This window comes from Pseudomonas costantinii (genome assembly GCF_001870435.1).
GTDB lineage: Bacteria > Pseudomonadota > Gammaproteobacteria > Pseudomonadales > Pseudomonadaceae > Aquipseudomonas > Aquipseudomonas costantinii.
Window position 1 is genome coordinate 114,598 of sequence record NZ_MDDR01000007.1, and the last position, 57,671, is coordinate 172,268.

The 57,671-nt window shown below is 57.7% G+C and carries 52 protein-coding genes and 1 other RNA gene (2 of these 53 only partly in view); 25 read left to right on the plus strand and 28 right to left on the minus strand.

The window, feature by feature from the left end; all coding sequences use genetic code 11:
• The 11 genes in view from BFL40_RS05505 to BFL40_RS05555 are tightly spaced (at most 50 nt apart) and all read right to left on the minus strand, a layout consistent with a single transcriptional unit that may run on beyond the window.
• Positions 1-734: the 5' portion of a glycosyltransferase family protein gene (locus BFL40_RS05505; RefSeq protein WP_139213493.1), read on the minus strand. 1,705 nt of this gene lie to the left of the window's left edge; the window shows 734 of its 2,439 coding nt (coding positions 1-734); its start codon is at positions 732-734; its stop codon lies beyond the left edge, outside the window.
• Positions 735-763: 29 nt separating this feature from the next.
• Positions 764-1,567, minus strand: a complete 804-nt coding sequence (locus tag BFL40_RS05510; RefSeq protein ID WP_071482994.1) for a glycosyltransferase family 2 protein — start codon at positions 1,565-1,567, stop codon at positions 764-766.
• 50 nt (positions 1,568-1,617) lie between these two features.
• Entirely contained in the window at positions 1,618-2,664 is a 1,047-nt protein-coding gene (locus BFL40_RS05515; RefSeq protein WP_071482995.1) for an acyltransferase, read from the minus strand.
• A gap of 7 nt (positions 2,665-2,671) precedes the next feature.
• A complete protein-coding gene (locus tag BFL40_RS05520) occupies positions 2,672-4,051 on the minus strand; it encodes an ABC transporter ATP-binding protein (RefSeq protein ID WP_139213494.1) in 1,380 nt (459 codons plus the stop codon).
• A gap of 8 nt (positions 4,052-4,059) precedes the next feature.
• Positions 4,060-4,857, minus strand: coding sequence for an ABC transporter permease (locus BFL40_RS05525; protein WP_071482997.1), 798 nt, complete (start codon positions 4,855-4,857; stop codon positions 4,060-4,062).
• Positions 4,854-6,077, minus strand: coding sequence for a glycosyltransferase (locus BFL40_RS05530; RefSeq protein ID WP_071482998.1), 1,224 nt, complete (start codon positions 6,075-6,077; stop codon positions 4,854-4,856). Before BFL40_RS05530 ends, BFL40_RS05525 begins: the two co-directional genes overlap by 4 nt.
• The gene (locus BFL40_RS05535) at positions 6,074-7,288 is read right to left on the minus strand and encodes a glycosyltransferase family 4 protein (protein ID WP_071482999.1); all 1,215 of its coding nucleotides are present in this window, start codon (positions 7,286-7,288) and stop codon (positions 6,074-6,076) included. Before BFL40_RS05535 ends, BFL40_RS05530 begins: the two co-directional genes overlap by 4 nt.
• Positions 7,285-8,868 (minus strand): class I SAM-dependent methyltransferase, encoded by a 1,584-nt coding sequence (locus BFL40_RS05540; RefSeq protein WP_071483000.1) that lies wholly within the window; start codon positions 8,866-8,868, stop codon positions 7,285-7,287. Before BFL40_RS05540 ends, BFL40_RS05535 begins: the two co-directional genes overlap by 4 nt.
• 42 nt (positions 8,869-8,910) lie before the next feature.
• Positions 8,911-10,032, minus strand: a complete 1,122-nt coding sequence (gene wecB / locus BFL40_RS05545; RefSeq protein WP_071483001.1) for a non-hydrolyzing UDP-N-acetylglucosamine 2-epimerase — start codon at positions 10,030-10,032, stop codon at positions 8,911-8,913.
• Entirely contained in the window at positions 10,025-11,035 is a 1,011-nt protein-coding gene (locus BFL40_RS05550) for a polysaccharide biosynthesis protein (protein ID WP_071483002.1), read from the minus strand. The genes wecB and BFL40_RS05550 overlap by 8 nt, the downstream gene beginning before the upstream one ends.
• A gap of 17 nt (positions 11,036-11,052) precedes the next feature.
• On the minus strand, positions 11,053-11,907 hold the full coding sequence (locus tag BFL40_RS05555) for a dTDP-4-dehydrorhamnose reductase family protein (protein WP_071483003.1): 855 nt from the start codon (positions 11,905-11,907) through the stop codon (positions 11,053-11,055).
• Positions 11,908-12,406: 499 nt separating this feature from the next.
• Here BFL40_RS05555 and BFL40_RS05560 point away from each other — a divergent pair, with 499 nt between their 5' ends.
• A complete protein-coding gene (locus BFL40_RS05560; RefSeq protein WP_071483004.1) occupies positions 12,407-13,972 on the plus strand; it encodes a methyl-accepting chemotaxis protein in 1,566 nt (521 codons plus the stop codon).
• 85 nt (positions 13,973-14,057) lie between these two features.
• Here BFL40_RS05560 and BFL40_RS05565 read toward each other — a convergent pair whose 3' ends face one another.
• Positions 14,058-14,750: an alpha/beta family hydrolase gene (locus BFL40_RS05565; RefSeq protein ID WP_071483005.1), complete on the minus strand. Its 693-nt coding sequence runs from the start codon at positions 14,748-14,750 to the stop codon at positions 14,058-14,060.
• A 79-nt stretch (positions 14,751-14,829) separates the two neighbouring features.
• Here BFL40_RS05565 and ccoN (BFL40_RS05570) point away from each other — a divergent pair, with 79 nt between their 5' ends.
• From ccoN (BFL40_RS05570) to hemN, 16 genes are all read left to right on the plus strand, one after another.
• Positions 14,830-16,254 carry a cytochrome-c oxidase, cbb3-type subunit I gene (gene ccoN / locus BFL40_RS05570; protein ID WP_071483006.1) on the plus strand — a complete coding sequence of 475 codons (1,425 nt, stop codon included), beginning with the start codon at positions 14,830-14,832 and terminating at the stop codon, positions 16,252-16,254.
• Between the two features lie 10 nt (positions 16,255-16,264).
• The gene (gene ccoO, locus BFL40_RS05575) at positions 16,265-16,873 is read left to right on the plus strand and encodes a cytochrome-c oxidase, cbb3-type subunit II (RefSeq protein WP_017134815.1); all 609 of its coding nucleotides are present in this window, start codon (positions 16,265-16,267) and stop codon (positions 16,871-16,873) included.
• Positions 16,874-16,876: 3 nt separating this feature from the next.
• Positions 16,877-17,077, plus strand: a complete 201-nt coding sequence (locus BFL40_RS05580; RefSeq protein WP_071483007.1) for a cbb3-type cytochrome oxidase subunit 3 — start codon at positions 16,877-16,879, stop codon at positions 17,075-17,077.
• On the plus strand, positions 17,074-18,021 hold the full coding sequence (ccoP, locus tag BFL40_RS05585) for a cytochrome-c oxidase, cbb3-type subunit III (RefSeq protein WP_071483008.1): 948 nt from the start codon (positions 17,074-17,076) through the stop codon (positions 18,019-18,021). The genes BFL40_RS05580 and ccoP (BFL40_RS05585) overlap by 4 nt, the downstream gene beginning before the upstream one ends.
• Positions 18,022-18,504: 483 nt before the next feature.
• Positions 18,505-19,947: a cytochrome-c oxidase, cbb3-type subunit I gene (gene ccoN / locus BFL40_RS05590; protein ID WP_071483009.1), complete on the plus strand. Its 1,443-nt coding sequence runs from the start codon at positions 18,505-18,507 to the stop codon at positions 19,945-19,947.
• Positions 19,947-20,555 (plus strand): cytochrome-c oxidase, cbb3-type subunit II, encoded by a 609-nt coding sequence (ccoO, locus tag BFL40_RS05595; RefSeq protein WP_071483010.1) that lies wholly within the window; start codon positions 19,947-19,949, stop codon positions 20,553-20,555. The genes ccoN (BFL40_RS05590) and ccoO (BFL40_RS05595) overlap by 1 nt, the downstream gene beginning before the upstream one ends.
• A gap of 5 nt (positions 20,556-20,560) precedes the next feature.
• Positions 20,561-20,746: a CcoQ/FixQ family Cbb3-type cytochrome c oxidase assembly chaperone gene (locus BFL40_RS05600; RefSeq protein WP_003175465.1), complete on the plus strand. Its 186-nt coding sequence runs from the start codon at positions 20,561-20,563 to the stop codon at positions 20,744-20,746.
• Positions 20,743-21,720, plus strand: a complete 978-nt coding sequence (gene ccoP / locus BFL40_RS05605; RefSeq protein WP_071483011.1) for a cytochrome-c oxidase, cbb3-type subunit III — start codon at positions 20,743-20,745, stop codon at positions 21,718-21,720. The genes BFL40_RS05600 and ccoP (BFL40_RS05605) overlap by 4 nt, the downstream gene beginning before the upstream one ends.
• 170 nt (positions 21,721-21,890) lie before the next feature.
• A complete protein-coding gene (locus tag BFL40_RS05610) occupies positions 21,891-22,145 on the plus strand; it encodes a type II toxin-antitoxin system Phd/YefM family antitoxin (RefSeq protein WP_010208555.1) in 255 nt (84 codons plus the stop codon).
• A complete protein-coding gene (locus BFL40_RS05615) occupies positions 22,145-22,555 on the plus strand; it encodes a type II toxin-antitoxin system VapC family toxin (RefSeq protein WP_071483012.1) in 411 nt (136 codons plus the stop codon). Before BFL40_RS05610 ends, BFL40_RS05615 begins: the two co-directional genes overlap by 1 nt.
• 207 nt (positions 22,556-22,762) lie before the next feature.
• Complete coding sequence (ccoG, locus tag BFL40_RS05620) at positions 22,763-24,178, plus strand: cytochrome c oxidase accessory protein CcoG (protein WP_071483013.1); 1,416 nt, start codon at positions 22,763-22,765, stop codon at positions 24,176-24,178.
• A gap of 14 nt (positions 24,179-24,192) precedes the next feature.
• Positions 24,193-24,732 carry a FixH family protein gene (locus BFL40_RS05625; protein WP_071483014.1) on the plus strand — a complete coding sequence of 180 codons (540 nt, stop codon included), beginning with the start codon at positions 24,193-24,195 and terminating at the stop codon, positions 24,730-24,732.
• Between the two features lie 115 nt (positions 24,733-24,847).
• Entirely contained in the window at positions 24,848-27,298 is a 2,451-nt protein-coding gene (locus tag BFL40_RS05630; protein WP_071483015.1) for a heavy metal translocating P-type ATPase, read from the plus strand.
• 22 nt (positions 27,299-27,320) lie between these two features.
• A complete protein-coding gene (ccoS, locus tag BFL40_RS05635) occupies positions 27,321-27,539 on the plus strand; it encodes a cbb3-type cytochrome oxidase assembly protein CcoS (RefSeq protein ID WP_071483016.1) in 219 nt (72 codons plus the stop codon).
• Positions 27,532-28,221, plus strand: coding sequence for a sulfite exporter TauE/SafE family protein (locus BFL40_RS05640; RefSeq protein WP_071483017.1), 690 nt, complete (start codon positions 27,532-27,534; stop codon positions 28,219-28,221). The genes ccoS and BFL40_RS05640 overlap by 8 nt, the downstream gene beginning before the upstream one ends.
• 86 nt (positions 28,222-28,307) lie before the next feature.
• The gene (hemN, locus tag BFL40_RS05645) at positions 28,308-29,690 is read left to right on the plus strand and encodes an oxygen-independent coproporphyrinogen III oxidase (protein ID WP_071483018.1); all 1,383 of its coding nucleotides are present in this window, start codon (positions 28,308-28,310) and stop codon (positions 29,688-29,690) included.
• Positions 29,691-29,696: 6 nt separating this feature from the next.
• Here the strand turns inward: hemN and BFL40_RS05650 are convergent, their stop codons facing one another.
• Entirely contained in the window at positions 29,697-30,185 is a 489-nt protein-coding gene (locus tag BFL40_RS05650; RefSeq protein WP_071483019.1) for a hypothetical protein, read from the minus strand.
• 153 nt (positions 30,186-30,338) lie between these two features.
• Between BFL40_RS05650 and fnr the strand changes: the two genes are divergently transcribed.
• Together fnr and BFL40_RS05660 are read left to right on the plus strand one after the other, a co-directional pair.
• A complete protein-coding gene (fnr, locus tag BFL40_RS05655) occupies positions 30,339-31,073 on the plus strand; it encodes a fumarate/nitrate reduction transcriptional regulator Fnr (protein ID WP_071483020.1) in 735 nt (244 codons plus the stop codon).
• An 81-nt stretch (positions 31,074-31,154) separates the two neighbouring features.
• Positions 31,155-31,703, plus strand: a complete 549-nt coding sequence (locus BFL40_RS05660) for an adenine phosphoribosyltransferase (protein WP_071483021.1) — start codon at positions 31,155-31,157, stop codon at positions 31,701-31,703.
• Here BFL40_RS05660 and BFL40_RS05665 read toward each other — a convergent pair whose 3' ends face one another.
• The 5 genes from BFL40_RS05665 to dnaX form a co-directional block, all read right to left on the minus strand.
• Positions 31,704-32,852 (minus strand): acyl-CoA dehydrogenase family protein, encoded by a 1,149-nt coding sequence (locus BFL40_RS05665; protein ID WP_071483022.1) that lies wholly within the window; start codon positions 32,850-32,852, stop codon positions 31,704-31,706.
• A 102-nt stretch (positions 32,853-32,954) separates the two neighbouring features.
• A complete protein-coding gene (gene recR, locus BFL40_RS05670) occupies positions 32,955-33,557 on the minus strand; it encodes a recombination mediator RecR (RefSeq protein ID WP_065873846.1) in 603 nt (200 codons plus the stop codon).
• A 66-nt stretch (positions 33,558-33,623) separates the two neighbouring features.
• Complete coding sequence (curA, locus tag BFL40_RS05675) at positions 33,624-34,658, minus strand: NADPH-dependent curcumin/dihydrocurcumin reductase (protein WP_071483023.1); 1,035 nt, start codon at positions 34,656-34,658, stop codon at positions 33,624-33,626.
• A 247-nt stretch (positions 34,659-34,905) separates the two neighbouring features.
• Complete coding sequence (locus BFL40_RS05680; protein WP_003193199.1) at positions 34,906-35,244, minus strand: YbaB/EbfC family nucleoid-associated protein; 339 nt, start codon at positions 35,242-35,244, stop codon at positions 34,906-34,908.
• Between the two features lie 43 nt (positions 35,245-35,287).
• Positions 35,288-37,360, minus strand: coding sequence for a DNA polymerase III subunit gamma/tau (dnaX, locus tag BFL40_RS05685; RefSeq protein WP_071483024.1), 2,073 nt, complete (start codon positions 37,358-37,360; stop codon positions 35,288-35,290).
• A gap of 133 nt (positions 37,361-37,493) precedes the next feature.
• On the opposite strand from dnaX, the gene BFL40_RS05690 reads away from it, so the two are divergent.
• On the plus strand, positions 37,494-38,261 hold the full coding sequence (locus BFL40_RS05690) for a substrate-binding periplasmic protein (RefSeq protein ID WP_071483025.1): 768 nt from the start codon (positions 37,494-37,496) through the stop codon (positions 38,259-38,261).
• Between the two features lie 54 nt (positions 38,262-38,315).
• Positions 38,316-38,690 carry a VOC family protein gene (locus tag BFL40_RS32765; protein WP_074851583.1) on the plus strand — a complete coding sequence of 125 codons (375 nt, stop codon included), beginning with the start codon at positions 38,316-38,318 and terminating at the stop codon, positions 38,688-38,690.
• On the opposite strand, the gene BFL40_RS05700 is transcribed toward BFL40_RS32765, so the two are convergent.
• On the minus strand, positions 38,601-39,569 hold the full coding sequence (locus tag BFL40_RS05700) for a DMT family transporter (protein ID WP_071483027.1): 969 nt from the start codon (positions 39,567-39,569) through the stop codon (positions 38,601-38,603). The genes BFL40_RS32765 and BFL40_RS05700 overlap by 90 nt on opposite strands.
• A gap of 102 nt (positions 39,570-39,671) precedes the next feature.
• Between BFL40_RS05700 and BFL40_RS05705 the strand changes: the two genes are divergently transcribed.
• Positions 39,672-40,535: a LysR family transcriptional regulator gene (locus BFL40_RS05705; RefSeq protein ID WP_071483028.1), complete on the plus strand. Its 864-nt coding sequence runs from the start codon at positions 39,672-39,674 to the stop codon at positions 40,533-40,535.
• On the opposite strand, the gene BFL40_RS05710 is transcribed toward BFL40_RS05705, so the two are convergent.
• From BFL40_RS05710 to BFL40_RS05750, 9 genes are all read right to left on the minus strand, one after another.
• Positions 40,532-41,125 (minus strand): SH3 domain-containing protein, encoded by a 594-nt coding sequence (locus BFL40_RS05710; RefSeq protein ID WP_071483029.1) that lies wholly within the window; start codon positions 41,123-41,125, stop codon positions 40,532-40,534. The genes BFL40_RS05705 and BFL40_RS05710 overlap by 4 nt on opposite strands.
• Before the next feature lies 1 nt (position 41,126).
• Positions 41,127-42,173: an N-acetylmuramidase family protein gene (locus BFL40_RS05715; RefSeq protein WP_071483030.1), complete on the minus strand. Its 1,047-nt coding sequence runs from the start codon at positions 42,171-42,173 to the stop codon at positions 41,127-41,129.
• A gap of 184 nt (positions 42,174-42,357) precedes the next feature.
• Positions 42,358-43,308: an N-acetylmuramidase family protein gene (locus BFL40_RS05720; protein ID WP_071483031.1), complete on the minus strand. Its 951-nt coding sequence runs from the start codon at positions 43,306-43,308 to the stop codon at positions 42,358-42,360.
• 209 nt (positions 43,309-43,517) lie between these two features.
• An RNA gene (gene ffs, locus BFL40_RS05725) (signal recognition particle sRNA small type) lies at positions 43,518-43,614 on the minus strand.
• 116 nt (positions 43,615-43,730) lie between these two features.
• Positions 43,731-44,894: a zinc-binding metallopeptidase family protein gene (locus BFL40_RS05730; protein ID WP_071483032.1), complete on the minus strand. Its 1,164-nt coding sequence runs from the start codon at positions 44,892-44,894 to the stop codon at positions 43,731-43,733.
• Between the two features lie 200 nt (positions 44,895-45,094).
• The gene (gene ligA, locus BFL40_RS05735; protein WP_071483033.1) at positions 45,095-47,452 is read right to left on the minus strand and encodes an NAD-dependent DNA ligase LigA; all 2,358 of its coding nucleotides are present in this window, start codon (positions 47,450-47,452) and stop codon (positions 45,095-45,097) included.
• Between the two features lie 87 nt (positions 47,453-47,539).
• A complete protein-coding gene (gene zipA / locus BFL40_RS05740; protein ID WP_071483034.1) occupies positions 47,540-48,406 on the minus strand; it encodes a cell division protein ZipA in 867 nt (288 codons plus the stop codon).
• A gap of 258 nt (positions 48,407-48,664) precedes the next feature.
• On the minus strand, positions 48,665-52,153 hold the full coding sequence (gene smc / locus BFL40_RS05745) for a chromosome segregation protein SMC (protein WP_071483035.1): 3,489 nt from the start codon (positions 52,151-52,153) through the stop codon (positions 48,665-48,667).
• Between the two features lie 2 nt (positions 52,154-52,155).
• The gene (locus BFL40_RS05750; protein WP_071483036.1) at positions 52,156-52,815 is read right to left on the minus strand and encodes a GntR family transcriptional regulator; all 660 of its coding nucleotides are present in this window, start codon (positions 52,813-52,815) and stop codon (positions 52,156-52,158) included.
• 291 nt (positions 52,816-53,106) lie between these two features.
• Between BFL40_RS05750 and xdhA the strand changes: the two genes are divergently transcribed.
• From xdhA to xdhC, 3 genes are all read left to right on the plus strand, one after another.
• Positions 53,107-54,555, plus strand: coding sequence for a xanthine dehydrogenase small subunit (gene xdhA / locus BFL40_RS05755; protein ID WP_071483037.1), 1,449 nt, complete (start codon positions 53,107-53,109; stop codon positions 54,553-54,555).
• On the plus strand, positions 54,548-56,944 hold the full coding sequence (xdhB, locus tag BFL40_RS05760; RefSeq protein ID WP_071483038.1) for a xanthine dehydrogenase molybdopterin binding subunit: 2,397 nt from the start codon (positions 54,548-54,550) through the stop codon (positions 56,942-56,944). Before xdhA ends, xdhB begins: the two co-directional genes overlap by 8 nt.
• Before the next feature lie 120 nt (positions 56,945-57,064).
• Positions 57,065-57,671 carry the 5' portion of a xanthine dehydrogenase accessory protein XdhC gene (xdhC, locus tag BFL40_RS05765; protein WP_071483039.1) on the plus strand. It continues 236 nt past the right edge of the window, so 607 of the gene's 843 nt are visible here — the first part of the coding sequence; it begins with the start codon at positions 57,065-57,067; its stop codon lies beyond the right edge, outside the window.

Here is a 57,671-nt window from a genome sequence, read left to right on the forward strand (position 1 = left end):
ATTATACCTACCGCGATTAAGCCGGTAATGGTAGTGGGCATGAACGTACAGGAGAAAAACAGTGCAAAAGCCAGCACCACCATACTCCAACTAAACACATTAAACCGCTCAATAAGCATCAACGCGGTATAAAGGCAAACAGGTATATAGAGGTAGCTTTGTGTTACGTTCGAGCCTAAGTTAGCTGTCAGGTACCCATTGAGCAAGTAAAATGTGGCAGCCGTTGCAGCCGCCATCGCTGACAGCCCAAACACCTCTCTTACCGTGCGATAAATGAAAAAAACACCAAAGTAAATGGCGATCATTATCGCGATATTGTAGCTAATGGAGCTTCCTCCAAATAAAGCACTTGCCAATGTCAGAGCGGAAAACTTCTGATCCACCAGCGCTTCCGGCCCTAGTGCACCGGCTGCGGAATAGGGATTCCAATAAGGCGACTCACCATTCTTGAGGGTGTGCGCCATAAACTCAATCATTGGATCAGACTGAAATGTCGCGCCCCCATTGTCGTTATACCCCGCCCACCAACCTGAAGTGTTTGGAATCGGGTAAACCGGCTTTAATTGCCCTCCCGTTATAGCCCCGGTCAATTGATCGGTGACGCGCAGGCTCGCACCGTTGAACAGAACGTCAGGGAAAACAGCCATAATTAGAAGCAACGCAACGAGGTACGCTTCTAAAATAGGCCGCCGCAAAGAAAATCTTCTTCTTAAGTTAAAAATGAAATTGGTCACGTTAGTTCCAAACTACTTATATGAAATATTCAGAACCAGTAAACAATTTTTGTTTTATGCAGGAACGCTCGAATCAAGCAATATCCGAATCCCAAACCTTCTTTGTGGAAAATAAATTTTGACACCCCACGCTCACGCACACCTTGTGCGCCTGCAATGTATTTAACTTCGCCCCCAATCAAGATGGATTTGAATGTAATTTCGGGGCTGATGCTGAACCGGTTTTGACTTAAGCCCACACCCAGTGTTTCCCTGCGACGGAACATCTTGAATGCATACGTGGAGTCAGGAATGTATTGTCCTAGCGCCAGCTTCACACCGATGCGGAAGAAAAACTGAAAAAACTTGTACTTAAAAGGTATTGTTCCGTCATCACCCGACTGAATATAGCGAGAGCATTGAGCCAAAATCGCGCCCTTCTCCATCTCTTCATAGAGGGCGGGAATCAGATGAATCGGGTCCACAGCATCGGCTGAAACAAAAATACAGTACCGACCGGTCCCATGAGCCGCGCCGTATCTAACAACAGCACCATAGCCTCGGCGGTGAAGAGAACGGCTGATCACACGCACGGGGAGCTGATCCTTATTTTTTTCACTCCATGCGGTTGCCAGACTGTAAGTCTCATCATCACTTTTATCATCAACTACAATGATTTCGGTGGTGAAATTTTTTCCGCCGACAGCCTCCTTAACACTGTCTAGGATGCCGACAATATTTTCGGCTTCATTCAGGCAGGGAATGACAATGGTCAAATCGATTGGGTCTTCAACCAACGAAGCCGTGTTCAATACACCTTCAGACGACACGTCCTGAATGTTATTAGTGCTCATGCTGTTCCCCTCTTCCTTAAATTCACTTGAGTTATATTATATATTTTTAACTAGCCGACCAATCGGGACGAATAAGGAATGGCGCGTGTCACTGCGGCGATTCCAAGGCTTACAAAAAACGTTGCCAACGACAAGCTCAGGATTGCGCTGAACGATGACATTGAAGCTAAACCAAGGGTAAATCCGAGCATCCCTGACTTTATCAACTCGATGACCAAAAGATGCATAAAATAGACCGGGAAGACAAGGCCCGAAAAAAAAGCAACCGGCCTGATCAGCCTTGGTGAAAGCTCTATTTTTCCGATCAGTAGAAATGCGGCAACTGAAGCGAGCATCACATTGGGGCTAAAATACTCCATTGCCGTTTCCACGGGAGCAGGAGCATCGGAATTCAAGTACCAACTTAGCAAAAAAGTAGTCGCGCTTGCCAAGCCGAGGACAATCAAGCTAAACCAAGAAGGTAGCGCTTTGAATACATTTGACTTGGACAGGTAAAAACCCAATAAAAAATAACCCGGCCAATGCAAAAAGTCAGTCAACACCAAGTGATTGAGAATTGGCTCATGGTCATATACTTTTATAGCGTTCGCCAAAAACCAAATACCAAAAAAATAAACGGCAAAACGCTTACTGGCAAGCAGCGCTACCGACAGAGGCTGAAGTATCGGCAGAACAACATACACCCCCATTATCATGTATACGAACCATAGGTGGTACATGACGGGGCCTTTCAAGGATTGCAAGAGCGCACCGGTAATACTCAGGGGGCGACCTTCCCAATAATTAACCCAAAAAACATAGATTACGCTCCAGAATGCAAGAGGAATGGCTACCTTGAGAAGCCTGGACATCACCCCCGTTAATGCACCAGAGCCCTCTCTTCCTAGCAGCAACGCCCCGGACAGCATTGCAAATAACGGGACGGCGACTCTCGCTACAGAATCCAATGCCGTGGCGGTTAAAAAACTCCCCAGGCTGATGCTCTTGGCGCTGTAAAATATTGGCGCCGAAACATGGATAATAATAACACCCAACATGGCTATAAGACGGCACGCGTCCGCCCAAGCCAATCGCCCCAATTCTTTTTGTTGTGTCATGTTTATACTACGCCCTGGAGGTGAGAGTTATTTTATCTAATGGCGCCCCGACTATCACGCCTTCAATGCTTGAAGCAACCACTTTAAATAGGACGGCATCGTGCATCCAATGCAATTGCACGTGTTCCTGCAAAGTGCCATTGGCGATAGCTGCAACAATCGAATAATCCCCCACCGCCAAAATAGGTAGTTTAAAGTGAAAACTGGCATCTACACCGTTCTCTGCGACCACTCTAACCGGTGATTTTTTATACGAGTGGTATGTGTTGCCGCCGATTAATGGTTGGCCCAATCGGTCTTTTATCGTGAACCCCATAATAGGCAAGTCGATATCATGCTTGGCTCGCGCTGATACTTTGACCACCACGGACATTCCCCCTTCACAAGCTATCAGGGGATGACCTGATTCATTTGTGAAACTCACCTTTACTATCTCTGCGCCACCTGTCCCAAATGCCGAAGACTGCTCATTAAAACCAAAGCTTTCAATTTCCTGAGCCCCCATAAAAAGGCTCCCATCGCTCGCGTTGACGATGAGCTGCTCTACAATACTGACTCTCGATTCATCTTCGGCATTTTCTTTGATATCGTGCTCAGCACTATTATCCGCTACCGAAGCTATATTATCCGCCCCCGTATGCTGCATATACTGCTGAGCGAAATAGTTCTCACAGACTTCCTTGGCGCTACCCGCCTGTCGAATAACCCCTCCTTCCAACCATATTGCATGATCACAGAAAGCGGTGACAGCGGCCAGGTCATGACTAACAAAAAGGATCGTGCCCGTCTCTTGGAACTGCCGAAGAAAACGCATGCATTTCTGCGCAAAAAAAGCATCGCCCACTGATAACGCTTCATCAATAATCAGAATGTCGGCATCGACGTGAGCAATGACGGAAAAAGCAAGGCGAGCCTGCATGCCGCTGGAGTAGGCTTTGACAGGCTGATCTATAAACTCCGCCAGTTCGGAAAAGTCGACTATTTTTTGAAAGCGTTCTTCAATGCACGATTTCTTCAGCTCAAACAGGCTGGCATAGAGATATATATTTTCCCGACCGCTGAACTCAGGATTAAAGCCCGAGCCTAACTCAAGCACGGCAGCAACTTTACCATTAACTTTTATTGAGCCTTTAGTGGCAGTCAATGTACCAGTCAGCAACTGCAGCAGCGTACTCTTACCCGCGCCGTTGCGCCCAATTACACCCACAGATTGCCCTTTCAGAACCTCGAAGCTCACGTTCTTTAACGCAAGAAAATCGCGATAATAGTTCCGCCGCCACCCGAAGAATATTTGCTTCAGGCGATCATGCGGCGCATCATAAATATGATAGGCCTTTTCCAAACCTACGACATCGATGACAGGGGGCGCTTTAATATCGCTGTTCATTTCAACACTCATAAAACGTCCGAGAAACCATGCCTAACAGACCTGAAAAAACGAAGCCCCAGAGAGCATATAAACAAGCTCACCGCTGTGTATATCAGCAACCCTTTAAAATCAGGTACAACCCCACTAATCAATACCAACCGACTTTGTTCCACAATAAACGTCAGCGGGTTCAACATAATGATGCTGCTTGCCCAAACAGGCAGCTTATCCAGCGGGTAGAGCACAGGTGAAAAAAACATTAACGCCTGGGTCACCACCACCGTCAGTTGAGCTATATCCCTCAGAAAAACGCCCAACGCACTTAAAAACCAAGTGATGCCTAACAGGCACAAAACCATGGGGGCGATCACAAAAGGCAGGAAGATAATGGTCCATTGCAAGCTGCCATTGACAACAAAAGCGATCACCATCCACGCAATCATACTCAACAAAAGTTGAAAGACTGCTGAACCTATAGGCACCCACACTAATAGTTCGACTGGAAATACAACTTTCTTTACAAAATTTGGGTTTGAGGTGATCAAATTCGGTGCCCGATTTACGCACTCGGCAAAAAAATTGAATACGATCAACCCAGGAAATAACATCAGTGCAAATCCGGTTATTCCCTCAACACCCGGCCAACGAGAAGGCAAGAAATAACCAAACACTACAGCGTACATTGCCAGCGTCAATAGAGGCGTAATCAAGGGCCATAGCACCCCCAATAGTGCGCCCTTGAACCGCATATCGATATCACGTCTGATTAATTGTTTAATGAGATCAAAATGTCGTACATGCGCGGTCAGGATATGTTGATTCATGTGGAAAGCCCCGCCGCAGCCTTCGTATGGTCACCCAAGAACGCCTGCAAAGACTCTTTCATACTCTCTAAGGTGAAATCTTTCATGAAGCACACGTGTCCATTTAGCGCATACCGCGCATAAGTATCCTCATCTTGGATAGCCCTCTCCAAGCAAGCAACGATGGTGCCCGTGTCCAAGGACTGACAAAGGTATCCAGCCTCGTTAGCCTCGATGTACCTGGCGGGTGATGCATACGATGGCGCATGGCAGAACACCGGCCGCCCGGCCGCAAAATAGGTGACCAATTTCGATGGAAAGCTATTACTGGACTCCTCTCGGTATTCCTCAGAAAACCAATAAGGCATGTACAGCAGATCTGAGTCCGCTAATAAGCGGATAGTTTCTTCCTGGCTTCTCCAGCCCAGGTACTCAAAGTTTGACGGGCTTTGAGTAAACGCGTTGAATCCGCCCCCCATTACCCGCACGCGAATCCGCCGCCCGGCTATCGTCCAGTTACAACCATTCAGGGCATATTGCAGGCATTGCCATTCAGTCTGCGCATAGAATTGACCAGCCATTGCGATAATAAACTCGTCGCGCGCGTGAGGCTGCGCTGCAGGTTTAAATGCAATCTCACGCGGCAGACCGGCAATAACAGGAACGTTGGCAACGTTATATTTTGCCGTGTAGTTTTCAGACATTGCCCATGACGCGGTTGCGCAGGACACGCTGCTCTTGAGGACGTTGTCAAACTCCTTTTGGAGACGGCGGCGCGTGAGTCCGTCAATCCGATTTGCCTGCAGCCACCAGCCAAAGGGGTCCCACACTTGTGTCAGTAACGGGACATTCAGCTTTTGCGTCAACTGACGCGCGAGCCGAACCATAGTCTGCCCCTGCAGCACCACCCAAACGGCGTCTACCTGTTGGGCCTTGGCGAACTCAACGATTTTAGGCAGCAAATCGTTGCGCACGCGTCCGGCCTGAAGTAGCTCGTAGGGAAATGCCGACAAGACACCTGCCCTAAGCGGTAAAACCCTGACTGACGCCTCCCTCGGCTTGGTCAAAATCAACTGCGGGACTGCATCGAGCTCAGCCGGTATCTCCGGCTTCAATGCCGGATTTACCACCGCACAGATTGCAATTTGGTCCTTGGGCAGAAAACTGACCAATCGTTCAAGCACCAAACCCGCAGTAAAGTTTCGACATGGCGGAATATCGGTAAGGAGCAGTAACTTCATTTAGCCGCGACCGTTTTATAAACCTCAGCCAAGCGCTGTGCATACAGCTCATCACCATAATGCTGTTCAGCGATCTCGCGCCCTTTACGTCCACGCTCAATTCGCTCATCCGGATTATCGATCAAACGTTGAAGTGCTTCATAAAGTGCCACCCCATCATGCATTGGGACGGAAATGCCCACATCAGGAGCAAAGGTCACTTCCGGTAATGAGGTGCCATCAAACACCACGACAGGCTTACCACATGCGAGCGCTTCAATGGCCATAACGCCAAACGCTTCCACAATGGAAGGCATCAGGAAAATATCCGAAGCTACAAACGCATCGCGAGCTTCCTCTTCGTTATTGGTCCAGCCCAATTCAACCAACTGGAAGCGATCAGAAAACCGCTCCATCAATCCTTTGCTATTAAGCGTCAGCAGGCAAATCGGTTGGTCTGTGCTAATGCGCTCCAACGCCTGGATAATGTAAGGCAAGCCCTTGAACTGGTTGTCCACTGCCCTGAAGCAAATGACCAATGCGTCGTCAGGTATGCCAAATCGCTTTCGGGCGTCCGGCGAAGCCGTCGGGGAGAAGAAGTCCAGGTCCAACCCGAACGGCACATGGTGGATGTCCACATCTTCGAATAATGGAGACGCTTCGACCATGTCACGCATCCACTGGGAAGCCACAATCACATCGAACTTGGATTTTCTGTAAGAGCGCTTTTTGTAGTTGAACAAAAATCGCGTTGTATCCCGGAGCAAGGGAAAGTGGATATTCAAATCTGGGCAACTGCCGCAACCCGTCTTCCAACGTTCGCATTCAAATGGGTAGATACAGTGCCCGGTCATCGCCCAAGGATCGTGCAAGGTCCAAACGGTCGGCTTTCGTCTGGTGATCTCAGGAAGATGAGAAAGACTCATGAATCCCGAATGAATAATATGCAAGTGCAGGACATCCGCCTCTTTAAAAGCAGGCATCTTCATCATCTGTTTAGCATGGGGGTAAAACATGGACTGCATTGAGGTAAGGCGCTCAACGCGGTTGACAATTCGGTTTATTTTTCTGGTCGAATCACCTTCAAAGGTCAACACTTCCGGGTTCTGCGTATCTTTCTCCCACACAAGATGCTGGGATTCAATATCATGCTTCTTTAACAGAGGCGTTATGGACAGTCCGTTAAAACGCCGTCCTGGCGACTCATAGCCATTCACTTGCAGAATTTTCATTTACGGAGCGAACCTAATTTTAGAGCTACTTTCGAAATAAGACTATTGGAAATCAATGTTTCGCGACGAACCAAATCAACTTCCTTTTCAGCCAGTTCTTTTTCTTGGGCTGCAAGACGCGCCTGCTCTTCCACGATACCCACTTCGCGCTCTTGAACAGCGCGTTCCAGACTGGCCAAGGCCGTCGCTCGCTGAGCAAGTTGCGCTTCAATCTCCACGATACTTAGTTCATGGGCCGTGAGCTGCGCTTCTTTTTCAGAAATAGCCATTTCGCGTCGATGGATGTTTTGCTCACCGATGGAAATTTCTTGATTACGCCGCACTAGCTCTTCATGAATTCCGTTGAGGTTGGTCTCGTGATTAGACAACTGCGCTTGTTTCTCGACAACGAGGGCTTCACGGCGTTGAAGGTCTGATACTGCTTCAGAAATGGCCTCTTTACGCCGATTAAGTTCAGCCTCAATACCCTGTAAATTGATCTCGTGCGTATTCAGCTGTGCTTCTTTTTCGAGGACGTGGGTCTCTCGGCTCAGGATTCTGCTTTCTGCCTCAGCAATAATCACTTGCCGCGGGCCCAGGTCGGCCTCAATACCGACAAGGTTTGCCTCATGATCGAGCAACTGCTGCTCTTTTTCCTCGATCGTAAGTTCGCGGTCAGTGAGAGCGGCTCCGATACCATTCAGATTCACTTCATGGGTGGCGAGTTGCGACTCCTTTTGCACGATCCATGCTTCACGCCGAAGAACATCTTTTTCCATGTTTATCAGGTTGGCATGATGATTTTCCAGCTGCACTTCTTTTTCAGCCAGCTGGGTTTGTTTTTGAACAGAAAGCAGCTCAGCTGTCTGAATACTCGCCTCGAGTGATTCGATACCCAAATTCTGCAAAAACTCGGGCTTCCAAGCGGCGACCGGGAAATCGATAAGCTCTCTCACAGACTCCAGATGAAGCGCACTGGAAATACAAATAATAGAGTTAGGTGGACTGTCCTCAGTACGGGTCAATTCAGTGACGCCATCCAACCCCTCATAAAAGAACTCCTTATTGGGATAACCATCGAAATGCTCTTCTTTTATGCGATGTACAAGATGATGAATATTACCCTCCGACTCATTGAAAGGTACGTTTACCATCAGGCGACGGCGGCACTCAATTCTTAACGCAAAATTTAACCCGTTCTCTACGTGCTCAAGCGCGTGGCGTGAGACAACATAATCAAAGCTCTTTGATTGACTGACATACGTCTCAGCATCACAGTTGATATACTCGATATTTTTCGAGCCGTAGTTTTCTTTTGCATACTGAACAGACTCAATACTCGGATCAATACCCACAATTTTGGCCCCGAGAACAGCCTCAAGCATGTAGGTACCGTGACCGGTCCCGCACCCAATATCAAGGATCGTAATGCCAGACTCTATGAGCGAAGGGTTTTTCCGAATATCAGATTCGATAATGTCACGAAACAGCTGATAACTGCTTTTATGGCGAACAATCTCTGCGCGATCATGAGTTTCTCCTGGTACCAGACGCTCTCCTGCGTTATATATTGCGTCCAGCGTCTCAGTATCTGTACTCATATCATATATCTCACTGATTCTTTATGTATATGGGTTTTCCAATCACTTGGACCAAACTGTCCTATTAATAAAGTCGACATAGCTCAATACAACACGCAATACTTTCTGTGAAACAACGCCCCCCTCATAATCCGGAACGACACGCGGAACAACGCCGTCTCGGTGCTGGCTTGTCACGATGCGGACCGCATCTAGAACGCGCTCGGATTTCAAACCGCTCATTATCAGCGTGCCTTGGTCCATGCCTTCGGGGCGCTCGTGAGCATTACGAATCGTGATAGCGGCAAGGTTGAGCAGTGACGCCTCTTCGGTAATCGTACCGCTGTCCGACAGCACGCAAAACGCTTCCATCTGCAAACGGATGTAGTCAAAGAACCCAAAAGGCTTGAGGAACTGAATTCTCGGGTCTAGACCTTCCATACCCAGTGCTTCCAAGCGCTGCCGAGTGCGTGGGTGAGTAGAAACGATCACGGGTTTGTCGTAGGTGTTTACTAACGCCTGCAAGGTATCAAGCAAGTCCTGTAAGTTTGCAGGCGTATCAACGTTTTCCTCTCGATGAGCGCTGACAACAAAGAACTCTTTAGGCTTCAACTCGAGCTTTTTCAAAATCTCGGAATGTGCAATCTTAGGCTTGAAGTACTCCAGTACTTCCTGCATATGGGAGCCGGACTTGATAATGCGGTCAGGGGGAATCCCCTCATCCAGCAAGTAACGACGAGCATGCTCTGTCAATACAAGATTGATGTCGCTCAGGTGATCCAGGACTTTACGGTTAAGCTCTTCAGGTACACGCTGATCGAAACAGCGATTACCGGCTTCCATATGAAACACCGGAATCTTTCTACGCTTCGCCGCGATCACCGATAAGCAGGAGTTAGTGTCTCCGTAGAGAAGCAAGGCGTCAGGCTTCTCCACGTCCATCACTTCGTCAGCTTTTTCAATGACACGGGCGATGGTCTGCGCGGCGTTACTGCCTACGGCGCCCAAAAAATAATCAGGCTTGCGAATATCCAGATCATCAAAGAAAACCTGGTTTAATTCATAATCAAAATTTTGCCCAGTGTGTACCAGAATATGCTGGGTGTGCTCATCAAACTCTGCAATGACCCTGGACATCTTGATCAACTCAGGACGCGTTCCGACAATTGTCATGACCTTAAGCATTGAGTTGCCCCTGAATGTATGGCAGTTTTAATAGCAATTGTTTGACACCATCAACATTCAGTTGAACAGTATTATGTGACGTGTAGTCGTCGGAACCCGCAATACCGAGCTCTCCCTCTACAACAAACTTTGCGTAGTTAAGATCCCGATTATCGGCTGGAACGCGATAGTACTGACCCATGTCTTCTGCTTTTGCCAGTTCCTCACGAGAAACGAGCGACTCGTAGAGTTTTTCGCCATGGCGTGTACCGATAATACGAATCTCGTTGTTCTTCTCGAACAGCTCTTTCAGCGCTTGGGCAAGCACCTCAATAGTCGACGCCGGTGCTTTCTGAACAAAGATATCGCCTTGACGACCGTGCTCGAATGCATGCAGCACCAAGTCCACAGAGTCCTCAAGGGACATCAGGAATCGGGTCATGGTCGGGTCGGTAATGGTAATCGACTTACCTTCCTTCAACTGCTCAATAAAGAGCGGTATTACTGAACCGCGAGATGCCATTACGTTCCCGTAGCGTGTGGCACAGAAAACCGTTTCACCACTGGACTGCATTCTTGCCTTGGCAACCATGAGTTTCTCCATCATTGCCTTGGAGATCCCCATCGCATTGATTGGATAAACCGCTTTGTCAGTGCTCAGTACGATGACCCGCTCAACCTGATTGTCAATGGCCGCCTTCATCACGTTCTCGGCACCCAGCACGTTCGTCCGAATAGCCTCCATTGGGTAGAACTCGCAGGATGGCACTTGTTTGAGTGCTGCTGCGTGAAACACGTAATCTACGCCTTTCATAGCGCCGCGAATGCTGTCGTAATCGCGAACGTCCCCAATGTAGAACTTCAACTTGGGATTGTTTAAAGCAATCCGCATATCTTCTTGTTTCTTCTCATCACGGCTGAAGATGCGAATTTCTTTCACATCCGTTTTGAGAAAACGATTCAAGACAGCGTTGCCAAACGAACCGGTACCACCAGTAATCATTAAAACTTTGTTATCGAACATCGCCAGACACCTGAAAATTAGTTGAAATCATGCATGTATTTGACCAGAGCCGGCCACTCCGGGGCAACGTACCCGGTCGCCATCCGAAATCGACTGGAGTCCAGCGAGCGATCGATAGAAAGTTCATCTGAAGGTGTGATATCGATGTCTTTCTTGTACACGTCAGCGATCAGACTTAACAGCTCGTACTTATTTATTGGCTGTGCAGAAACGTGGTAAAGACCATGCAGCTCGGGATGAGGCAGCACATAATCATTTATTACCCTGGCGAGCTCCATCGTTGGCAACCCGGAAAAAACCGCCCGAGTAAAACCCTTGACCTGCCCCTGTTGGGCAAGGAACCAACCGACAAGACTACGCTGACCCGCAAGCTCCTTGCCAATGATCGAGGTACGCAATGTAATCGCGTGCGGATAGTCAACTTCGCCCAGAAGTTTGGACCGACCGTACAAATCGTAGGCGTCTGGGAAATCCGATTCGAGGTATCCGCCCTTCGATCCCGAAAAAACGCAGTCGGTACTTATATGTACCAAGCGAGCGTCGGTAGCCTTACACAAGGCGGCCAGTCGATGAGGAAGCAGCGTATTGATGGGAACGGCTTGTAGAGGATCATTTGCATCAGCGAGTTGCTTTACCAGCCCCACACAGTTCACGACGACGTCTGGCTGGATACTGCCGAAGGCTTTTATAAGGGAATCTTGGCTTTCAACATCAATTCCGAAGACTAGCTTCTCGGCCAGAGCTCCAGAGAAATGGCTACGAGCACTTTCGCTTCGGGCTGTACCAAAAACACTCAAACCAGGATTAGCAGAAAGCACGCGGTACACCGCGTTGCCTAGCATCCCAGAAACCCCCAAAACCATGACTTTCATTGCATTATTCCCCACGTCCCTGCCACTAAAAAGCCGTTCAACGCCTAGCGTGACCCGACACATTCTGCTGAAGTCTTCGAACGGAGCAGCAAAAAACATCACTACCAACGGACAACACGCGCAACGCGGTGTTCGCACATTTTTGAAATGTTTTCAGTTATTCCACCCAGCCTTCGCGAAAGTCAATCATCAGGCTTGGAGGCCCCAAGCCCATCGCTATGGCGCGCAATCCGTTTTATGTGGGCGTTTGCTATTTATGCGCCACACACCAAACGGCCCATTTTAATGATAATGTTTCGATAATAAAACAATGAAACACAAAAAGTGCCCCATTAGCGCTTTAGCGCGGTGTTCTCGGCCCCAGGCATCCAAATTCCTCACAAATTTGACAACAACAGTGGGCTACTTAGCATCCTGTGCGGCAATTATTACAAAAATTGTACTAAATAAACCCTCGCGACGGCCGACACCCCTTCAAAGCCTTGTGGATTGAACAATCATGCGTAATAACCAACCCGTTACCCAGCGCGAACGTACCTTCCCCGCCCAGCAACGGTTGATCTCCACCACAGACGCTAAAGGTGTCATCACCTACTGCAACGACGCCTTCGTCGAAATCAGTGGGTTCACCCGCGACGAACTGATCCGTGCTCCGCACAACCTGGTGCGTCACCCGGATGTGCCGTCGGCCGTGTTCGCACACATGTGGTCCACGCTCAAACAAGGCTTGCCATGGATGGGCATCGTTAAGAACCGCTGCAAGACCGGTGATCACTACTGGGTTAACGCCTATGTGACGCCCGTCTTCGATGGCAATCAGGTGGTCGGCTACGAGTCGGTGCGCATCAAGCCCACCGCCGAGCAGATACGCCGGGCCGAAGCGCTCTATCAACGCATCAACCAGGGCAAGTCTGCCGTTCCTCAGCGGGACAAGTGGCTGCCGGTCTTGCAGGATTGGCTGCCATTTATCCTGGTCAGCCAACTGAGCTTTATGATCGGCGCGTCGCTCAACTCCCACTGGGGCTTTGCCTTGGCCGCAGGGTTGTCGGTGCCGCTGGGCCTGCTCGGCCTGAGCTGGCAACAGCGCGGCCTCAAGCGCTTGCTGCGCTTGGCTGAGCAGACCACGTCCGATCCCTTGATCGCGCAGATGTACACCGACAGCCGTGGCGCTCAAGCGCGACTGGAGATGTCGATCCTCAGCCAGGAAGCGCGTCTGAAGACGTGCCTTACACGCCTGCAGGACACCGCCGAGCACCTCAACGACCAGGCGGCGCAGTCCAACACCCTGGCGCATAACAGCTCCAGCGGCCTGGAACGCCAACGTGTGGAAACCGAACAGGTGGCCACGGCGGTCAATCAGATGGCAGCGACTACCCAGGAAGTCGCCAGCCATGTGCAACGCACCGCTGACGCCACCCAGGAAGCCAATCGCCTGACCGGTCGCGGCCGCGACATCGCCGGAGAAACCCGCGAGGCGATCCAGCGCTTGTCCGTCGCCGTGGGTGAAACCGGTGTGACCGTCACTCAGTTGGCCAAAGACAGCGATGAGATCGGCGGCGTGGTCGACGTTATCAAGGGCATTGCCGACCAGACCAACCTGCTGGCACTGAACGCCGCCATCGAAGCGGCGCGCGCCGGTGAAATGGGCCGTGGTTTTGCGGTGGTGGCTGACGAAGTACGTCAACTGGCGCAACGCACCGCGGAATCCACCGGGCAGATCCATGCCCTGATCGCCAAGCTGCAGCAAACCGCCAGCGCCGCGGTACAAACCATGGACGCCGGGCATCGCCAGGCCGAAGAAGGTGTGGCGCGGGTGATGGAGGCGGATCAGGCGTTGGTGGGTATCAGTGAAGCAGTGGCCAATATCACTGACATGACCACCCAGATTGCGGCGGCGACCGAAGAGCAAAGCGCGGTGGCCGAAGAGATCAGCCGTAACATCAGCACGATTGCGCTGTTGGCGGACCAGACTTCGGAACAGGCGTTGAACTCGGCGCAGTTGAGTGAAGAGCTGACGCATACCGCGAATACTCAGTACTCGCTGGTAGAGCGTTTCAACCGGTAGACCGCTAATCGCCGGCAAGCCAGCTCCCACATTTTGAATGGGCTCACAAAACAAAATGTGGGAGCTGGCTTGCCGGCGATGGGCCCTACAGGGCAGCGAGAAACCCGGCCACTTGCACCGCAGCAGCCTCCAGATGCTGCTCATGACTAAACCCCGACGCCTTCAACGGCTTCAAGTCATGATCCCCCGCCACCAGCCACATCACCTCGATGCTCGGCGACAACTCATACCCCTCCACCGCAGCCCGATTACCCAACGCATCGCGCTCACCCTGCACAATCAACGTCGGAGTCCTCAGCCCGGCCAGATGCTCGACCCGTGGTTTTTCCGGTTTGCCCACCGCATAGAACGGATAGCCCAGGCACACCAGTCCATCAGCCTCTAACTCATCGGCCAAGAGACTGGCCATACGCCCGCCCATGGACTTGCCGCCGACGGCCAATTTCCCAGCGACATGACGTCGCACCTCGGCGTACACCTCACGCCAGGCTTCCAACAGTTTCGGCGCCGGGTTCGGTGGGCGTTTGCCGCCATCCACTCGACGCTGGGCCATGTAGGGAAACTCGAAGCGCAACACGTTCACGCCATGCCCGGCAAGGCGTGCAGCCATGTCGTTCATGAAAGATGAGTCCATCGGTGCGCCGGCACCGTGGGCCAGGATCAACGTCACGGGCTCGACCGAAGCAGCCCTCGACGCGACATCCCACAGCCAGCCGCGTTCCCTCACACAGTGCGCCCATTGATCCCCGTCAATACTGGCCTTGTGCTCTTTGCCCATGCTTGCCTCGCTTTTTAGTCTGCCTATAACTCCAGCCCAAGTGCCGCATTTGCTTGGGTTGAACCGTGGATGGGGAACCATGAACACTACTTTAAGTACCGCCTATAACTACAAGGTGGTCCGCCAATTCGCCATTATGACGGTGGTGTGGGGCATCGTCGGCATGGGGCTCGGGGTTTTTCTCGCCGCCCAATTGGTTTGGCCTGCACTCAACTTCGATTTGCCCTGGACCAGCTTCGGCCGCCTGCGCCCGCTGCACACCAACGCGGTGATCTTCGCCTTTGGTGGTTGCGCGCTGTTCGCCAGCTCCTTTTACTCGGTACAACGTACCTGCCAGACACAGCTGTTCGCGCCGAAAATCGCCGCATTCTGCTTTTGGGGCTGGCAGTTGGTGATTGTGCTGGCCGCCATCAGCTTGCCGCTGGGCTACACCACCTCCAAGGAATATGCCGAGCTGGAATGGCCGATCGCCATTTTGATCGCCATCGTCTGGGTAGCCTACGGCGTCGTGTTCTTCGGCACGGTGATGAAGCGCAAGACCAAGCACATCTACGTTGGTAACTGGTTCTTCGGTGCCTTCATCATCACCGTGGCCATCCTGCATATCGTCAACCACGCCTCCCTGCCGGTGAGCTGGACCAAGTCCTACTCGGCCTACGGCGGTGCGACGGATGCCATGGTGCAGTGGTGGTACGGCCATAACGCGGTAGGCTTTTTCCTCACCGCAGGCTTCCTCGGGATGATGTACTACTTCGTGCCGAAACAGGCCGAGCGTCCGGTGTACTCCTATCGCTTGTCTATTGTGCACTTCTGGGCATTGATCACCCTGTACATCTGGGCCGGCCCTCACCACTTGCACTACACCGCGCTGCCGGACTGGGCACAGTCCCTGGGCATGGTGATGTCGCTGGTACTGCTGGCACCCAGTTGGGGCGGCATGATCAACGGCATGATGACCCTGTCGGGCGCCTGGCATAAGTTGCGCAGCGACCCGATCCTGCGCTTCCTCGTGGTTTCCCTGGCCTTCTACGGCATGTCGACCTTCGAAGGGCCGATGATGGCCATCAAGACCGTCAACGCCCTCTCCCACTACACCGACTGGACCATCGGCCACGTACACGCCGGCGCCCTCGGTTGGGTGGCGATGATCTCCATCGGCGCGCTGTACCACATGATCCCGAAAGTCTTCGGTCGCGAGCAGATGTACAGCCTCGGCCTGATCAACGCGCACTTCTGGCTGGCCACCATCGGCACCGTGCTCTACATCGCCTCGATGTGGGTCAACGGCATCGCCCAGGGCCTGATGTGGCGTGCAGTCAACGAAGACGGCACCTTGACCTACTCCTTCGTCGAAACCCTGGTGGCCAGCCATCCTGGCTTCATCGTGCGGCTGGTGGGCGGGGCGATCTTCCTCAGCGGCATGTTGCTGATGGCTTACAACACATGGCGCACCGTGCGTTCGGCACAGCCTGTCGAAGTCGCCGCTGCGGCGCAGATGGCCTGAGGAGTCAGTGATGAAACATGAAACGATTGAAAAGAACGTCGGCCTGCTGATGTTGCTGATGGTGCTCGCCGTGAGCATCGGCGGCCTGACCCAGATCGTCCCGCTGTTCTTCCAGGACGTGACCAATAAGCCGGTGGAAGGCATGAAACCCTACACCGCGCTGCAGTTGGAAGGCCGCGACATCTATATCCGCGAAGGCTGTGTGCAGTGCCATTCACAGATGATCCGCCCGTTCCGCGCCGAGACCGAGCGCTACGGCCACTACTCGGTGGCGGGCGAAAGCGTGTGGGACCACCCATTCCTGTGGGGTTCCAAGCGCACCGGGCCGGACCTGGCCCGCGTCGGCGCACGTTACTCGGACGACTGGCACCGCGCGCACTTGTACAACCCGCGCAACGTGGTACCCGAGTCGAAAATGCCGGCCTACCCGTGGCTGGTCACCGCCCCGGTCGACAGCAGCCACACCGAGACCAAGTTGAAAGTGATGCGCACCCTCGGCGTGCCGTACACCGACGACGACATCAGTGGCGCAGTCGCCAGTCTCAAGGGCAAGACCGAAATGGACGCGCTGGTTTCCTACCTGCAAGTGCTCGGCACTGCCATTAAGAGCAAGAGGTGAGCCATGGGATTTGAATTCGATGCGGGCACCATCCGCGGCCTTGGCACGCTGGTGGTCGCCATCGCCTTTATCGGCCTGTCGCTGTGGGTGTTCAACAACCGGCGCAATGCGGAATTCGAGCAGGCACGCCTGCTGCCGTTCGCCGATGAACCTTCTCCATCCGACGCTCAAGAAGAGCCTGCAACAAGGAGCACTCGGCCATGACTACGTTTTGGAGTACATGGATCTGCGTATTGACCCTCGGCAGCCTTATCGGCCTGACCTGGCTGTTGATCGGCACCCGCAAGGGCGAGACCAAAGGCAGCGTCGACCAGACCATGGGGCACGCTTTCGACGGTATCGAGGAATACGACAACCCGCTGCCCCAGTGGTGGTTCATGCTGTTCGCCGGCACTTTGGTGTTTGCGGTCGGCTACCTGATCCTCTACCCGGGCCTGGGCAACTGGAAAGGCGTATTGCCCGGTTATGAAGACGGCTGGACCCAAACCAAGGAATGGGACAAGGAAATGGCCAAAGCCGATGCCAAGTTCGGGCCGATCTTCGCCAAATTCGCGGCCATGCCGGTGGAAGAAGTCGCCAAGGACCCGCAAGCGCTGAAAATGGGCGGTCGCCTGTTCGCCTCCAACTGTGCGGTGTGCCACGGCTCGGATGCCAAGGGCGCCTACGGCTTCCCCAATCTGGCGGACAACATCTGGCGCTGGGGCGGCTCCGCCGAAACGATCAAGGCCACCATCCTCAACGGTCGTCACGCGGCAATGCCGGCCTGGGGCGAGATGCTGGGCGATGACGGCGTGAAGAACGTCGCAGCCTATGTGCGCCACGACCTGGCCAAGCTGCCCTTGCCGGCCGACAGCACCGCCGACCTGGCCGCCGGCCAAGCCGCGTTCAACACCACCTGCGTGGCATGCCACGGTCCGCAAGGACACGGCATGGAAGCCATGGGTGCGCCAAACCTGACCGAGCCTGCCGGCTTTATCTACGGCACCAGCCTGGCACAGTTGCAGCAGACCATCCGCCATGGCCGCCAAGGCCAGATGCCTGCGCAGGAAGCGCTGCAAGGCAATGACAAAGTGCATCTGCTGGCCGCCTACGTTTACAGCCTGTCCCACACCGCTGAAGGCGCAATGCCGGAAAGCCAAGCCGAGTAACCGTTGCCCCTTGAACTGCCGCCTCTGATCAGAGTGCGGCAGCTCAAGCTTTTTTCGCGACCAAGTGTCGCACCCTTCCAAAGCCCAACTTTCCCCTCCTGCCATTCGGGTCTACGCTTGTTCCCACAGTGGATCGGTATTGGCCGGTCGACGGCCGATTTGCACTCGATGGGTTGAACATTTCTGCTCGATGACAGGCGCAAAGGCTGGCAGTGACCGGCTGTCGTGCCACTGACCACTCGTCACTTCGACAGCGTGTTTGCACACACCAAGTTACAAGTCTCCCCGACCCTGAAAATTTCCTGTCCACTTGATCAGCTTTCTATTTCTGATTTTGTCCTTACGCCAAACATGGAAAGGGCGCAGAATCTGGCGTGGAACGCATTGATACAGGTCAGCCATTGCGTTGCAATGGCCCCTCGCTTTCTACATACTTGCGGCCGAATTTTACCTATAAAAAAACCTAAACCGTGGAACCTTAGAATGAGCACAGCAATCAGTCCGACTGCTTATAACTATAAGGTAGTCCGCCAGTTCGCCATCATGACGGTGGTCTGGGGGATCCTTGGCATGGGGCTCGGGGTGTTCATCGCCTCGCAATTGGTTTGGCCGGAGTTGAATCTCGGTTTGCCATGGACGACCTTCGGCCGCCTGCGCCCGCTGCACACCAACCTGGTGATTTTTGCCTTCGGTGGATGTGCGTTGTTTGCCACTTCCTACTATGTCGTGCAGCGAACCTGCCAGACGCGACTGATCTCCGACGGCCTCGCCGCTTTCACCTTCTGGGGTTGGCAAGCCGTCATCGTCGGCGCGGTGGTTACGCTACCGCTGGGCTACACCACCACCAAGGAATACGCCGAGCTGGAATGGCCGATCGCCATTTTGCTGGCCATCGTCTGGGTGACGTACGCCGTGGTGTTCTTCGGCACCATCGTCAAGCGCAAGACCAAGCACATCTATGTGGGTAACTGGTTCTACGGTGCTTTCATCCTGGTGACGGCGATGCTGCACATCGTCAACCACGCCTCCCTGCCGGTCAGCCTGTTCAAGTCCTACTCGGCCTACGCCGGGGCGACGGATGCGATGATCCAATGGTGGTACGGCCATAACGCCGTAGGCTTCTTCCTCACCACCGGTTTCCTGGGGATGATGTACTACTTCGTGCCGAAACAGGCCGAACGTCCGATCTACTCCTATCGCCTGTCCATCGTGCACTTCTGGGCGCTGATCACCCTGTATATCTGGGCTGGCCCACACCACTTGCACTACACAGCACTGCCGGACTGGGCACAGTCCCTGGGCATGGCGATGTCGATCATCCTGCTGGCGCCAAGCTGGGGCGGCATGATCAACGGCATGATGACCCTGTCGGGCGCCTGGCATAAATTGCGTACCGACCCGATCCTGCGCTTCCTGGTGGTTTCCCTGGCGTTCTACGGCATGTCGACCTTCGAAGGGCCGATGATGGCGATCAAGACCGTCAACTCACTGTCCCACTACACCGACTGGACCATCGGCCACGTACACGCCGGCGCGCTTGGTTGGGTGGCGATGATCTCCATCGGCGCGCTGTACCACATGATCCCGAAACTGTTCGGCCGTGCGCAGATGCACAGCGTCGGGCTGATCAACACCCACTTCTGGCTGGCCACTATCGGCACCGTGCTCTACATCGCTTCGATGTGGGTCAACGGCATCACCCAGGGCCTGATGTGGCGCGCGATCAACGATGACGGCACCCTCACCTACTCCTTCGTCGAAGCGCTGCAAGCCAGCCACCCGGGCTACATCGTCCGAGCTATTGGTGGTGCTTTCTTTGCCAGCGGCATGCTGTTCATGGCCTACAACGTCTGGCGCACCGTGCGCGCCTCCGACCCGGCAGAAGCCGAAGCCGCCGCCAAGATCGCCGTTGTGGGAGCTCACTGATGAAGCATGAAGTAGTCGAGAAGAACATCGGCCTGCTGGCCTTCTTCATGGTCATCGCCGTGAGTATCGGCGGCCTGACCCAAATCGTTCCGCTGTTTTTCCAGGACGTCACCAATAAGCCGGTGGAAGGCATGAAGCCGCGCCCCGCCCTTGAGGTCGAAGGACGCGACGTGTTCATCGCCAACGGTTGCGTGGGCTGCCACTCGCAGATGATCCGTCCATTCCGCGCCGAAACCGAACGCTACGGCCACTACTCGGTTGCCGGTGAAAGCGTATGGGACCACCCATTCCTGTGGGGCTCCAAACGTACCGGCCCGGACTTGGCCCGTGTAGGCGGGCGTTACTCCGATGACTGGCAGCGTGCGCACTTGTACAACCCGCGCAACGTGGTGCCTGAGTCCGTCATGCCGGCGTACCCGTTCCTCGTTGAACACAAGCTCGACGGCAAAGACACCGCCAAAAAGCTCGAAGTCCTGCGCACCCTCGGCGTGCCCTACACCGATGAAGACATCGCCGGTGCGGCCGCGGCCGTGAAGGGCAAGACCGAAATGGACGCATTGGTGGCCTACCTGCAAGGCCTGGGCACCATCATCAAAAGCAAACGGTGATCTTCATGGATATCGGGATGATTCGTGGCCTGGGCACCGTTGTGGTGATGGTGGCCTTTATCGGCCTGGCGTTGTGGGTGTTCAGCCCCAAGCGCAAGTCGGAGTTTGAAGACGCGACCTTGCTGCCCTTTGCGGATGATCCCGAAGCCATCAAGCACGTCGAGCAAGCTTCTAGGAGTAACAAAGAATGACTACGTTCTGGAGTCTGTACGTCACAGTCCTCAGTCTGGGTACCATTTTCGCCCTGACCTGGCTGCTGCTGTCGACCCGCAGGGGGCAGCGTACCGAGCAAACGGACGAGACCGTCGGTCACTCGTTCGACGGTATCGAGGAGTACGACAACCCGCTGCCGAAATGGTGGTTCATGCTGTTCGTCGGCACCATCATCTTCGCCCTTGGTTACCTGGCGCTGTACCCCGGCTTGGGCAACTGGAAAGGCGTGCTGCCTGGCTACAACTACCTCGATAACGACAAACAAACCCCGTTCGCCAACGGCCAGACCGGCTGGACCGGCGTGCACGAATGGGAAAAGGAAATGGCCAAGTCGGACGCCAAGTTCGGCCCGATCTTCGCCAAGTTCGCCTCGATGCCGATTGAAGACGTGGCCAAGGACCCGCAGGCCTTGAAGATGGGGGGCCGCCTGTTTGCCTCCAACTGCTCGGTGTGCCACGGCTCCGACGCCAAGGGCGCCTACGGCTTCCCCAACCTGACCGATGCCGACTGGCGCTGGGGGGGCGAACCGGCCACCATCAAGGAAACCATCATGAAGGGCCGCCATGCTGTGATGCCAGCTTGGCTGGATGTCCTGAAGGAGCAAGGCGTCAGCGACGTCGCCGCTTATGTAGTGACCAACCTGGATGGCCGCAAACTGCCGGAGGGGGCCAAGGTTGACGTGGCCAACGGCGAAAAACTCTTCGCCACCAACTGCGTGGCCTGCCACGGCCCGCAAGGCAAAGGCACCGCAGCGATGGGCGCACCCGACCTGACCCACCCAGGTGCATTCATCTACGGTTCAAGCTTCGCCCAGCTGCAGCAGACCATCCGCTATGGCCGCCAGGGTCAAATGCCTGCGCAGGAGCAATTGCAGGGGAATGACAAAGTGCACTTGCTGGCGGCGTATGTTTACAGTTTGTCCCATGGGGACAAGAAGGCTGAGGAGCAGTAAGCCTCAGCAAAAACAAAGCCCCGCACAGTGAACGCTGGCGGGGCTTTGTTATTTCAGCCCTCAAGCATTTTCAGCAGATGGGCACACGACCGCTCGTAGCTTCGGGCTTGTCGTCGACCTCCGCAAAGTAGTAACGTAACTACATTCAGTCTGATAAAGGGGGATACCCCATGACCATCACCACCATTTCCAGCCGCGAATTCAACCAAGACACAAGCGGTGCCAAAAAAGCCGCTCGCCAAGGGCCGGTTTTTATCACCGATCGAGGCAAGCCCGCCCATGTACTGCTAAGCATTGAGGACTACCAGAAACTGACAGGTCTCAACGCTGACATCGTTGATCTGTTAGTGATGCCGGAAGCGGCCGATATCGACTTCGAAACCGAACGTGCCGTGATCACTCATCGACCCGTGGACCTCTCTTGATGTATCTACTCGACACCAACGTAATCTCTGAACTTCGTAAACCCCAGGCTGACGCGAACGTGGTTGCCTGGGCCAAAAGCGTCATTGCGCCGCGCATGTTTATCTCGGCGATTACGTTGAAAGAGTTGGAAACTGGAGTGCTGCGCATGGAGCGTCGGGACCCGGCTCAGGGAAAGGTATTGCGTACCTGGCTAAAGCGTCATGTGATGCCGGCGTTCGATGCCAGAATCCTGCCAGTTGATGCCGCAGTCGCATTACGTTGCGCCCACTTACACGTACCCGACCAGGCTAACGAAAGTGATGCGCTGATTGCTGCAACCGCTCTGGTTCATGGGCTCACCGTCGTCACGCGCAACGTCAGTGATTTCAAGTCCAGCGGCGTTCCGTTGATCAATCCATGGGACGAATGAGCGGCCCACCCGAAAAAACCGTCCATACTTCCCAAGTCAATTGATCCAGATCACGTACACCATCAATTGATTTCCCCCAACGCGACCAAAGGTCGCACCCGTTCAGCTGCATCAGGGGCGTATCATTACGCCACTGCAACACCCCCAATTTGACCCCGGTTGGCACGTACTGGCCGAGGCAAATCTCCACCGCCGTGGGATGCAATGATGAGCGATCAGATACCGGTACATGACGTTACCCCGCCGGCCAAAAACGCCAGCAACACTGTCGACCTCTACGCCTCGCGAGAGAAAATTTATACCCGTGCCTTCACCGGCCTGTTCCGCAATTTGCGCATGCTCGGCGGTGCCGGTTTGTTCCTGCTCTACTTCGGCACCGTATGGCTGAATTGGGGTGGCCACCAGGCGGTTTGGTGGAACCTGCCGGAGCGTAAATTCTTCATTTTTGGCGCGACCTTCTGGCCCCAGGATTTCATCCTGCTCTCTGGGATTCTCATCGTTGCCGCCTTCGGCCTGTTCTTTATCACGGTGTACGCCGGGCGTGTGTGGTGCGGCTATACCTGCCCGCAAAGCGTGTGGACCTGGATCTTCATGTGGTGTGAAAAGGTCACCGAAGGCGACCGCAACCAGCGCATCAAACTCGACAAGGCACCGATGGGCGCCAACAAGTTCCTGCGTAAATTCAGCAAGCACACGCTGTGGCTATTGATCGGTTTTGTCACCGGCATGACCTTCGTCGGCTACTTCTCGCCAATCCGCGAGCTGGTGTTCGATTTCTTCACCGGCCAGGCCGATGGCTGGTCGTATTTCTGGGTCGGCTTCTTCACCCTCGCCACCTACGGCAACGCCGGCTGGCTGCGTGAGCAAGTGTGCATCTACATGTGCCCGTACGCGCGATTCCAAAGCGTGATGTTCGACAAGGACACCCTGATCGTGTCCTACGATCCACGCCGTGGCGAAGCACGTGGCCCGCGTAAAAAAGGCACCGACTACAAGGCCCAGGGCCTGGGGGATTGCATCGATTGCACGATGTGCGTGCAGGTGTGCCCTACCGGGATCGACATCCGCGACGGCCTGCAAATCGAGTGCATCGGCTGTGCCGCCTGCATCGATGCCTGCGACAACATCATGGACAAGATGGAATACCCGCGCGGCCTGATCAGCTATACCACCGAGCACAACCTGTCAGGGCAGAAAACCCATAAGCTGCGCCCGCGACTGATCGGTTATGCCCTGGTGCTGCTGGCGATGATCAGCCTGCTGGTCGCAGCGTTTTTCATGCGCTCACTGGTGGGCTTCGACGTCAGCAAAGACCGTGTGCTGTATCGCGAAAACGCCGAAGGGCGAATCGAAAACGTCTACAGCCTGAAGATCATGAACAAGGACCAGCGCGACCACACCTATGTGCTCGACGCCTCGGGCCTGCCAGACCTCAAGCTGCAAGGCCGACGCGAAATCAAGGTCGCCGCGGGGGAAATCTTCAGCATGCCGGTGGAGCTTTCCAGCGCGCCGGAGCAATTGCCATCGAGCACCAACGAGGTGAAATTCATCCTCCAGGATGCCGATGACGACAGTATCCACGTTGAAGCCAAGAGCCGATTCATCGGCCCACAAGTTCGTTAAAAGAGAGCCCAATAATGCCCGCAGCAACTGCCGCAAGCCCCTGGTACAAACACCTCTGGCCCTGGATCATCATTGGGATCCTGACCTGCTCGGTGACCTTGACCCTGTCCATGGTGACCATCGCGGTGAACAACCCCGACAACCTGGTCAACGACAACTACTACGAGGCCGGCAAAGGTATCAACCGCTCCCTGGACCGTGAACTGCTGGCCCAGACCCTGCAACTGCGTGCCAAGGTGCACCTGGACGAACTGACTGGCGAGGTTGAACTGCACCTCACCGGTAACAGCAATCCGAGCACCCTGGAACTGAACCTGATCTCCCCGACCCAGCCGGAGAAGGATCGCAAGATCATCCTGAGCCGCAGCGACAGCGAACACGGCCGCTACATCGGCCAGGTTACCGACAAGGTCGAAGGCCGGCGCTTCGTGGAATTGCTCGGCGTGGAAGGTGACAAGACCTGGCGCATGTTTGAAGAAGAGCTGGTCAGCCACGACAAGGACTTGCTGCTGGGTGATGAGCCATTGCAGGGTGCTGAAGACCTGAATAAGTAAAAAGCCTGCGCTTCGCGCATCGCGGGCAAGCCCGCTCCCACATTGGATCGCGGTCTCCTGTGGGAGCCAGGCTTGCCCGCGACGAGGCCCTCCCAGCCGACTAAGATCCATACCCATGACCAGCCCAACCCCCTGCTACCACTGCGCCCTGCCCGTCCCTCCGGGCAGCCGGTTTACCGCCGTGATTCTCAGCGAGCGTCGCGAACTGTGCTGCCCTGGCTGCCAGGCGGTGGCCGACGCGATTGTGTCCGCAGGCCTGGAAAGTTATTACCAGCATCGCAGCGAAGCCTCGACCAACCCCGAAGCGCTGCCGGTGCAATTGGTGGATGAACTGGCGCTGTACGACCGCGCCGACGTGCAAAAACCCTTTGTGCGCCATGAAGGCGAACTCGCCGAAACCACCCTGTTGATGGAAGGTATCAGCTGCGCCGCCTGTGGCTGGCTGATCGAAAAACACCTGCGCAGCCTGCCCGCCGTGGCGGAGGCGCGCTTGAACCTGTCCAACCACCGCTTGAGTGTACGTTGGGCTGACGCGCAATTGCCGTTGAGCCAGTTGCTCAGCGAGCTACGCCATATCGGCTATGCCGCCCACCCCTATCAGGCTGATCGCGCGGCCGAGCAACTGGCCAACGAAAACCGCCTGGCTTTGCGACAACTGGGCGTGGCGGGATTGCTGTGGTTCCAGGCGATGATGGCGACCATGGCCACCTGGCCGGAATTCAATATCGACCTGAGCCCGGAGTTGCACGTCATCCTGCGCTGGGTCGCAATGTTTCTGACAACACCCATCGTGTTCTACAGCTGTGCGCCGTTTTTCAAAGGTGCCCTGCGCGACTTACGCACACGCCACCTGACCATGGATGTGTCGGTGTCGCTGGCGATTGGCGGTGCGTACCTGGCAGGCATCTGGACCGCGATTACCGGTGTGGGCGAGTTGTACTTCGACGCCGTCGGTATGTTCGCCCTATTCCTGCTGGCGGGCCGCTATCTGGAACGCCGCGCCCGGGAACGCACCGCCGCCGCGACTGCCCAATTGGTCAATCTGCTGCCCGCCTCATGCCTGCGCTTGAAAGGCGATGGTCAAAGCGAGCGCATCTTGTTGAGTGAATTGGCGTTGGGCGACCGGGTGCTGGTGCATCCGGGCGCCGTACTGCCGGCGGACGGGGTGATCCTCGACGGCCAATCCAGCATCGATGAGTCCCTGCTGACGGGCGAATACTTGCCGCAACCCCGCCATGTCGGCGACACCGTCACTGCCGGCACGCTCAACGTCGAAGGCGCATTGACCGTCGAAGTCCGCGCCTTGGGTCATGACACGCGCCTCTCCGCTATCGTGCGCCTGCTGGAGCGCGCCCAAGCGGAGAAACCGCGCCTGGCACAAATCGCCGACCGCGCTGCGCAATGGTTCCTGCTGTGCTCGCTGATCGCGGCGGCGCTGATCGGCCTATTGTGGTGGGAGCTGGACTCATCGCGGGCGTTCTGGATTGTGCTGGCAATGCTGGTAGCCACCTGCCCTTGCGCGCTGTCCCTGGCTACACCGACTGCTCTCACTGCTGCCACCGGCACCCTGCACAAACTCGGGCTGCTGCTGACCCGTGGACATGTGCTGGAAGGCCTTAACCAGATCGACACGGTGATTTTCGACAAAACCGGCACCCTGACTGAAGGTCGACTCGCATTACGTGCAATCCGCCCTTTGAGTGCACTGAACAGCGATGAATGCCTGAGCCTCGCCGCCGCCCTGGAAAACCGCTCCGAACACCCCATCGCCCGCGCCTTCGGGCGTGCGCCGCTGGCGGCCGATGAAGTGCTCAGCTTCCCAGGCCTGGGGCTGGAAGGTCGCGTGGGTGAACGCCAGTTGCGCATCGGCCAGCCCGCCTTTGTGTGCGAACCGAGCGGTTGCCCTATCCCCACCTCACCGGGCGAAGCCGGGCAATGGCTACTGCTGGGCGACCGCGAAGGCGCCCTCGCCTGGTTCGTGCTGGATGATCGCCTGCGCACTGATGCCCCGGCCTTGCTGGCCGCCTGCAAGGCCCGCGGCTGGCGCACACTGCTGCTGTCAGGGGACAGTTCGCCGATGGTCGCCAGTGTCGCCGCGGAACTGGGCATCGACGAAGCCCACGGCGGCCTACGCCCCGACGACAAACTGCAGATACTGCAGCAGTTGCACAAAGAAGGCCGCAAAGTGCTGATGCTCGGCGATGGGGTCAACGATGTGCCCGTCCTCGCCGCCGCCGATATCAGCGTGGCCATGGGCTCGGCCACGGACCTTGCGAAAACCAGCGCCGATGCGGTGCTGCTGTCCAACCGTCTGGACGCCCTGGTGCAAGCCTTTACCCTGGCACGGCGTACCCGCCGGGTGATCATTGAAAACCTGCTGTGGGCCGGGCTGTACAATGGCCTTATGCTGCCGTTTGCCGCCCTCGGTTGGATCACTCCGATCTGGGCGGCGATCGGCATGTCCCTCAGTTCGTTGACCGTGGTGCTCAATGCCCTGCGCCTGACTCGCCTGCCGAGTGCGCAGACTAAAAGTGCCACCCTAGTAGCCCGCCCGCTGCCGGCTTGAGCCGCGCGGGCCTGGAGTGCAGATGCCAGCTCTATACGTGATGATTCCAGCGGCGCTGCTGTTAGTGGGTGTCGCCATCTACATCTTCTTCTGGGCAGTGGACAGCGGCCAATACGACGACCTCGACGGCCCGGCCCACAGCGTGTTGTTCGACGATCAGGACCCAAACCACTTGGCCGCCGTCGACGAAGCCAACGGCCCCGAGCAACCACCCACGCCCAAAGAGCCACCCCATGCTTGAACTCGCGCCACTGCTGGTCTCGGCGTTGATCCTCGGCCTGCTGGGGGGCGGCCATTGCCTGGGCATGTGCGGCGGCCTGATGGGGGCGCTGACCCTGGCGATCCCCAAGGAACAACGCAGCCGCCGCTTTCGCCTGCTGCTGGCGTACAACCTGGGACGCATCCTCAGCTATGCCAGCGCAGGGTTATTGATCGGCCTCGCCGGCTGGGCAGTGGCCAACAGCCCGGCGGCGATGTTCATGCGCGTGCTGGCCGGGTTGCTGCTGATCAGCATGGGGCTGTACCTCGCCGGCTGGTGGAGCGGCCTCACCCGTATCGAAAGCCTCGGTCGCGGCCTGTGGCGGTATATCCACCCCGTCGCCAACCGTTTGCTGCCGGTGTCCAGCCTGCCCCGCGCTTTGCTGCTGGGCGCACTCTGGGGTTGGTTGCCGTGCGGGTTGGTCTACAGCACCCTGCTGTGGGCGGCCAGCCAGGGCAATGCACTGGACAGTGCATTGCTGATGCTGGCGTTTGGCTTGGGCACTTGGCCGGTGCTGCTGGCGACCGGTTTGGCTGCCGAACGCGTCACCGCACTGTTGCGCAAACGCAGTGTGCGCATGGCGGGCGGCTTGCTGGTGATTCTCTTCGGAATATGGACGTTGCCTGGCCCGCACCAGCACTGGCTAATGGGCCATGTGGCATAGCGCCGCTCCCCGTTGATGCAAATCAAGATGCCACCTGCGGCGCGCCCCTAGACTCGGCCCACTAGCCAATCCGGGGGACCGCCCGCATGCTCGACGCCATTCGTTGGGACACTGATTTGATTCACCGCTACGACTTGGCGGGGCCGCGCTATACGTCCTACCCCACCGCCGTACAATTCGACAGCCAGGTCGGCACCTTCGACCTGTTCCACGCCCTGCGCGACAGCCGCAAGGCCGCGCGGCCGTTGTCGCTGTATGTGCATGTGCCGTTCTGCGCGAACATTTGCTACTACTGCGCCTGCAACAAGGTCATCACCAAGGACCGAGGCCGTGCCCAGGCCTACCTGCAACGCCTGGAGCAGGAAATCCAACTGGTGGCTTGCCACCTCGATCCCAAACAACCGATAGAGCAACTGCACTTCGGCGGCGGCACCCCGACCTTCCTCAGTCACGACGAACTGCGCCAAGTGATGACGCGCCTGCGCCAACATTTCAATTTGCTCGACGATGATTCCGGCGACTACGGTATAGAAATCGACCCACGTGAAGCCGACTGGGCAACCATGGGCCTACTACGCGAACTGGGCTTCAACCGAGTAAGCATCGGCCTGCAAGACCTCGACCCCGAGGTGCAACGCGCGGTCAACCGCCTGCAAAGCCTGGAAGAAACCCGCGCGGTGATCGATGCGGCGCGCACCCTGCAGTTTCGTTCGATCAATATCGACCTTATCTACGGCCTGCCCAAGCAGTCGCCGCTGAATTTCGCACGCACGGTCGAGGAAGTAATCAGGCTGCAACCTGATCGCCTGTCAGTGTTCAACTATGCGCACCTGCCGGAGCGCTTCATGCCCCAGCGGCGGATCAACACCGACGACCTGCCCTCCCCGGCAGAAAAACTGCTGATGCTGCAAACCACCATCGAGCAGTTGACCCAAGCCGGTTATCGCTACATCGGCATGGACCACTTCGCCCTGCCGGATGACGAACTGGCCGTTGCCCAGGAAGAAGGCACGCTGCAGCGCAATTTCCAGGGCTACACCACCCACGGGCATTGCGATCTGATTGGCTTAGGTGTGTCGGCGATCAGCCAGATTGGCGACCTGTATTGCCAGAACAGCAGCGACCTCAATCAGTACCAGAACGCCCTTGCCGGGGCGCAATTGGCCACCAGCCGCGGCCTGGTCTGCACCACGGATGATCGCTTGCGACGGGAAGTGATTCAGCAGTTGATCTGCAATTTCAGCCTGGGATTCGAGCGGATCGAACAGGCTTTCAACATCGATTTTCGCGGCTATTTCGACGAACTATGGCCGCAGCTGGAGACGATGGCCGCAGATGGCTTGATCGAGCTGGACGCCCAAGGCATTCGCGTATTACCTGCCGGGCGCTTGCTGGTGCGTTCGGTGTGCATGGTGTTCGATGCCTACCTGGAGCACCAGAACAGGCAACGATTTTCACGGGTGATCTGAACGCCGTTACCTCGCCGCCAGGCTCATGGCTTCCAGCTGAGCCGCAGGCGGCTCGTCTTTAAGAGCCTTGCCCAATTGCGTCTGAGCCGTGACTAGGCCGGCCTGCAATGTCGACACGGCAGCTTGCAAGTTTCCGACCCTGATCAAGCGCGCTTCCGGGGTCATGGACGTGTCAGCCGCGGCCGCAGCGAGTTCAGCCATCTTTTCGGCGATCTGCTTTTTCAGTTCGCGGATCATTTTCAGCAACTGCTTGGTGCTGTCGCTCAGGCTGCTGTTGTCGATATCACTGTTGGGAGATTGTTCGGCCTGGGAGGCGCCCATCCCCTTACCGGAAATAGTCACCTTCACGCCTTCGGTGGTCTTGGGTTCAGCAGTCTTGGCTTCAGGCACCGGGTTTTTGGTGGCTGCGTCTTTATCCTTGGCCGCATCGGAGGCCTTCCAAACCGATACCGCCGACACATTGATAAGCGGGTTTTGGACTGTGCTGACTGACATGATCTGAGCTCCAGCTCATAGAGAGACATCAATGTATCGGCACCGATACAAAAACCTTTATACCGTTGCTGCTTTTTTGTACACGCTGGCCTCATCGCCCCCCGGTGCGTTACCCTTACGTCTTATGTGTGTTTTCCCACAAGGATTTAAGAAATGTCCGAGCCAGTTAAACTGCGCGCTCACAGCCAGGCCCATTGCAAGGATTGCAGCCTGGCCCCCCTCTGCCTGCCACTTTCGTTGAATTTGGAAGACATGGATGCGTTGGACGAAATCGTTAAACGCGGTCGCCCGCTGAAAAAAGGCGAGTTTCTGTTTCGCCAAGGCGACAAGTTTGACTCCGTCTATGCTGTCCGTTCGGGGGCGTTGAAGACGTTCAGCCTGAGCGACAGCGGCGAAGAGCAGATCACCGGCTTCCACTTGCCCAGCGAGCTGGTCGGGCTGTCAGGCATGGACACCGAGATTCACCCGGTGTCGGCTCAGGCCCTGGAGACTACATCGGTGTGCGAAATCCCCTTCGAGCGCCTGGATGAGTTGGCCCTGCAACTGCCGCAACTGCGTCGCCAGTTGATGCGCGTAATGAGCCGCGAGATTCGTGACGACCAACAGATGATGCTGCTGTTGTCGAAGAAAACCGCCGACGAACGCATCGCCACCTTCCTGGTCAACCTGTCCGCACGGTTCCGTGCCCGTGGGTTCTCGGCCAACCAATTCCGCCTGAGCATGTCGCGCAATGAAATCGGCAATTATCTGGGCCTGGCAGTGGAAACCGTGTCCCGCGTGTTTACCCGCTTCCAGCAAAACGAGCTGATTGCCGCCGAAGGCAAGGAAGTGCATATCCTCGACCCGATCCAGCTGTGTGCATTGGCTGGCGGCACCCTCGACGGCTGATCCAGACACTTGCGGTCGCGCCAATCGGCGAGGCCGCAGGTATACTTCGAGTCCGTTTTCCGCCCCCAGGACTCTTCGACGATGACCTTCGATTCGTTCGACATCAAATCCCTGATCCGCCCCGTCATCGACTTCCCCAAGCCTGGGGTGATCTTTCGTGATATCACGCCGCTATTCCAATCGCCCCGCGCCCTGCGCCTGGTGGCCGATAGCTTTGCCCATCGCTACGTCGAGGCCGACTTCAGCCACATCGGCGCGATGGATGCCCGGGGCTTCCTGATCGGCTCGATCATCGCCTACCAACTGAACAAACCGCTGATCCTGTTCCGTAAGCAGGGCAAGCTGCCGGCTGACGTACTGGCCGAGGGTTACCAGACCGAATACGGCGAAGCCTTCCTCGAAGTGCACGCCGACAGCCTGTGCGAAGGCGACTCGGTGCTGATGTTCGATGACCTGATCGCCACCGGCGGCACCTTGATCGCCGCGGCGAACCTGGTACGCCGAATGGGCGCGAATATCTTCGAAGCGGCGGCGATCATCGACCTGCCGGAGCTGGGCGGCTCACAGCGCCTGCAAGACATGGGTATTCCGACGTTTTGCCTGACGCAGTTTGCGTTGAGCGAGCAATAATCAAAGCCCCATCTGTTTGCTGATGATTTCATTCATCACTTCACGGGTGCCCCCACCGATGGACAGGATGCGGTTGTCGCGATACAGCCGCTCCACCAGGCTGCCGCGCATATAGCCTTGGCCGCCGAGGATCTGCACGGCATCGTAGGTGACGCGGTCGGCAGTGTCGGTGGCGAGGTTCTTGGCCATGGAAATTTCCTTGATCACACTGATGCCGGCAGCCATCTTCGCCGCCTGGCGGTAGGTAAACTCCCGGGACACTTCCACGGCTGTGGCCATCTCTGCCAATCGATGCTTGAGCACCTGGAATTTTCCAATGGGTTTGCCAAACGCTTCGCGCTGCGCGGCCCATTTGAGGCTTTCTTCCAACGCCAGCTGTGCGGTCATGTTGGCCATCAAGGCAAGCGCCAGGCGCTCGCTCTGGAAGTTGCCCATGATGCAGGCAAAGCCCATGTTCTCGGCGCCGATCAGGTTACCCAACGGCACCCGGCAATCATCGAAAAATAACTCAGCCGTGTCCGACGCCCACCAGCCCATTTTTTTCAGGGGCTGGCCGACGGTGAAACCTGGGGTGTCTTTTTCAATGAGCAACAGACTGATACCGCCAAAGCCTGGCCCGCCGGTGCGCACGGCAACCGTATAGAAGTCGGCGCGAATACCGCTGGTGATGAAGGTCTTGCTGCCGCTGACGCGGTAATGGTCGCCATCACGGATGGCGCGGGTTTGCAGATTGGCCACATCGGAACCGCCGCTCGGCTCGGTGACGGCCAGGGCGATGATCTTTTCGCCGGCCAACACCTGGGGCGCGACACGCTCGCGCACCTCGGGGCGTGCCCATTTGATGACGGGTGGCAGGCCGATATCCAGCGAACCCAACCCGGCCACCACACCACCGGACCCACAACGCATCAGCTCTTCGCTGGCGGCGACTTTAGCGAACAGGTCGCCTTCGTGGCTGCCGCCGAGGCTTTCGGGGTAACCAATACCAAGGATCCCCGCCGCGCCCGCCTTGAGGTACAGCTCGCGAGGAAAGCTCTCAGCCTCCTCCCATTGCTCAATGCCCGACAGCATTTCACGCTCGACAAAACGGCGCACGCTGTCGCGGACCAATTGGTGGCTGGGGTCGAAGTAGTCCTGATAGGCAGACATCGGCAAGCTCCACGGTGAGGTGGAGCGAAATTACCAAGCGCTTGCTTGGTTATCAAGCCGTACGCCGACATCAAGGACGACTGAAGTTAAATGTGGTGTGGCTTACAGAGCGATTGGTTTGCGGCCTGCAAAGGAATGCGCCAGCGTCCCGCCGTCCACCAACTCCAACTCGCCACCCAACGGCACACCATGAGCGATACGCGAGGTGATCAGGCCTTTATTGCTCAGCAACTGGGCAATGTAATGCGCAGTCGCCTCACCCTCTACCGTCGGGTTGGTCGCCAGGATCACTTCAGTAAACGTGCCCTGCTCTTCAATGCGCGCCACCAACTGCGGAATACCGATAGCTTCCGGCCCCAGGCCGTCCAGCGGTGACAAATGCCCCTTGAGCACGAAGTAGCGCCCGCGATAGCCGGTCTGCTCCACCGCGTACACGTCCATTGGCCCTTCCACCACACACAGCAACGTGTCGTCGCGGCGCGGGTCGGCGCATTGCGGGCAGAGTTCTTCTTCGGTAAGGGTGCGACACTGGCGGCAATGACCTACACCGGTCATGGCCTGGCTCAAGGCCTGGGCCAACCGGGTGCCGCCGCTGCGATCACGCTCCAGCAGTTGCAAGGCCATACGCTGGGCAGTTTTCTGGCCCACGCCCGGCAAGGTGCGCAAGGCGTCGATCAGTTGGCGAATCAGGGGGCTGAAGCTCATGGGCGAAGGGTCCGACAAAACAACGAGACGCGGTTTATACCCGCGCCCCGGATTAGCGTCAAATGCTCAATCCTGCGCGATCCGCACCACCAACTTGCCGAAGTTGCGCCCCTCGAGCAAACCGATAAAAGCTTCAGGTGCTTGTTCCAGGCCCTCGACCACGTCTTCGCGGAACTTGATCTTGCCATCACGCACCCACGGCGCCATGGCGCTGAGGAATTCGGGCTGACGATCACCATAGTCGTCAAACACGATAAAGCCCTGGATACGCACACGCTTGGTCAGCAAGGTCCGCTGCAGCGCCGGCAACCGATCAGGGCCGCTCGGGGGCAGGTGGGCGTTGTAGCCGGCAATCAAGCCGCACAGAGGAATCCGTGCCTTGGGGTTGAGCAGCGGCACTACTGCGTCGAAAACTTTGCCGCCGACGTTTTCAAAGTAGATGTCGACGCCCTTGAAGCAGGCCAGAGCCAGTTCATTGGTAAAGTCAGCGCTTTTGTGATCAATGCACGCATCAAAGCCCAGCTGGTCAACCACATAGCGGCACTTGTCTGCCCCGCCTGCGATGCCCACCACGCGCAAGCCTTTGAGCTTGGCCACCTGCCCCACCACCGAGCCTACTGCGCCGGACGCTGCCGCCACCACCAGGGTTTCCCCGGCCTTGGGCTGACCGATGTCCATCAGGCCCATGTAGGCCGTCATGCCCGGCATGCCCAGCACACCCAACGCCATTGACGGGCTGGGCAACCCTTTGGGTACCGGTATCAGGTTGCGACCGTCGGAAATGCTGTGGCTCTGCCAGCCAGTGGAACCGACCACCAGGTCCCCCACTTCGAACTTCGGGTTACGCGACTGCTCGATACGGCTGACAGCCCCACCGGTCATCACCTCGTCGATTTCCACCGGCGCCGCGTAGGACGGCGCGTCGCTCATGCGTCCGCGCATGTAGGGGTCGAGGGACAGGTAGAGCGTCTTCAATAGGACCTGGCCATCCGCCAACTCCGGCAAGCTCACGCGCTCCAGGCGGAAGTTTTCCGGTGTCGGTGCGCCTTGGGGGCGTGAGACCAGGACGATACGCTGGTTCAGAGTCGATTCTTGGGTCATCAGCGGGGCTCCTCTATCGGTGATTAAATTCAGCGGTATTGGGTGCAGACCCCCAAGTTACCATTGCGTAGCAGCTGTCGAGCGCCAGCGAGGCTGCGTGGGGCGTGCCTCGATTATGCACCTGGCTCGTTGAGGGCGGTGCGGCCAACGCAGCCTCGCTGGCGCTCGACAGCTGCTACGGAGGGGTGAGTAACCAAAAAAAATGCCAGGCGCGATGCCTAGCATTTCATTCTAGCTAACGCTGACCTCAGAACGGCAGCTTCATGCCCGGCGGCAGTTGCATGCCCGCGGTCACGCCGGACATTTTGTCCTGGCTGTTGGCTTCGATCTTGCGCACGGCGTCGTTGACGGCCGCAGCGAACAACGCCTCGAGCATTTCCAGGTCATCTTCGCCTACACCTGGCAATACACTTGGGTCGATGCTCACGCGCTTGATGTCGTGACGACCGGTCATCACCACACTGACCATATCGCCACCGGCTTTACCGGTGACTTCGGCGTTGGCCAGTTCTTCCTGCATCTTGGCCATCTTTTCCTGCATCTGCTGCGCCTGCTTCATCAGGCCGGCCATGCCACCTTTCATCATGGGAATCACCTCAAAAGTACGTGGATCAATTAGTAGCCCGGTGTTATGACGCTTGGGGCACCGGGGCTTCGACAGGTTCAATAGTATCGTGACGGACGACCGCGCCGAACTGTTGCATCATTTGCTGGATGAGCGGATCAGCATGGATCGAGTCCTCGGCCTCACGCTGGCGATTGATGCGTCGACGAGTGGCGGCCTGGGCCGGGGTTTCCTGCTCGGGCTTGATCAACTCGATGGCGATGGTCAGCGTGCGCTCATGGTACTGGTTCAACGCATCATTGAGTCGGCGTTGCTGGGTCGCGTTGAACAGGGCGCTGTGGGCCGGGTCCAGGTGCAGCAACCAGTGGTCACCCTCGACGGCGATCAAGGTGCAGTTGGCGGCGATGCTGCCAGTCATGCCGGAAATCGGCAGTTTCGGGAACAGCTCCAGCCATTGCAGGGCCAACCCGGTGGCCGGGGCCGCAGCGGGCTCCGCCTCGGGCTCGGGAGCAGGCTCGGCGGTGTGTTCGCTGGCCAGGTCATCGAGGTAACTGTAGGCCGAATCCATGTCCGGCTCGATGTAGTCTTCGTCCAGCGGCGGCTCGTCGTCGAGATCGATGCCTGGCGTTGCGGCGTCAACCTGGGCGACGGTCGGCTCGGGTACAGGCGCAGAAACCCACTCAGGCGCCGCCGGTACAGCGCTGTCGGGCGTAGATGTCGGCATTGGCGTTAATTCAGGCTGCTCACCGGCGGTCTCGAGCACAGGCTCAACGAAGGGCTGCAACTCGACTTCGGCGTCTACCGGATCGTTCCAGGGCAAGTCGACCACCGGCGCAGGCGCAGGCTCTGGCTCTGGCTCGATAACCGGCGCAGGCTCGACCCTAGGCGCGGCAACAACAGGCTCAGGCTCAGGCTGCGGCGCCGGAGCAACCGGCGCAGGCACAGCAACTACTGGCGCGACCACTGCCGCACCAGCCACTGGTTTGGCGGAATCAACTGTGGCCTGGCTGATCCCCACTGGCTTTAGCGGCTGTCTCGGCGCGTCTGCCGAGTCGGCGGGCCGGAAGGCCAGCATCCTGAGCAAAACCATTTCGAAGCCACCCCGCGGGTCCGGCGCCAGGGGCAAATCCCGGCGACCGATCAGGCCCATCTGGTAGTAGAACTGCACGTCTTCAGCCGGCAACGCCTGGGCCAGGGCCAGCACACGGTCGCGGTCGCCATGGCCATTGTCGACACCTTCAGGCAAGGCCTGGGCGATGGCGACGCGGTGCAGCACATTGAGGATTTCCGAGAGCACGCCGTTCCAGTCCGGGCCTTGCTCCGACAGGTGGCGCACGGCTTCGAGCAACGCCTTGGCGTCGCCTTCGATCAGCGCGTGCAACACGTCGAATACCTGGCCGTGGTCGAGGGTGCCGAGCATGGCACGCACATCAGCGGCCATGACCTTGCCTTCACCAAAGGCGATGGCCTGGTCGGTGAGGCTCATGGCATCGCGCATCGAACCATCGGCGGCGCGCCCGAGCAACCACAGCGCGTCGTCTTCGAACGGTACGTTCTCGACGCCCAACACATGGGTCAAATGCTCGACCACCCGCTCAGGGGTCATGTTTTTCAGGGAGAACTGCAGGCACCGCGACAAAATCGTTGCAGGAAGTTTCTGCGGATCCGTGGTAGCCAGGATGAATTTGACGTAGGGCGGCGGCTCTTCCAGGGTTTTCAACAGGGCGTTGAAGGAGTGGCTGGAGAGCATGTGCACTTCGTCGATCAGGTAGACCTTGAAGCGGCCACGGCTCGGCGCGTACTGCACGTTGTCCAGCAACTCACGCGTGTCTTCGACCTTGGTACGGCTCGCGGCGTCGATCTCGATCAGGTCGACAAAGCGCCCTTCGTCGATTTCCCGGCACACCGAGCAAGTACCGCAGGGCGTCGAAGTGATACCGGTTTCACAGTTCAGGCATTTGGCGATGATGCGCGCAATGGTGGTTTTGCCCACCCCCCGCGTACCGGTGAACAAGTAGGCATGGTGCAGCCGTTGGCTGTCCAAGGCATTGATCAGAGCCTTGAGCACATGGGTCTGGCCGACCATTTCGCGGAACGAGCGCGGACGCCATTTACGTGCAAGAACCTGATAACTCATCGAAAACCGTCGCAACTGGGAAGCGGAAGCCGGTAATGCTAGCGGAGCAAGGGGGAAATTGCATCCGGCACGCTCGTCTAATCTGACTAAGCTCTCGTGAATGGCCCCACAAAGGCCTGAACCCGGAGAGTCTATGCGCGTAGCCTTGGGCGCTTTATGGATGATTTCCCTTGCCAGCCTTGCGGCACCCGCGCCGTTGCGCTTCTCGGTTTCCGACAGTTGGGCGATGCCCATGGCCCAACTGTCGGACGCCCAGCCCACCCAAGGCATTTTGTATGACCTGATGTTGAGCCTGGCCACCCAAGTCGGTCGCCCCGCCGAGTTCCACGTACTGGCACGAGCGCGCATCGCCGGTGCCATGGCGCACGGCGACATTGATGTGCGCTGTTATGTCGCCCAGGCCTGGCTCGACAACCTGCCCGGCGATTACACCTGGAGCGTGCCGTTGATGGTGCAGCGTAACGTGCTGGCAGGTCGTCACACTGCACCGCAACCGGTGCAAGTGAACAAGCTCGCGCCGCAGTCGATCGGCACGGTGCTCAGCTACCGCTACGCCATCCTTGATCCACTGTTCGCTAACGGCCAACTCACCCGCGACGATGCCCGTAGCGAAGAGCTGGTCCTACAGAAGCTGGTCGCCGGGCGCTTCAAATACGCAGTCATCAATGAGTGGATACTGGACCGCTTCAACCTGAACCTGCCGCCAGACCAACGACTGCACAAAGTCGCAGTGATCGACGAGCAAAGCCTGGGTTGCATCGTACGCAATGATCCCAACGTGCCGGTGCAGCGAATCTTGCGCACGCTGCTACGGATGAAGATGTCGGGGGAGATCGACGAGCTCATCAAACTCTACACAGGGGAAAATGCACGTGCCCTGCCGACTCCTGACAAGAACTGACAGCCCGTGCTTTTAGACTGGATGCCGTTACTCACTCATTCTCAAGGAACGTGCATGAACACCGTCGCCCATTACTTCCTGCTGTACGTCGACAGCCCCGCCAACAGCGCCAACTTCTATAGCCGCCTGCTGGACAAGCCTCCGGTAGAACTGAACCCGACCTTTGCCCTGTTCATTCTCGACAATGGCGTAAAGCTTGGGCTGTGGTCGCGTCACACCGTGGAGCCTGCGGCCCAGATTACGGGCGGTGGCGGTGAGTTGGGATTTTCCGTGCCTGACAACACTGCCGTGAACACCTTGCACGATCAGTGGCTAGAACGTGGCGCCACCATCATCCAATCACCGACCACCCTGGACTTCGGCTACACCTTTGTCGCCCAGGATCTCGACGGTCACCGGCTGCGAGTGCTTTGCCTGGGCGAAAACTGATAGCCGCCGCCAGCGCCCTTCCAGGCTGATGGCCGCCACGCTGGCCAGCACGATCACCGCGCCGAGTATCACCTGCACGGCGACGTGCTCGCCCAACAGTGTCGCGGCCATCACCATGGCCACCGGCGGGATCAGGTACATCGCCACCGAGGCGCGGCTGACGTCGACGTGCTTCAACACATAACCCCAGGCCAGGTACGCCAAGGCGCTGGGGAAAATACCGAGCACCAGCACTGCCAGGTTTTCCGGCAACGGTGCCTGCGCCACGGCGGCAGGCAGACCTGGCAAATTCATACACAACATCAAGGTGCCTGACCACACCATGTAGCACGCCATGGTCAACGGGCTGTAGCGATGGGCATAGTGCTTCTGGATGGCGAAGTACACGCTCCACGAGACCGCCGCCAGCAGGATCAGCAAGCCGCGCGGGTCGATATCCCCCACGCCATGATCACCCCAGATCACCACCAGCACGCCGAGCAACCCCAGCAATACGCAGCCCCAGCGCCAAATGCTGACCCGCTCCTTCAAACAAAAGAACGCGATCAGCACACTGAACAATGGCGCCGACTGCGCCAGCACACTGGACGCCGCTGCCGTCACCCATTGCTGCCCATAATTGAGGCTCGTGTGGTGTAGAAACACCCCGAAAAAACCCAGCACCAGCAGCCACGGCAGATCCCGCAAATGCAGGCGGCCGATGCCCACCACCCCTGCCACACCGCCCATAAATACCGACGCGATCAAAAACCGTAGCAGCGCCAACTGGCCAGGGCTATAGCTGTGCAGCCCCATGTGTATACCAATCGGTGAATACGCCCAACAGAGGATGACGCCGGCGATGACTAGCGTTAGCTTTACGGGTGACGGGGTATTCATCGACGGCGTCCGGAAACAGAGAAGGAATGCCGTCAGTCTTGGCCCGGCCAAGGCGCAGGACAATTAACCGTTTCTGACTTCTGAAATCACTGGAACTGAGCAATGGAACTGGCCCAACTGAAAATGGTGCGAGCCGTGGCGCAAACCGGCAGCGTGGCCCAGGCCGCCCTGCAATTGCACTGCGTGCCGTCCAACATCACCACGCGCATCAAGCAGTTGGAAAGCGAGTTGGGCACTCCGTTGTTTATTCGTGCGGGCCGTGGGCTGGCCATCAGTGCCGCCGGTGAGATCTTCCTGGATTACTGCGAGCGCATCCTGGCATTGGTGGACGAATCCAAACGCGCGGTAGATGCCAATGCAATTCCTCGTGGCACCTTGCGCATCGGCGCCGTGGAGTCCAGCGCCAGCGGCCGCCTGCCGCCGCTGCTGGCCGAATACCACCGCCGCTACCCGGATGTCAGCCTGGAGCTGGTGACCGGCACCTGGGCGCAGTTGCTGGACGACCTGCAACACCATCGCCTCGATGTGGCGCTGGTGGCCGCAGGTAACAAGCGCGTCAAGCTCGAGCACAGCGTGGTCTACAGCGAGCGCCTGGTGCTGATCGCCAGCGCGTCCAGCGACCCGATCCATAGTGCCAAGGATTTAGCCGGGCGCACCTTGTTGGTCTGGCCGCCCGGCTGCCCTTATCGCGCAGCGCTGGAAAACTGGGTCAAGCCCTATGACTTCAAGCCGAGCATCGCCAGCTATGCCAGTTGGGGCACCATTATCGGGTGTGTAAGCGCGGGGATTGGCGTGGCATTGGCGCCGGAGGGCATCCTGGCCCGCTATGAGCAGGCCAATCAGTTGGCATCGTACCGGTTCGAGGAATTGCAGGCCGTGGACAACTTGCTGTTCTGGCACAAGGATACCCAGCGGCATCTGGCTAGAGATGCATTCGCCGGGCTATTGCGGGAGACGTTTGGCTAATCAGCTTTTGGTGCCGCCAAGCGCGCGTACTGGTCCTGGCTGATCCAGCCGGTGAACGAACGATCCTTGGCATTGGTGAACTCGACCTGGGCCCAGCCATCCTTGAAGGCCAGCACTCCGACCACATCATCCTTGACGATATACGGACGCTTGGCCGCATCGGCACCGGGCTTTTTCAGCAGGTAAGCCTTATCGGCGGACACCGTCACCAGGCCAATCCATTGTTTGTTGGCGGTCTGGGTCAGGTCCAGGCCGGTAGCAATTTCCGGCATCAACACACTGATACAACCGGGATGCTGGCGCCCCTGCTCTACAGTCAGGGTCACGCCATCGGACGAAGGCGCCACGCTGCCGGGGTAGGCGGCGTCGAGCCAGGTGGTAAGTGCTTCAGGCTTGCCTTGCAGGTAGAACGTGCAACTGCGGGTTACGCCCTCGCCCATTTCTTCCGAGTAATAACCTTCGACTTGATGCTCAGGCGTCACCGCCAGCATCAGCCCTTCGTACTTGCCCGAATGCAGTGCGGCACTGTCGGCAAATGCAGGCGCCACGGCACACAACGACAACACACCCATCGCTAGAAAACGCGTCATCTTATTTTTTCCCTTCAAGTGCTTCGTAGGCTTTTTTGATACGGCTGTCGTAGTCGCCGTAATCCTTGCCGTTATAGTTGCGCGCCATGGCGACATAATCTTTATCTTTCATAGCCTTGATCAACGCCGGGCTCTGGCTGCAAAAGCCCAGGAATGCCTTTAGTTGATTACCGGCATTGATCTTTAATGCCGCAGCGAATTCAAACACCGTCTTGTAACCGCAGGAAGTGAAGTTGAACCCCATGATCTGAAACATGCCCCAGGACGCCGACATCAACGCGGCTTCCTGATCCAGGGCAAACGCCGTGGCCATGGTTTCCCAGGCCTTGGTCTGATCCTTGTTATTGGCCTGCCACTGCGGCCCGGCCTTTTTCACGTAAGGGTACGACAGCAGCGGGTGCGCCTGGTCGTAGATGTGCTTGGTGTACTTGCGAAACAGGTGCCCTTCAAAGGCAATCACCGGCAACTTGGCAGGCCCGAAACCAGAGCGTCCACCGGACTCCACGGTAGCGAACGCCTTGATGATATTCACCGAAATGCCGCTACCCAATTGCGTGGCGGCGCTCTGGAAGTCGGTATCGGTGAGGGTCATGCCCCCATCGCACGTGGCCTGCAGCATCAATTGCCGGTTACGCCGCTCGGCCTCGACCATCGCACGCATGCGGTCCAGGTACACATTGACCGTGGCCTGTACCGCGTCGCCGTTGTTATTACCGAACACGTTCAGAAAGCTCGGAATGCGCATTGTCGGAAACGCCTTCACCGGCACTTTCACCGCCTCTTCGATCAGGCTGTTGAAGGTGCGACCGGTGGGATCAATCACGCCATCGGGGTGCGCATACTTGAGATGACGGAACTGGTATTGGCTGATGCACTGCACCAACTGGCCATCGCACTTGCCGTTTTCGGCCAGTGGAAAACCCATCTTGGGAATGATCAGATTGAATAAATATTGGATGCACTGAACATCAGCGGGCAAGTTGCGCGCTTTACCGGGCGCGCCGACCGATGCACTGATAAGTCGGGATAACCCTTGCAGGTTTTTCATTACAGACATCCTTGTTAGTTAAAGAAGTGATGGCACTTCAATATCAATTCGACACACTTGTTATACCTTGAAACAAGTGGCTGGCGGAAGCTAACAAGTTGGTTTTGGCTTGTCCAGTGGGCACATTGATAGCTGTGAGACAGCTATCAATGTTGGCAATAAATGGGGAGTCGTCGCGTCGCTGTTATTTTTTCTTCTCCAGCGCCTCATATTCTTTTTGGATTCGCTTGTCGTAGTTGCCGAAATCCGCCCCGTTATAGTTGCGCGCCATACCCACGTAATCCTTATTTTTCATGGCTTTGATCAAGGCCGGGTTCTGCTTGCAGAAGCTGACGAATGCCTGCAATTGCTCGCCCGCATTGAGCTTCATCGCGGCGACAAAAACGAATACGTCCTTGAATCCGCAGGCGGCGTAGTTGAAACCCATGATTTGGAACATGCCATAGGATGCCGACTTCAACGCGGCTTCGGGATTCAGAGTGTAGGCAGCGCGTAGGGTCTGCCACGCCGTGGCTTGATCTTTGTTATTGATCTTCCATTGCGCGTCGGCCTTTGCCGAATAGGGGGCTGACAGGTTGGGATAAGCCGTTTCGTACTTTGGTTGGGTGTACTTGTAAAAGATATGCCGCTCATACGCGATCACTGGAAACTTGGCGGGCCCGAATCCGGAACGTCCACCAGACTCCACGGTGGCGAACGCCCTGATGAGATTCACCGGGATACCATTGCCCAGGAGGGTTGCGGCGTTCTTGAAGTCCGCGTCGGTCAGCGTCTCGTGGCCGTCGCACGTGGCCTCTGTTACCAATTGCTGTTGGTCTTTCTCAGCCTGGGTTGGCGCCTGGGTACCCGGGTTTACCTTGCCTGCATCTTCAACCAGGTTTCTGAACGTCTGGCCATTAGCATCAATCACACCGTCGGGGCTTTTGGCCTTGAGGCGAGCAGTCTGATACGCGGTGATGCGCTGGACCAATTTGGGGCCGGACTTGCCGTCCTCCAGCAGGGGCAGATCGGACGTGGACCTGATCAAATTGAACAGCCGTTGAATGTATCGAACGTCGGCAGGGTCGTTAATAGCCTTGCCTGGCGTGCCGACTGAAGCCTTGATAGAAAGCGGTAAACCTTGAGGGCTGGTCATGGCAATCATCCTTGTTAAGGAAATGAGTGCCATCACTTCTTCACTACTCCAGCACTGGGGTCGTTTGCATGATTGACGCTAGCAGGCGGCCTGGCGTTGTCCAGCACAAAGCCGTCATCGCTGCGCAAAAATGGGCAGATGACCGAATAAAATATTTTTGATTTGAAACAGGAAGAGGGTTACTGCAAGAAAGAGCGTTATGGAGGCAACCCCACCAGCCACACCCCGGCACACAATGTTCCCGCTGTGGCTGCTGCCTTCCGGCTCTGACCAGGTTCACGGGTAATCGTTGCGGGGGGACCGATGGGGTCACCATAACGACGCCTGCCTCTCGGCAAGCCGCGCCATTGTACCGATCTCATCGGAAGTTACAACCGTTGGTTCCGGATAAAAAAAATGAAGGGGTTCAAGCACTTGTGCCCCTACAAAATCACGGCCTCATCCGCCCTGCCCCCTTCTTCCTGGATCACCAAGTGAATGAAGTGCAACTTGGCGATCACCGCTGGTGGCAACACAAAGGGATAGAAATCCGGCTGGCCCATGCTGCGCGACAGTTCGTTAAGCATGCCGGCCAGTTCGATCCAGGCGTTAACGAACGACAGGAACGCCGTGCCACCGGGGTGCTCGGGGTCGTAGAGCGTGCTGAGGGGAAATGGCTGGTAATCCAGGTCCATCTCGCGGGCGCTCATGCCGAAACCCAGCGCGGTGTCGACGGCGTCCATCATGTGCAGGTAGTGGGCCCAGGTTTCGGCCCAGTCTTCCCAGGGGTGCATGGTGGCGTAGGCGCTGACGCTGGTTTGCTGCCAGTCGGGGCGCGGGCCGTTCTGGTAATGCTGGTCGAGTGCATCGGCGTAACTGGCGCGCTCGTCGCCGAACAAGTTGCGAAAGGGTTCGAGCCAGTGGCTGTTGGTGATCAGCCGATCCCAGTAGTAATGGCCAACTTCGTGACGAAAGTGACCGAGCAAGGTGCGATAGGGTTCGCGCATCTGTACCCGGACCTTTTCGCGGTGAGCGTCATCGGCTTCTTTGATATCGAGGGTAATCAGGCCATTGGCATGGCCCGTCATGGGTGCGTTGCCTTCCAGGTCGATGCCGACAAAGTCGAAAGCCAGGCCGGTGTCTTCGTCGGCGCGTTTGGGCACCACTTGCAGGCCCAGGCTGATCAGTTGCGCCACCAGTCGACGCTTGGCGGTTTCGACCTTGCGCCAGCGCTCGGGGTTTTCCGGGATCGACAGGTCGGGGATGGTGCGATTGAGGCTGCACGCCACGCATAACGGCGCGGTGCTGTGGGCGGGAATCAACCAGTTGCAAGCGGCCGGGGTATCGAGATTGGCGCAGAGGCGGAAGGCGCCGGCGTCGAGGTTGTCGTCTTGTAACCAAGTGCCGACGACGGGGCCAGGTTGCAGGGAGGCGAGTCGACTTTGCTGGGGTTGGTAGCCCAGCAATGCCTGGCAGGCCAGGCACTGGCTGTTACGAAAGAACAGGGATTGGCCGCAACGGCACTGCCACACCTTGCTGTCGCGAGACGAGCCTGCCGTGAACGGTGCGGCGATGCGTGAACTGAGCTGCTCAAAATAGCGGAACATGGCCGTCTCTCCCTGTCTTGAACACCAAAAATATTCCGTAGCAGCTGTCGAGCTTTAGCGAGGCTGCGTTGCCAACACCCCCTACTTTGCGCCAGGCTCTGTACCGCATCGCCCTCAACGCAGCCTCGCTGGCGCTCGACAGCTGCTACGGCGCGCGTAGAAACTCTGAGCATCGCCAGGGAGAGATCGTTCAGTTCAAATCAGACCGTGATGTTGTGCTTGGCGAGGAAGACGACAAACGCCTCTTCATCCAGCACTTTCAGGCCCAACTCGCTGGCCTTGGCCAATTTCGAACCGGCGCCCGGCCCGGCCACCACGCAGTGGGTTTTCGCCGAGACGGAACCCGCCACCTTGGCACCGAGGCTTTCCAGTTTTTCCTTGGCGACATCACGACTCATCAGCTCCAGGGAGCCGGTCAGCACCCAGGTGTGCCCGGCTTCCGGCAAGCCTTCGACCACCTTCTTCTCGCTCTGCCAGTGCATGCCGAAGTCCTTGAGCTGCTGCTCGATGGCCAGGGCATGGGTGGCATTGTCGGCGTTATCGAAAAAGTCTCGCACGGCCTTGGCCTGCTTCTCAGGCAGTGCCTGGCGCATATCGAGCCAGTCGGCCTTGATCACGCCCTCCAAAGAGCCGAATTTATCCGCGAGCTTCTGCGCAGCGCCCGGCCCTACACTGGGCACGTGCAACTTGTCGAGTAAGCCACCCAAAGTGGTGCTGGCGGCGAACTCGGCGCTCAGGTCGCCCTGATCCTGCAATTGCAGGCCGCATTCATCCGGCGACAACAGCGCACCAATCACTTCCTGGTTGTGGCTGTCTTCAAAGAAGCTGTGGATCTCGTGCGCCACTTCCAGGCCCACGTCCGGCAAGTACGTCAGCACCTCCGGCAAAGCTTTCTGTACGCGCTCCAGGGACGCCAGCGAGCGCGCCAGCACCTTGGCGGTCTCCTCGCCTACATCGGGAATCCCCAAGGCGTAGATAAACCGCGCCAATGTCGGGGTCTTGCTGTTTTCGATGGCAGTGATCAGTTTCTTGCTGGAGATATCGGCAAAGCCTTCCAGGTCAATGATCTGTTCGTACTTGAGCGTGTAGAGATCCGCCGGCGAACCGATGAGTTTTTCATCCACCAACTGCTCGATGGTCTTGTCGCCCAGGCCGTCGATGTCCATGGCCCGGCGTGAAACAAAATGGATAATCGCCTGCTTGAGCTGTGCGCCACAGGCCAATCGCCCGACGCAGCGGTACACCGCGCCTTCGCTGACGGTTTCCTTGCCCTTGCTGCGCTTGACCAGTTGCGTGCGCTCCACATGGGAACCGCACACCGGGCAGGTCTCGGGGATTGGCACTGCGCGGGCGGTTTCCGGGCGGCGCTCAAGCACCACCGAGACCACCTGCGGGATCACATCACCGGCGCGGCGGATGATCACGGTGTCGCCGATCATCACACCCAAACGCGCCACCTCATCCATGTTGTGCAAAGTGGCGTTGGACACGGTCACACCAGCGACCTTGACCGGTTTCAAGCGCGCCACCGGGGTCACGGCGCCGGTGCGGCCGACCTGGAATTCCACGTCGAGCAGTTCGGTCAGCTCTTCCATGGCCGGGAATTTATGCGCTATCGCCCAGCGCGGCTCGCGGGCGCGGAAGCCCAGTTCACGCTGGGAGGCGATGCTGTTGACCTTGAACACCACGCCATCGATCTCATACGGCAGGCTGTTACGCCGCTCGCCGATATCGCGGTAGTAGTCCAGGCAATCCTGAATGCCCTTGGCCAGTTTCAGCTCGTGGCTAATCGGCATGCCCCACTTCTGCAACTGCTGCAGGTTGCCGATATGGGTGTCGCTGATATCCGTGGTCACGCCGTAGCAGCAGAATTCCAGTGGGCGGCTCGCGGTAATCTTCGAGTCCAATTGGCGCAGGCTGCCGGCAGCGGCGTTGCGCGGGTTGGCGAAGGTCTTGCCGCCGACTTCCAGTTGCGAGGCATTCAGCCGCTCGAAACCGGCCTTGGACATAAACACTTCGCCGCGCACTTCCAGGGTCGCCGGCCAGCCGCTGCCGTGCAGCTTCAACGGGATATTGCGCACGGTGCGCACATTGACGCTGATGTCTTCGCCAGTAGTGCCGTCGCCTCGGGTGGCGCCGCGTACCAGCTCGCCGTCCTGATACAGCAGGCTGACCGCCAGGCCGTCCAGCTTCGGCTCGCAGCTGTATTCCACCGTCGCGCCACCGCCAAACAGATCACCCACCGGCAGGTCGAGACCTTCGGTGACCCGGCGATCAAACTCAAGCATGGTGGTTTCATCAAAGGCGTTGCCCAGGCTGAGCATTGGAATCTCGTGCTTCACCTGTGTGAACGCCGACAACGCCGCACTGCCAACCCGCTGCGTCGGGGAATCACGCGTGACCAAATCCGGATGCTCAGCCTCCAGGGCCTTGAGCTCGTGGAACAACCGGTCGTACTCGGCGTCCGGAATGCTCGGCTCGTCGAGGACGTGGTAACGGTAGTTGTGCTGATCCAGTTCAGCGCGCAGTTCGAGGATGCGGGTGTGGGCGGCGGTCATGGGTGTTCTCTCATAAAGCAAAAGAGCAGCCGAAGCTGCTCAATATGTTAGTGCACGGATTCTACAGACAACGCTTAAGATCGAACCTCAGCGTTTCTGTGTCAGGGCGCGACGCTCGAACTCGACGATGCGCTGACGGTAGTGTTCGATGGTCTGGGCGGTCAGGACACTGCGTTGGTCATCCTTGAGCTCGCCGTTCAGTTCCTGGGACAGCTTGCGGGCTGCGGCCACCATCACGTCGAACGCTTGTTTCGGGTGACGCGGGCCTGGCAGGCCGAGGAAGAAGCTCACGGCCGGCGTGCTGAACAGGTCGATATCGTCCAGATCAAAGGTGCCGGGCTTGACCGCGTTGGCCATCGAGAACAGCACTTCGCCGTTACCCGCCATGCTTTCGTGACGGTGGAAAATATCCATCTCGCCAAAGCGCAGGCCGCTTTCCAGAATGTTCTGCAACAGTGCCGGACCTTTGAAGCCGGCGGCGTCGCGGCAGATCACGCTGATCACCAACACTTCTTCAGCGGCTGGCTGATCGTTCACCGATTGGCGCGGCGCGCTGCTTTTGGCCGGGGTCTCATCGGGAAAATCATCATCGCGGCTGCTGAAGCTCGGGCCGTCGTCGACGTCGAGGTTCAGGTCACCCTGATGCGGCTCAGCAACAGGAGCGCTAGCACGTTTGCCACGCTTGGAGGATGGCTCGCGAGCTTCACGCACCGGCGCGCTCATCGACGGCAAGTCATGCTCGTCCAGTTGCGGTTCTTTATGGTTATCCAGCACACGGGGCGGCCCCAGCAGCTCGGCGCTGCCGTCGTCGTCAGGCAAGTTGGACAGGTTACGGTCCAGACGGAATTTAAGCTTGCCCTTGCCACCGCGCATGCGGCGCCAGCCATCAAAAAGAATACCGGCAATGACAATAATGCCGATGACGATCAGCCACTCGCGCAGACCGATTTCCATGTAATCCCGTGCCTCTAATAAAAAATGCTGAAAAATAAGGGGTTTAGCACCGTGCAAACCGCTTTAAAACGTGGCGCCAACTCTATGTTCTGACTGACGTTTTGCCCACGCATACGAAAAATTGACATTAAACTAGCACGACCAAAGATAACTTTACACCGTCTGTCAAAATGCCTTGAACAAATATGTCCATTTGCCACTTTCGCCAGACCGCTAAACTACCTGCTGCGCGCTAAAAAATTTCTACCCAAGCCTGGCTCAGGATTCCACCATCGCCATCGCTTCTTCGACATCCACCGCCACCAAACGCGAACAGCCCGGCTCGTGCATCGTTACGCCCATCAACTGGTCGGCCATTTCCATGGCGATCTTGTTGTGGGTGATATAGATGAACTGCACCGTCTGGGACATCTCTTTAACCAGTCGTGCATACCGTCCAACGTTAGCGTCATCCAGCGGGGCGTCAACTTCATCGAGCATGCAGAACGGCGCCGGGTTCAACTTGAAGATGGCAAATACCAGCGCCAAAGCGGTCAGGGCTTTTTCTCCACCGGACAACAAATGGATGGTGCTGTTCTTCTTGCCCGGAGGCCGCGCCATGATCGTTACCCCTGTATCGAGTAGATCTTCGCCCGTCAGTTCCAAGTAAGCGCTGCCCCCACCGAAAACTTTCGGGAATAACGCCTGTAAACCGCCATTAATCTGATCAAAGGTATCTTTGAAACGATTACGGGTTTCTTTGTCGATCTTGCGAATCACGTTTTCCAGGGTGTCCAGGGCTTCCACCAGGTCAGCGTTCTGAGCATCCAGATAACGTTTACGCTCAGACTGTTGCTGGTATTCGTCGATGGCTGCAAGGTTGATCGCACCGAGCCTCTGAATACGCGCGGCAATCCGCTCAAGTTCTTCCTCTGCTTCTTTCTCGTTGGCCTGGGCGGTCAATGTGTTGAGCACGCCGTGCAGGTCGTAGCCATCTTCCAGCAATTGGTCTTGCAGGGTTTTGCGGCGCACGGTCAGGGCTTGCCATTCCATGCGTTGCTGTTCGAGCTGGCCGCGGATCAGTTGAGACTGCTGCTCGGCCTGGGTCCGACGTTTTTCTGCATCACGCAGTTCACGATCGGCATCTTCCAGGGCAATTTGCGCAGTCTTGAGCTCTTCGTCGACGGTCATGCGCTTGTCGAGCAACTCTTCGAGCTTGAGCCGCAGTTCTTCCAGCGGCGCTTCGCCCTCCTCCAGATTGAGGCTCAGTTGCTCGCGCTTTTCGGTCAGGCGCTCGGACTGCATCTCCAGGCGCTCAAGGGCCTGGCGCGTGGAATCGTGTTGGGCACGCAGGGAGCCAAGGCGCACCGCCAATTGGTGGGCGTGATCCTTATGCTGACGGGCTTCGTGGCGCACACGGTCCAAGCGCTCGCGCAGGCTGTCGCGCTGGGCCAGCAGCAGTTCGCGCTGTTCGGTGTCCAGGGCCATGCTGTCGAGAGCGTCCTGCAACTGCAGGCGCGCCTCGCCGATTTGCTCGTGCTCCAAGGCACGCTGCTCGCCCATCTCGGCCACTTCTTCGTCAAGGCGGGTGCGGCGCAGGGTCAATTGCTCGACCTTAGCCTTACTCGCTGACAGCTGGGCTTTCAATTCGCCTTGCTGGCGCGCCTCGTCCTGCAACAGGCGGCGCAGGTGTTCGCGACCAGTCTCTTGCTGACGCTGGGTGGCACGCAGGGTTTGCAGTTCGGTTTCCAGACCTTCGAGCGTGGCTTCGCGCTCTTCACGCTCGGCGCTCAGGTTGACGATTTCCTGACCACGGGCCAACACGCCGCTTTCCGCTTCGCTGGCACGGCGCACTCGCAGGAAATGCCGGCCGACCCAGTAGCCATCGCGGCTGATCAGGCTTTCGCCAGACGCCAACTGACCGCGCTGGGCCAGGGCTTGTTCCAGGGAGTCCACCGGTTTGACCTGGCCCAACCACGGCGACAGATCAATCGCCGCCTCAACTTTGTCCAGCAAACTGCCTGGCACTCGCTTGCCATCGGCCGCTGGGCTGAGCAAACGCAAATCGCCTTGGGCAAAACCGGCCAGGTCGAAGCCGCCAAAATCGTCCACCAGCACCGCTTGCAAATCAGCGCCCAAAACGGTTTCCACCGCCAACTCCCAACCGGCTTCCACTTTCAAGCCTTCGGCCAGGCGTGGGCGCTCGGCCAAATGCTGGTCGCGCAGCCATTCGGCAGTGCCGGTGCCGGGGTCCAGCGCGGCTTGCTGCAAGGCTTCAAGGGACGCCAAGCGACCGTTTAATCGCTGCAAATCACCTTGGGCCTGCTGCTGGGCCTGGGTCGCCTGTTGCAGTTGCTGACGCAGTTGCTCCAGGCGCTCCACTTGTTGTTCTTCGCTGGCTTCCAGCTCTTCCAGCGTCATTTCGCTTTCGGCCAGTTGCTCGCTGAGTTCCATGATTGCCGCGTCTTCCGGGTCGGCAGCGAGCAACACGCGCTCTTCCTGCAGACGGCGCTGGCGCTCGGCCAGGCGCTCCATGCTGGTTTCCAACTGCTGAATGCGCGACTGCTGCACTTCAGCCTGGCGACGCGGCTCGGCGGATTGCAGGTTGAACGTGTCCCACTGCTCCTGCCAACCGTGCATGGTGGTTTCGGATTCTTCCAGGGCAGCGGCGGCTTCTTCGGCGGCGGCGCTGGTGACTTCCTGCTCGGGGGTGAGCATGTCCAGCTCTTCGCCGAGGGTCAGCAGTAAAGTGCGGTCATGGCCCAGGTGAGACTCAGTCTCCAGGCGCGCGCGCTCGGCCTCTTTCAAGTCATCCTGCAACTGGCGCAGACGCTGCTGGCCATGCTGGATACTTTGCTCAACCCGAGCGATATCGCCGCCCACCGAATAGAAACGGCCCTGCACCAGATTGAAGCGCTCGGACAGGTCATGGTGCCCGTCGCGCAGGCGTTCGATGCTGGCATCGGCATTGCGCTGCTCGGCCACCAGCGCTTCAAAGCTGATTTCCTGGGTGCCGATGATCGCTTCGCGCTGGCCAACCTGATCATTCAGCGCTTGCCAACGCAGGGCCGACAGTTGCGCCTTGAGTTGGCGCTCTTCGCCCTTGTATTCCTGATACTTCTCGGCGGCCTGGGCCTGGCGGTGCAAGCGCTCCAACTGGCGCTCCAGTTCTTCACGCAGGTCGGTCAGGCGGGCGAGGTTTTCGTGGGTGCGGCGGATACGGTTTTCGGTCTCGCGACGGCGCTCCTTGTACTTGGAGATGCCGGCCGCTTCTTCGATAAAGTTACGCAGGTCTTCGGGCTTGGCTTCGATCAGCTTGGAGATCATGCCCTGCTCGATGATCGAGTAGCTACGCGGGCCCAAGCCAGTGCCCAGGAAGATATCGGTAATATCCCGGCGACGGCACTTGGTGCCGTTGAGGAAATAGCTGTTCTGGCTGTCGCGCGTCACTTTGCGGCGGATAGAGATTTCCGCGTAGGCCGCGTACTCGCCGACCAGGGTGCCGTCGGAGTTGTCGAACACCAGCTCGATGCTTGCCTGGCTCACGGGTTTGCGGCTGGTGGAGCCGTTGAAGATGACGTCGGTCATCGACTCGCCACGCAGGTTTTTTGCCGAGCTCTCGCCCATCACCCAACGTACGGCGTCGATAATGTTCGACTTGCCGCAACCATTGGGCCCGACCACTGCCGCCATATTACTGGGGAAGTTCACCGTGGTCGGGTCGACGAAGGATTTGAACCCCGCCAATTTGATGCACTTGAGCCGCACGTTTAGGCGTCCGCCAACGCAGCGACAACCAGCGAGCAACTGCGCTGGCAATAGGCCGACAACACCTGGCGAATCTGCACCAGATCACGGGCCAGCACGGCAGCGAGCAGTTGCTCGAACAGCGCCAGGTACTCGCTCATCTCCGCCTTGCGCTGATCCAGGGCCAGGTAATAGGCGCGGTTCATCGCCGGTTGCAGGTTCTCGACGGTTTCCTGCAAATACGGGTTGTTGGCAAACGGGTACGCAGCACGCATCACGCTGAAGCTCTCTTCGACAAAGGCGCGGATGTCCTCGCGTTCGAAGTTGCTGACCAGGCGCTGCTGGATTTGCACAAACGGCGCCATGTCGGCTTGGGTTTGCCAACCCTGGGCAACCGCATTTCCGAGCTGGATGTACAACTCGCCCATCAACGTGCACAGGCTCTGCACCTTGTGCGCGGTGAGCTCAGTGACGTGGGCGCCACGGCGCGGCAGGATCGCGATCAGGTGGCGACGCTCGAGGATCAGCAAGGCTTCACGCACGGAACCACGGCTGACATTGAGTGCCAACGTGACCTTTTGCTCCTGGATTCGCTCCCCAGGCTTGAGATCGCCGCGAATGATACGTTCGGCGAGGTGGTGAGCGATTTGCTCGGCGAGACTGTCCGGCGCCTTGAACGTCATGTTTTCCCTTCAAAATCTTCTATCGGTACAAGCGCGGCAGTGTAGCGCATTGGCCCGCTGATGGCGCTACGCCCACCGTGGCGAATTTGGCATGAAATAAGCAGCTTTCAAGCATCAGGCAAACCCCAGAAACCGCCAAAAACACCGGTTCCAGAAGACTGGACCATAATTAAAAGTGTTGCGACTGCAATTTCTTGACCTTCTGGTCAGAAAATCATTGACCGAAAAGTCAGACATGACTAGATTCGGCGCAAAGCGGTTAACAACAATAATGAGTCTGCGAGGCCTTCCGTGATCCAGTTTTTACTTAACCAGGAACTCCGTAGCGAGCACGCCCTGGACCCCAACGTGACCGTGCTCAACTATTTGCGCGAGCACCTGGGCAAATCCGGTACCAAAGAAGGCTGCGCCAGCGGCGACTGCGGCGCGTGCACCGTGGTGGTCGGCGAGTTGCACACCGATGATCAAGGCGCGGAGCAGATTCGTTATCGCAGCCTCAACTCGTGCCTGACCTTTGTCTCGTCCCTGCACGGCAAACAATTGATCAGCGTCGAAGACCTCAAGCATCAAGGCCAACTGCACAGCGTGCAACAAGCCATGGTCGAGTGCCACGGCTCGCAATGCGGCTTTTGCACTCCAGGTTTTGTGATGTCGTTGTTTGCCCTGCAAAAGAACAGTGACGCCCCCGACAGCCAGAAAGCCCATGAAGCCCTGGCCGGCAACCTCTGCCGTTGCACCGGCTACCGCCCGATTCTCGCCGCCGCCGAACAGGCTTGCTGCAACAAACCCCAGGACCAGTTCGACAGCCGCCAGGCCGAGACCATTGCCCGCCTCAAAGCCATCGCGCCGACGCAAACCGGTGAACTCAACAGCGGCGACAAACGTTGCCTGGTGCCATTGACCGTCGCCGACCTGGCCGACCTCTACGATGCCTACCCGCAAGCCCGGCTGTTGGCCGGCGGCACTGATCTGGCGCTGGAAGTCACCCAGTTTCACCGCACGCTGCCGGTGATGATCTATGTCGGCAATATTGAAGAAATGAAGCGCATCGAAGACTTCGACGACCGCCTGGAAATCGGCGCCGCTACCGCCCTCTCCGACTGCTACACCGCACTGCACCACGAATACCCGGACTTCGGCGAACTGCTGCACCGCTTCGCCTCCCTGCAGATCCGCAACCAGGGCACCCTCGGCGGCAATATCGGCAATGCCTCGCCGATTGGTGATTCGCCGCCGCTGCTGATCGCCCTCGGTGCGCAGATCGTACTGTGCAAGGGCAATACCCGCCGCACCTTGGCACTGGAAGACTACTTCATCGACTACCGCGTCACTGCCCGCCAGGACAGCGAGTTCATCGAGAAGATCATCGTGCCCAAGGGTCACGCATTGTTCCGTGCGTACAAGGTTTCCAAGCGCTTGGACGATGATATTTCCGCCGTGTGCGCCGCCTTCAACTTGAAGATCGAAAACGGTGTGATCAGCGAAGCCCGTGTTGCCTTCGGAGGCATGGCCGCCACCCCGAAACGTGCGAAAAGCTGCGAAGCCGTTTTGGTCGGCGCCACCTGGAATTCCGCCACCGTGGAAAAAGCCTGCGCCGCCCTGGCACAAGACTTCACCCCGCTCTCGGACTTCCGCGCCAGCAAGGAATACCGTCTGCTCAGCGCGCAGAACCTGCTGCGCAAATACTTTATCGAACTGCAAACACCGCACATCGAGACTCGGGTGACCGCATATGTCTAACCATCACGCCGTGGTAAAAACCCAAGCCGAACTCGCCGAGCTGTTCGCCCAGGACCTGACCTCCGGCGTCGGCCGCAGCGTCAAGCATGACAGCGCCGCCAAGCACGTATCCGGTGAAGCACAGTACATCGATGATCGCCTGGAATTCCCCAACCAGTTGCACCTGTATGCGCGCATGTCCGACCGCGCCCACGCCAGAATCATCAGCATCGACACCGCGCCCTGCTACGCCTTTGAAGGCGTGCGCATCGCCATCACCCACGAAGACGTGCCGGGCCTGAAAGACATCGGCCCGCTGATGCCCGGCGACCCGTTGCTGGCCATCGACACTGTGCAGTTCGTCGGCCAGGTGGTGCTGGCTGTCGCTGCCCGTGATCTTGAGACCGCACGTAAAGCGGCAATGGCCGCCGTGATCGAATACGAAGACCTGGAGCCGGTGCTGGACGTGGTCGAGGCCTTTCGCAAGAAACACTTCGTGCTGGACAGCCACACCCACCAACGCGGCGACTCGGCGGCCGCACTGGCGACCGCAAAAAACCGTATCCAGGGCACGTTGCACATCGGCGGCCAGGAACACTTCTACCTGGAAACCCAGATCTCTTCGGTGATGCCCACCGAAGACGGCGGCATGATCGTCTACTGCTCCACGCAAAACCCCACCGAAGTGCAGAAGCTGGTGGCCGAAGTGCTGGATGTGTCGATGAACAAAATCGTCGTCGATATGCGCCGCATGGGCGGAGGTTTCGGCGGCAAGGAAACCCAGGCCGCCAGCCCCGCGTGCCTGTGCGCGGTGGTCGCGCGCCTCACTGGCCAGCCGACCAAGATGCGCCTGCCGCGTGTCGAAGACATGCTGATGACCGGCAAGCGCCACCCCTTCTATATCGAATACGACGTGGGCTTTGACGACACGGGCCGCCTGCACGGGATCAACCTGGAATTGGCAGGCAACTGCGGCTGCTCGCCGGACCTGTCGAACTCGATTGTCGACCGCGCGATGTTCCACTCCGACAACTCGTATTACCTGGGCGACGCCACGGTGAACGGTCATCGCTGCAAGACCAACACCGCATCCAACACGGCTTATCGTGGCTTCGGTGGCCCGCAAGGCATGGTCGCCATCGAAGAAGTCATGGACGCCATCGCCCGCCACTTGGCGCTGGACACACTGGCCGTGCGCAAGGCCAACTACTACGGCAAGACCGAGCGTAACGTCACCCACTACTACCAGACCGTCGAGCACAACATGCTCGAAGAGATGACCGCTGAACTTGAGGCCAGCAGCCAGTACGCCGAGCGCCGCGAAGCGATTCGCTTGTACAACGCCCACAGCCCGATCCTGAAAAAAGGCCTGGCGCTGACCCCGGTGAAGTTCGGTATTTCGTTTACCGCCAGCTTCCTCAACCAGGCCGGCGCGCTGATCCATATCTACACCGACGGCAGCATCCACCTGAACCATGGCGGCACCGAGATGGGCCAGGGGTTGAATACCAAGGTCGCGCAAGTGGTGGCTGAAATATTCCAGGTGGAAATCGACCGCGTACAGATCACCGCCACCAACACCGACAAGGTGCCCAACACCTCGCCGACCGCTGCCTCCAGTGGAGCCGACCTGAACGGTAAGGCCGCGCAGAATGCGGCTGAAATCATCAAGCAACGTTTGGTGGAATTTGCCGCACGCAAGTACGACGTCAGTGAAGCGGACGTGGAGTTCCACAACGGCCATGTGCGCGTACGCGAGCAGATCCTGACCTTTGAGGCGTTGATCCAGCAGGCGTATTTCGCCCAGGTGTCGCTGTCGAGCACCGGTTTCTACAAGACACCAAAAATCTTCTACGACCGCAGCCAGTCGCGCGGTCGGCCGTTCTACTACTTCGCCTTCGGCGCGGCGTGTTGCGAAGTGATCGTCGACACCCTGACCGGCGAATACAAAATGCTGCGCACCGACATCCTCCACGACGTCGGCGCCTCGCTGAACCCGGCCATCGACATCGGCCAAGTGGAAGGCGGTTTCATCCAGGGCATGGGCTGGCTGACCATGGAAGAACTGGTGTGGAACAACAAGGGCAAGCTGATGACCAACGGCCCGGCCAGCTACAAGATTCCAGCCGTTGCCGACATGCCGCTGGATTTGCGCGTGAAGCTGGTGGAAAACCGCAAGAACCCGGAGGACACGGTGTTCCATTCCAAAGCCGTGGGCGAGCCGCCGTTTATGCTTGGGATTGCCTCCTGGTGTGCGATCAAAGATGCCGTGGCGAGCCTGGGTGACTATCGTCATCAGCCGAAAATCGATGCACCGGCCACGCCGGAGCGGGTGTTGTGGGGCTGTGAGCAGATGCGGCAGTTGACCGCCGCAAAAGCTGTGGAAACCGAAACCGAGCTTACTGACTGATCGTTCCCACGCTCTGCGTGGGAATGCCGCCCTGGACGCTCTGCGTCCGCTCTTGTGACGCAGAGCGTCACGGTATGCATTCCCACGCGGAGCGTGGGAACGATCTGACTGGAGGTGACTATGAACAACTGGATCAGCGCCCTCGCCGACCTGCAAAACAGGGGTGAACCCTGCGTGCTGGTGACCATCATCGAAGAGCTCGGCTCCACGCCGCGTAATGCCGGTTCGAAGATGGTCATCAGTGCCGCGCAGACCTTTGACACCATTGGTGGCGGGCACTTGGAATACAAGGCGATGCAGATCGCCCGGGACATGCTCGTGCGTGGCCAGCAGAACACCCACCTGGAACGCTTCAGCCTCGGCGCCAGCCTGGGTCAGTGCTGCGGCGGCGTGACGGTGCTGCTGTTCGAGCCCATGGGCCAGGTACAGGCGCAGATCGCGGTATTTGGCGCCGGCCATGTTGGCCGTGCGTTGGTGCCGTTGCTGGCCAGCCTGCCGTGCCGGGTGCGTTGGATCGATTCCCGCGACCAGGAGTTTCCGGAACATATCCCTCAGGGCGTGCGTAAGATCGTCAGCGAAGAGCCGGTCGACGAAATTGCCGACCTGCCGGTGGGCAGTTACTGCATCGTCATGACCCACAATCACGCGCTGGATCTGGAACTGACTGCCGCCCTGCTCAAACGTAATGACTTTGCCTACTTCGGCCTGATCGGTTCGAAGACCAAAC

Bases quoted from the DNA above. Each gene is read 5' to 3' on its own strand.
- BFL40_RS05510 (WP_071482994.1), bottom strand. From the start codon at position 1,567: ATGAGCACTAATAACATTCAGGACGTGTCGTCTGAAGGTGTATTGAAC.
- BFL40_RS05515 (WP_071482995.1), bottom strand. From the start codon at position 2,664: ATGACACAACAAAAAGAATTGGGGCGATTGGCTTGGGCGGACGCGTGC.
- BFL40_RS05520 (WP_139213494.1), bottom strand. From the start codon at position 4,051: ATGAACAGCGATATTAAAGCGCCCCCTGTCATCGATGTCGTAGGTTTG.
- BFL40_RS05525 (WP_071482997.1), bottom strand. From the start codon at position 4,857: ATGAATCAACATATCCTGACCGCGCATGTACGACATTTTGATCTCATT.
- BFL40_RS05530 (WP_071482998.1), bottom strand. From the start codon at position 6,077: ATGAAGTTACTGCTCCTTACCGATATTCCGCCATGTCGAAACTTTACT.
- BFL40_RS05535 (WP_071482999.1), bottom strand. From the start codon at position 7,288: ATGAAAATTCTGCAAGTGAATGGCTATGAGTCGCCAGGACGGCGTTTT.
- BFL40_RS05540 (WP_071483000.1), bottom strand. From the start codon at position 8,868: ATGAGTACAGATACTGAGACGCTGGACGCAATATATAACGCAGGAGAG.
- wecB (WP_071483001.1), bottom strand. From the start codon at position 10,032: ATGCTTAAGGTCATGACAATTGTCGGAACGCGTCCTGAGTTGATCAAG.
- BFL40_RS05550 (WP_071483002.1), bottom strand. From the start codon at position 11,035: ATGTTCGATAACAAAGTTTTAATGATTACTGGTGGTACCGGTTCGTTT.
- BFL40_RS05555 (WP_071483003.1), bottom strand. From the start codon at position 11,907: ATGAAAGTCATGGTTTTGGGGGTTTCTGGGATGCTAGGCAACGCGGTG.
- BFL40_RS05560 (WP_071483004.1), top strand. From the start codon at position 12,407: ATGCGTAATAACCAACCCGTTACCCAGCGCGAACGTACCTTCCCCGCC.
- BFL40_RS05565 (WP_071483005.1), bottom strand. From the start codon at position 14,750: ATGGGCAAAGAGCACAAGGCCAGTATTGACGGGGATCAATGGGCGCAC.
- ccoN (WP_071483006.1), top strand. From the start codon at position 14,830: ATGAACACTACTTTAAGTACCGCCTATAACTACAAGGTGGTCCGCCAA.
- ccoO (WP_017134815.1), top strand. From the start codon at position 16,265: ATGAAACATGAAACGATTGAAAAGAACGTCGGCCTGCTGATGTTGCTG.
- BFL40_RS05580 (WP_071483007.1), top strand. From the start codon at position 16,877: ATGGGATTTGAATTCGATGCGGGCACCATCCGCGGCCTTGGCACGCTG.
- ccoP (WP_071483008.1), top strand. From the start codon at position 17,074: ATGACTACGTTTTGGAGTACATGGATCTGCGTATTGACCCTCGGCAGC.
- ccoN (WP_071483009.1), top strand. From the start codon at position 18,505: ATGAGCACAGCAATCAGTCCGACTGCTTATAACTATAAGGTAGTCCGC.
- ccoO (WP_071483010.1), top strand. From the start codon at position 19,947: ATGAAGCATGAAGTAGTCGAGAAGAACATCGGCCTGCTGGCCTTCTTC.
- BFL40_RS05600 (WP_003175465.1), top strand. From the start codon at position 20,561: ATGGATATCGGGATGATTCGTGGCCTGGGCACCGTTGTGGTGATGGTG.
- ccoP (WP_071483011.1), top strand. From the start codon at position 20,743: ATGACTACGTTCTGGAGTCTGTACGTCACAGTCCTCAGTCTGGGTACC.
- BFL40_RS05610 (WP_010208555.1), top strand. From the start codon at position 21,891: ATGACCATCACCACCATTTCCAGCCGCGAATTCAACCAAGACACAAGC.
- BFL40_RS05615 (WP_071483012.1), top strand. From the start codon at position 22,145: ATGTATCTACTCGACACCAACGTAATCTCTGAACTTCGTAAACCCCAG.
- ccoG (WP_071483013.1), top strand. From the start codon at position 22,763: ATGAGCGATCAGATACCGGTACATGACGTTACCCCGCCGGCCAAAAAC.
- BFL40_RS05625 (WP_071483014.1), top strand. From the start codon at position 24,193: ATGCCCGCAGCAACTGCCGCAAGCCCCTGGTACAAACACCTCTGGCCC.
- BFL40_RS05630 (WP_071483015.1), top strand. From the start codon at position 24,848: ATGACCAGCCCAACCCCCTGCTACCACTGCGCCCTGCCCGTCCCTCCG.
- ccoS (WP_071483016.1), top strand. From the start codon at position 27,321: ATGCCAGCTCTATACGTGATGATTCCAGCGGCGCTGCTGTTAGTGGGT.
- BFL40_RS05640 (WP_071483017.1), top strand. From the start codon at position 27,532: ATGCTTGAACTCGCGCCACTGCTGGTCTCGGCGTTGATCCTCGGCCTG.
- hemN (WP_071483018.1), top strand. From the start codon at position 28,308: ATGCTCGACGCCATTCGTTGGGACACTGATTTGATTCACCGCTACGAC.
- BFL40_RS05650 (WP_071483019.1), bottom strand. From the start codon at position 30,185: ATGTCAGTCAGCACAGTCCAAAACCCGCTTATCAATGTGTCGGCGGTA.
- fnr (WP_071483020.1), top strand. From the start codon at position 30,339: ATGTCCGAGCCAGTTAAACTGCGCGCTCACAGCCAGGCCCATTGCAAG.
- BFL40_RS05660 (WP_071483021.1), top strand. From the start codon at position 31,155: ATGACCTTCGATTCGTTCGACATCAAATCCCTGATCCGCCCCGTCATC.
- BFL40_RS05665 (WP_071483022.1), bottom strand. From the start codon at position 32,852: ATGTCTGCCTATCAGGACTACTTCGACCCCAGCCACCAATTGGTCCGC.
- recR (WP_065873846.1), bottom strand. From the start codon at position 33,557: ATGAGCTTCAGCCCCCTGATTCGCCAACTGATCGACGCCTTGCGCACC.
- curA (WP_071483023.1), bottom strand. From the start codon at position 34,658: ATGACCCAAGAATCGACTCTGAACCAGCGTATCGTCCTGGTCTCACGC.
- BFL40_RS05680 (WP_003193199.1), bottom strand. From the start codon at position 35,244: ATGATGAAAGGTGGCATGGCCGGCCTGATGAAGCAGGCGCAGCAGATG.
- dnaX (WP_071483024.1), bottom strand. From the start codon at position 37,360: ATGAGTTATCAGGTTCTTGCACGTAAATGGCGTCCGCGCTCGTTCCGC.
- BFL40_RS05690 (WP_071483025.1), top strand. From the start codon at position 37,494: ATGCGCGTAGCCTTGGGCGCTTTATGGATGATTTCCCTTGCCAGCCTT.
- BFL40_RS32765 (WP_074851583.1), top strand. From the start codon at position 38,316: ATGAACACCGTCGCCCATTACTTCCTGCTGTACGTCGACAGCCCCGCC.
- BFL40_RS05700 (WP_071483027.1), bottom strand. From the start codon at position 39,569: ATGAATACCCCGTCACCCGTAAAGCTAACGCTAGTCATCGCCGGCGTC.
- BFL40_RS05705 (WP_071483028.1), top strand. From the start codon at position 39,672: ATGGAACTGGCCCAACTGAAAATGGTGCGAGCCGTGGCGCAAACCGGC.
- BFL40_RS05710 (WP_071483029.1), bottom strand. From the start codon at position 41,125: ATGACGCGTTTTCTAGCGATGGGTGTGTTGTCGTTGTGTGCCGTGGCG.
- BFL40_RS05715 (WP_071483030.1), bottom strand. From the start codon at position 42,173: ATGAAAAACCTGCAAGGGTTATCCCGACTTATCAGTGCATCGGTCGGC.
- BFL40_RS05720 (WP_071483031.1), bottom strand. From the start codon at position 43,308: ATGACCAGCCCTCAAGGTTTACCGCTTTCTATCAAGGCTTCAGTCGGC.
- BFL40_RS05730 (WP_071483032.1), bottom strand. From the start codon at position 44,894: ATGTTCCGCTATTTTGAGCAGCTCAGTTCACGCATCGCCGCACCGTTC.
- ligA (WP_071483033.1), bottom strand. From the start codon at position 47,452: ATGACCGCCGCCCACACCCGCATCCTCGAACTGCGCGCTGAACTGGAT.
- zipA (WP_071483034.1), bottom strand. From the start codon at position 48,406: ATGGAAATCGGTCTGCGCGAGTGGCTGATCGTCATCGGCATTATTGTC.
- BFL40_RS05750 (WP_071483036.1), bottom strand. From the start codon at position 52,815: ATGACGTTCAAGGCGCCGGACAGTCTCGCCGAGCAAATCGCTCACCAC.
- xdhB (WP_071483038.1), top strand. From the start codon at position 54,548: ATGTCTAACCATCACGCCGTGGTAAAAACCCAAGCCGAACTCGCCGAG.